At 71.4% G+C, this 57,671-nt stretch carries 48 protein-coding genes and 1 pseudogene (1 of these 49 running past the window's edge); 33 read left to right on the forward strand and 16 right to left on the reverse strand.

Annotation, left to right across the window (positions count from 1 at the left end):
• Window positions 1-892 (forward strand): NAD-dependent epimerase/dehydratase family protein (locus ACWFR1_RS27540; RefSeq protein WP_453555594.1); only part of this gene is annotated, 892 nt, incomplete at its 5' end.
• Between the two features lie 71 nt (window positions 893-963).
• A complete protein-coding gene (locus tag ACWFR1_RS27545) occupies window positions 964-1,728 on the forward strand; it encodes an SDR family oxidoreductase (RefSeq protein WP_453555596.1) in 765 nt (254 codons plus the stop codon).
• A 9-nt stretch (window positions 1,729-1,737) separates the two neighbouring features.
• Here ACWFR1_RS27545 and ACWFR1_RS27550 read toward each other — a convergent pair whose 3' ends face one another.
• Both ACWFR1_RS27550 and ACWFR1_RS27555 read right to left on the reverse strand, forming a co-directional pair.
• Window positions 1,738-2,388 (reverse strand): ScbR family autoregulator-binding transcription factor, encoded by a 651-nt coding sequence (locus ACWFR1_RS27550; RefSeq protein WP_453555598.1) that lies wholly within the window; start codon window positions 2,386-2,388, stop codon window positions 1,738-1,740.
• 266 nt (window positions 2,389-2,654) lie between these two features.
• Window positions 2,655-3,746, reverse strand: coding sequence for an Lrp/AsnC family transcriptional regulator (locus ACWFR1_RS27555; protein WP_453555600.1), 1,092 nt, complete (start codon window positions 3,744-3,746; stop codon window positions 2,655-2,657).
• Window positions 3,747-3,850: 104 nt separating this feature from the next.
• Here ACWFR1_RS27555 and ACWFR1_RS27560 point away from each other — a divergent pair, with 104 nt between their 5' ends.
• From ACWFR1_RS27560 to ACWFR1_RS27580, 5 genes are all read left to right on the forward strand, one after another.
• Window positions 3,851-5,134 (forward strand): MFS transporter, encoded by a 1,284-nt coding sequence (locus tag ACWFR1_RS27560; protein ID WP_453555602.1) that lies wholly within the window; start codon window positions 3,851-3,853, stop codon window positions 5,132-5,134.
• Entirely contained in the window at window positions 5,131-6,465 is a 1,335-nt protein-coding gene (locus tag ACWFR1_RS27565; protein ID WP_453555604.1) for an amidohydrolase, read from the forward strand. The genes ACWFR1_RS27560 and ACWFR1_RS27565 overlap by 4 nt, the downstream gene beginning before the upstream one ends.
• 162 nt (window positions 6,466-6,627) lie before the next feature.
• A complete protein-coding gene (locus ACWFR1_RS27570; protein WP_453555606.1) occupies window positions 6,628-7,221 on the forward strand; it encodes a TetR family transcriptional regulator in 594 nt (197 codons plus the stop codon).
• A 278-nt stretch (window positions 7,222-7,499) separates the two neighbouring features.
• Window positions 7,500-7,706 carry a cold-shock protein gene (locus ACWFR1_RS27575; RefSeq protein ID WP_453555608.1) on the forward strand — a complete coding sequence of 69 codons (207 nt, stop codon included), beginning with the start codon at window positions 7,500-7,502 and terminating at the stop codon, window positions 7,704-7,706.
• Window positions 7,707-7,863: 157 nt separating this feature from the next.
• Window positions 7,864-8,286, forward strand: coding sequence for an ArsR/SmtB family transcription factor (locus ACWFR1_RS27580; RefSeq protein WP_453555610.1), 423 nt, complete (start codon window positions 7,864-7,866; stop codon window positions 8,284-8,286).
• Between the two features lie 49 nt (window positions 8,287-8,335).
• Here ACWFR1_RS27580 and ACWFR1_RS27585 read toward each other — a convergent pair whose 3' ends face one another.
• Window positions 8,336-9,076 (reverse strand): TetR/AcrR family transcriptional regulator, encoded by a 741-nt coding sequence (locus tag ACWFR1_RS27585; RefSeq protein ID WP_453555612.1) that lies wholly within the window; start codon window positions 9,074-9,076, stop codon window positions 8,336-8,338.
• 136 nt (window positions 9,077-9,212) lie between these two features.
• On the opposite strand from ACWFR1_RS27585, the gene ACWFR1_RS27590 reads away from it, so the two are divergent.
• The 4 genes from ACWFR1_RS27590 to ACWFR1_RS27605 all read left to right on the forward strand — a co-directional run bounded on the left by ACWFR1_RS27590 (window position 9,213) and on the right by ACWFR1_RS27605 (window position 13,611).
• The gene (locus tag ACWFR1_RS27590; protein WP_453555614.1) at window positions 9,213-10,754 is read left to right on the forward strand and encodes an MFS transporter; all 1,542 of its coding nucleotides are present in this window, start codon (window positions 9,213-9,215) and stop codon (window positions 10,752-10,754) included.
• 115 nt (window positions 10,755-10,869) lie between these two features.
• Window positions 10,870-12,111, forward strand: a complete 1,242-nt coding sequence (locus ACWFR1_RS27595) for a hypothetical protein (protein ID WP_453555616.1) — start codon at window positions 10,870-10,872, stop codon at window positions 12,109-12,111.
• A gap of 22 nt (window positions 12,112-12,133) precedes the next feature.
• Window positions 12,134-13,051, forward strand: a complete 918-nt coding sequence (locus ACWFR1_RS27600; protein ID WP_453555618.1) for a glutaminase — start codon at window positions 12,134-12,136, stop codon at window positions 13,049-13,051.
• 155 nt (window positions 13,052-13,206) lie between these two features.
• Window positions 13,207-13,611 carry a BlaI/MecI/CopY family transcriptional regulator gene (locus ACWFR1_RS27605; RefSeq protein WP_453555620.1) on the forward strand — a complete coding sequence of 135 codons (405 nt, stop codon included), beginning with the start codon at window positions 13,207-13,209 and terminating at the stop codon, window positions 13,609-13,611.
• Window positions 13,612-13,622: 11 nt separating this feature from the next.
• On the opposite strand, the gene ACWFR1_RS27610 is transcribed toward ACWFR1_RS27605, so the two are convergent.
• Window positions 13,623-14,078 carry a tellurite resistance TerB family protein gene (locus ACWFR1_RS27610; protein ID WP_453555622.1) on the reverse strand — a complete coding sequence of 152 codons (456 nt, stop codon included), beginning with the start codon at window positions 14,076-14,078 and terminating at the stop codon, window positions 13,623-13,625.
• 32 nt (window positions 14,079-14,110) lie between these two features.
• Window positions 14,111-14,857 (reverse strand): TetR/AcrR family transcriptional regulator, encoded by a 747-nt coding sequence (locus tag ACWFR1_RS27615; RefSeq protein WP_453555624.1) that lies wholly within the window; start codon window positions 14,855-14,857, stop codon window positions 14,111-14,113.
• Between the two features lie 54 nt (window positions 14,858-14,911).
• Here ACWFR1_RS27615 and ACWFR1_RS27620 point away from each other — a divergent pair, with 54 nt between their 5' ends.
• From ACWFR1_RS27620 to ACWFR1_RS27645, 6 genes are read left to right on the forward strand one after another with little or no spacing between them, the layout of a single operon-like run.
• Window positions 14,912-16,096, forward strand: a complete 1,185-nt coding sequence (locus ACWFR1_RS27620; protein WP_453555626.1) for an APC family permease — start codon at window positions 14,912-14,914, stop codon at window positions 16,094-16,096.
• A 30-nt stretch (window positions 16,097-16,126) separates the two neighbouring features.
• Complete coding sequence (locus ACWFR1_RS27625) at window positions 16,127-16,309, forward strand: hypothetical protein (protein ID WP_453555628.1); 183 nt, start codon at window positions 16,127-16,129, stop codon at window positions 16,307-16,309.
• On the forward strand, window positions 16,306-16,395 hold the full coding sequence (kdpF, locus tag ACWFR1_RS27630; RefSeq protein WP_056647661.1) for a K(+)-transporting ATPase subunit F: 90 nt from the start codon (window positions 16,306-16,308) through the stop codon (window positions 16,393-16,395). Before ACWFR1_RS27625 ends, kdpF begins: the two co-directional genes overlap by 4 nt.
• Window positions 16,396-16,403: 8 nt before the next feature.
• Entirely contained in the window at window positions 16,404-18,068 is a 1,665-nt protein-coding gene (gene kdpA / locus ACWFR1_RS27635; protein ID WP_453555631.1) for a potassium-transporting ATPase subunit KdpA, read from the forward strand.
• Entirely contained in the window at window positions 18,065-20,173 is a 2,109-nt protein-coding gene (kdpB, locus tag ACWFR1_RS27640; protein WP_453555633.1) for a potassium-transporting ATPase subunit KdpB, read from the forward strand. Before kdpA ends, kdpB begins: the two co-directional genes overlap by 4 nt.
• Window positions 20,174-20,179: 6 nt before the next feature.
• Window positions 20,180-20,848: a potassium-transporting ATPase subunit C gene (locus ACWFR1_RS27645; protein WP_453555634.1), complete on the forward strand. Its 669-nt coding sequence runs from the start codon at window positions 20,180-20,182 to the stop codon at window positions 20,846-20,848.
• A gap of 25 nt (window positions 20,849-20,873) precedes the next feature.
• On the opposite strand, the gene ACWFR1_RS27650 is transcribed toward ACWFR1_RS27645, so the two are convergent.
• On the reverse strand, window positions 20,874-21,461 hold the full coding sequence (locus ACWFR1_RS27650; RefSeq protein WP_453555636.1) for a DUF998 domain-containing protein: 588 nt from the start codon (window positions 21,459-21,461) through the stop codon (window positions 20,874-20,876).
• A gap of 234 nt (window positions 21,462-21,695) precedes the next feature.
• Here ACWFR1_RS27650 and ACWFR1_RS27655 point away from each other — a divergent pair, with 234 nt between their 5' ends.
• Together ACWFR1_RS27655 and ACWFR1_RS27660 are read left to right on the forward strand one after the other, a co-directional pair.
• Window positions 21,696-22,019 (forward strand): YciI family protein, encoded by a 324-nt coding sequence (locus tag ACWFR1_RS27655; RefSeq protein ID WP_453555687.1) that lies wholly within the window; start codon window positions 21,696-21,698, stop codon window positions 22,017-22,019.
• Window positions 22,020-22,119: 100 nt separating this feature from the next.
• The gene (locus ACWFR1_RS27660; protein WP_453555638.1) at window positions 22,120-23,076 is read left to right on the forward strand and encodes an RNA polymerase sigma factor; all 957 of its coding nucleotides are present in this window, start codon (window positions 22,120-22,122) and stop codon (window positions 23,074-23,076) included.
• Window positions 23,077-23,096: 20 nt separating this feature from the next.
• On the opposite strand, the gene modA is transcribed toward ACWFR1_RS27660, so the two are convergent.
• Window positions 23,097-23,918: a molybdate ABC transporter substrate-binding protein gene (modA, locus tag ACWFR1_RS27665; protein ID WP_453555640.1), complete on the reverse strand. Its 822-nt coding sequence runs from the start codon at window positions 23,916-23,918 to the stop codon at window positions 23,097-23,099.
• 436 nt (window positions 23,919-24,354) lie between these two features.
• Between modA and ACWFR1_RS27670 the strand changes: the two are divergent.
• Window positions 24,355-24,735, forward strand: a pseudogene (locus ACWFR1_RS27670) (bestrophin-like domain); the annotation flags it as partial.
• Between the two features lie 37 nt (window positions 24,736-24,772).
• Here the strand turns inward: ACWFR1_RS27670 and ACWFR1_RS27675 are convergent.
• The gene (locus ACWFR1_RS27675; protein ID WP_453555642.1) at window positions 24,773-25,936 is read right to left on the reverse strand and encodes an agmatine deiminase family protein; all 1,164 of its coding nucleotides are present in this window, start codon (window positions 25,934-25,936) and stop codon (window positions 24,773-24,775) included.
• A 213-nt stretch (window positions 25,937-26,149) separates the two neighbouring features.
• Between ACWFR1_RS27675 and ACWFR1_RS27680 the strand changes: the two genes are divergently transcribed.
• The 4 genes from ACWFR1_RS27680 to ACWFR1_RS27695 all read left to right on the forward strand — a co-directional run bounded on the left by ACWFR1_RS27680 (window position 26,150) and on the right by ACWFR1_RS27695 (window position 31,642).
• Window positions 26,150-27,184, forward strand: coding sequence for a hypothetical protein (locus ACWFR1_RS27680; protein ID WP_453555644.1), 1,035 nt, complete (start codon window positions 26,150-26,152; stop codon window positions 27,182-27,184).
• Window positions 27,185-27,253: 69 nt separating this feature from the next.
• Entirely contained in the window at window positions 27,254-27,838 is a 585-nt protein-coding gene (locus ACWFR1_RS27685; protein ID WP_453555646.1) for a TetR/AcrR family transcriptional regulator, read from the forward strand.
• A 118-nt stretch (window positions 27,839-27,956) separates the two neighbouring features.
• The gene (locus tag ACWFR1_RS27690) at window positions 27,957-30,218 is read left to right on the forward strand and encodes an RICIN domain-containing protein (RefSeq protein WP_453555648.1); all 2,262 of its coding nucleotides are present in this window, start codon (window positions 27,957-27,959) and stop codon (window positions 30,216-30,218) included.
• A gap of 149 nt (window positions 30,219-30,367) precedes the next feature.
• Window positions 30,368-31,642: an NAD(P)/FAD-dependent oxidoreductase gene (locus tag ACWFR1_RS27695; protein WP_453555649.1), complete on the forward strand. Its 1,275-nt coding sequence runs from the start codon at window positions 30,368-30,370 to the stop codon at window positions 31,640-31,642.
• 73 nt (window positions 31,643-31,715) lie between these two features.
• Here the strand turns inward: ACWFR1_RS27695 and ACWFR1_RS27700 are convergent, their stop codons facing one another.
• Both ACWFR1_RS27700 and ACWFR1_RS27705 read right to left on the reverse strand, forming a co-directional pair.
• On the reverse strand, window positions 31,716-32,312 hold the full coding sequence (locus ACWFR1_RS27700; protein WP_453555651.1) for a TIGR03086 family metal-binding protein: 597 nt from the start codon (window positions 32,310-32,312) through the stop codon (window positions 31,716-31,718).
• 127 nt (window positions 32,313-32,439) lie between these two features.
• Window positions 32,440-32,595, reverse strand: a complete 156-nt coding sequence (locus ACWFR1_RS27705) for a hypothetical protein (RefSeq protein ID WP_453555653.1) — start codon at window positions 32,593-32,595, stop codon at window positions 32,440-32,442.
• A gap of 75 nt (window positions 32,596-32,670) precedes the next feature.
• Between ACWFR1_RS27705 and ACWFR1_RS27710 the strand changes: the two genes are divergently transcribed.
• Window positions 32,671-33,318 (forward strand): HAD family hydrolase, encoded by a 648-nt coding sequence (locus ACWFR1_RS27710; protein ID WP_453555655.1) that lies wholly within the window; start codon window positions 32,671-32,673, stop codon window positions 33,316-33,318.
• Between the two features lie 148 nt (window positions 33,319-33,466).
• Complete coding sequence (locus ACWFR1_RS27715) at window positions 33,467-34,471, forward strand: helix-turn-helix domain-containing protein (RefSeq protein WP_453555657.1); 1,005 nt, start codon at window positions 33,467-33,469, stop codon at window positions 34,469-34,471.
• A gap of 48 nt (window positions 34,472-34,519) precedes the next feature.
• On the opposite strand, the gene ACWFR1_RS27720 is transcribed toward ACWFR1_RS27715, so the two are convergent.
• The 3 genes from ACWFR1_RS27720 to ACWFR1_RS27730 form a co-directional block, all read right to left on the reverse strand.
• Window positions 34,520-36,448 carry an acyl-CoA synthetase gene (locus tag ACWFR1_RS27720; RefSeq protein WP_453555659.1) on the reverse strand — a complete coding sequence of 643 codons (1,929 nt, stop codon included), beginning with the start codon at window positions 36,446-36,448 and terminating at the stop codon, window positions 34,520-34,522.
• Between the two features lie 137 nt (window positions 36,449-36,585).
• Entirely contained in the window at window positions 36,586-38,037 is a 1,452-nt protein-coding gene (locus ACWFR1_RS27725) for an amidase (protein ID WP_453555661.1), read from the reverse strand.
• 159 nt (window positions 38,038-38,196) lie between these two features.
• A complete protein-coding gene (locus ACWFR1_RS27730) occupies window positions 38,197-39,261 on the reverse strand; it encodes an Lrp/AsnC family transcriptional regulator (protein ID WP_453555663.1) in 1,065 nt (354 codons plus the stop codon).
• 125 nt (window positions 39,262-39,386) lie between these two features.
• Here ACWFR1_RS27730 and ACWFR1_RS27735 point away from each other — a divergent pair, with 125 nt between their 5' ends.
• From ACWFR1_RS27735 to ACWFR1_RS27750, 4 genes are read left to right on the forward strand one after another with little or no spacing between them, the layout of a single operon-like run.
• Complete coding sequence (locus ACWFR1_RS27735; protein ID WP_453555665.1) at window positions 39,387-40,955, forward strand: ABC transporter substrate-binding protein; 1,569 nt, start codon at window positions 39,387-39,389, stop codon at window positions 40,953-40,955.
• Window positions 40,955-41,956 carry an ABC transporter permease gene (locus ACWFR1_RS27740; protein ID WP_453555667.1) on the forward strand — a complete coding sequence of 334 codons (1,002 nt, stop codon included), beginning with the start codon at window positions 40,955-40,957 and terminating at the stop codon, window positions 41,954-41,956. The genes ACWFR1_RS27735 and ACWFR1_RS27740 overlap by 1 nt, the downstream gene beginning before the upstream one ends.
• On the forward strand, window positions 41,956-43,896 hold the full coding sequence (locus ACWFR1_RS27745) for a dipeptide/oligopeptide/nickel ABC transporter permease/ATP-binding protein (protein WP_453555669.1): 1,941 nt from the start codon (window positions 41,956-41,958) through the stop codon (window positions 43,894-43,896). Before ACWFR1_RS27740 ends, ACWFR1_RS27745 begins: the two co-directional genes overlap by 1 nt.
• Window positions 43,893-44,675 carry an ATP-binding cassette domain-containing protein gene (locus ACWFR1_RS27750; RefSeq protein WP_453555671.1) on the forward strand — a complete coding sequence of 261 codons (783 nt, stop codon included), beginning with the start codon at window positions 43,893-43,895 and terminating at the stop codon, window positions 44,673-44,675. The genes ACWFR1_RS27745 and ACWFR1_RS27750 overlap by 4 nt, the downstream gene beginning before the upstream one ends.
• Window positions 44,676-44,717: 42 nt before the next feature.
• On the opposite strand, the gene ACWFR1_RS27755 is transcribed toward ACWFR1_RS27750, so the two are convergent.
• Window positions 44,718-45,620 (reverse strand): alpha/beta hydrolase fold domain-containing protein, encoded by a 903-nt coding sequence (locus tag ACWFR1_RS27755; protein ID WP_453555673.1) that lies wholly within the window; start codon window positions 45,618-45,620, stop codon window positions 44,718-44,720.
• Window positions 45,621-45,723: 103 nt separating this feature from the next.
• Complete coding sequence (locus ACWFR1_RS27760) at window positions 45,724-46,674, reverse strand: MFS transporter (RefSeq protein WP_453555675.1); 951 nt, start codon at window positions 46,672-46,674, stop codon at window positions 45,724-45,726.
• Between ACWFR1_RS27760 and ACWFR1_RS27765 the strand changes: the two genes are divergently transcribed.
• The 3 genes from ACWFR1_RS27765 (at window position 46,607) to ACWFR1_RS27775 (ending at window position 54,957) form a co-directional block, all read left to right on the forward strand.
• Complete coding sequence (locus ACWFR1_RS27765; protein WP_453555689.1) at window positions 46,607-47,617, forward strand: Lrp/AsnC family transcriptional regulator; 1,011 nt, start codon at window positions 46,607-46,609, stop codon at window positions 47,615-47,617. The genes ACWFR1_RS27760 and ACWFR1_RS27765 overlap by 68 nt on opposite strands.
• 918 nt (window positions 47,618-48,535) lie before the next feature.
• Window positions 48,536-54,415: an RHS repeat domain-containing protein gene (locus ACWFR1_RS27770; protein ID WP_453555677.1), complete on the forward strand. Its 5,880-nt coding sequence runs from the start codon at window positions 48,536-48,538 to the stop codon at window positions 54,413-54,415.
• A 20-nt stretch (window positions 54,416-54,435) separates the two neighbouring features.
• Entirely contained in the window at window positions 54,436-54,957 is a 522-nt protein-coding gene (locus ACWFR1_RS27775) for a hypothetical protein (protein ID WP_453555679.1), read from the forward strand.
• Between the two features lie 159 nt (window positions 54,958-55,116).
• Here ACWFR1_RS27775 and ACWFR1_RS27780 read toward each other — a convergent pair whose 3' ends face one another.
• Window positions 55,117-57,671: the 3' portion of an FG-GAP-like repeat-containing protein gene (locus ACWFR1_RS27780; RefSeq protein WP_453555681.1), read on the reverse strand. Its footprint extends 1,468 nt past the window's final position; the window shows 2,555 of its 4,023 coding nt (coding positions 1,469-4,023); the start codon falls outside the window, past its right edge; its stop codon occupies window positions 55,117-55,119.

Genomic DNA, 57,671 nt, shown 5'->3' on the forward strand with positions numbered 1-57,671 from the left:
GCCGGAGCCCGGCCGTCTCCGGCTGCTCGCCCGCCGCCCGACGGCGCCCCCGGCCCGGACGGCGGAGGAACACGACGGCGGTCCGGTGACCGAGACCGTCATCGGCGACCTCCGGGACGCCGACTCCCTGCGGCGGGCCTGCGAAGGCGTCGACGTCCTGATCCACTGCGCCTCGGCGATCGGTGGGGACGAGGAGCTCGCCCGTAGCGTCAACGACGAGGGCACCCGGGCCCTCGTCGACGTGGCCGTGCGCGCCGGTGTGACGCGGATCGTCGCCCTGAGCACCGCCGCCGTCCACGGTCGCGGCCCCTTCAGGGGCGCCGCCCCCGGCACCCTGCCGACGGCTCCCGGCTCGGCGACCAGTCGCACGCGGGCGGCGGGCGAGCTGCACGTCATGGACGCCGGCGGGACCGTCCTGCGACCCCACCTCGTGTACGGGGAGGGTGACCGGCAGCTGGTCCCCGGCCTGGTCGGGCTGCTCGCGGCGCTGCCCGGCCCGCTCGACGCGGGCGACTCGCTGCACTCCCTGATCGACGTGGAGAGCCTGGCGGGCGCGCTGCTCGGCGCGGCGCTCTCGCCGCGTACGGAGCCGGGCGCGTACTACGTCAACCACCCCGAGCCGGTGCCGGTGGCGGAGCTGCTCGCACCCTGCGAGGAGCTTCTGGCGGGATCGGCGGGGCGGTCACGGCCGGCGACGGTGGACCTGGCCGAGGCCCACGAGCTGCTCGCGGGCCATCCCTTCGGCCGTCACCACCTCGCCATGCTGTCCACCGACCACTGGTTCGCCGACGACCGCCCGTGGCGGGAGCTCGGCTGCGACCCGGGACCGGGCTTCACCGCGGGGTTCGACGCCCACGCGCGGTGGTACCGGAACCTCGTCGCCCCCTCCTGACCGGAGCCTCGTCGCCCCTCCTGACCGGAACCACGTCGCTCCCTCCCGAACCGAAAGAAGGCACCACCGACATGTCCGCGCTGGCCGGCAGGACCGCGATCGTCACGGGCGCGAGCCGCGGCATCGGAAGAGGCATCGCCGAGCGACTCGCCAGGGACGGGGCCCTCGTCGCCGTGCACTACGGCAGCAACGAGGACGCCGCCCGCGAGACGGTGAAGCACATCGAGGAGGAGGGCGGCCGGGCCTTCGCGTTCCGCGCGGACCTCGAAGCGCCCGACGTCGTCGACACGTTCTACGCGGCGCTCGACGCCGGCCTCGTGGAGTGCGGCGCGGAGCCCGGGTTCGACATCCTCGTGAACAACGCTGCCGCCAGCGGCTCCGGCCGGATCAACGAACTGACCCCCGAGGTCTTCGACCGCTTGTTCGCGATCAACGTGAAGGCCCCGCTGTTCCTGATCCAGCGGGGCCTCGACCGGCTGCGCGACGGCGGCCGGATCGTCACCATCTCCTCGGCGGCGACGAGGATCGCCTTCCCCGACTCCGTCACCTACTCCATGACGAAGGGCGCGCTCGACACGATGACGCTCGCCCTCGCCAAGGAGCTGGGACCCCGGGGGATCACGGTCAACGCCGTGGCCCCCGGCTTCGTCGCGACGGACATGAACGCCCGCCGCAGGGCGACCCCGGAGGCGAGCGCCGCCCTCGCCGCCTACTCGGTCTTCAACCGGATCGGGACACCGGCCGACATCGCGGACATCGTCGCGTTCCTCGTCTCCGACGACGCCCGCTGGATCACCGGCCAGTACGTGGACGCCACGGGAGGAAGCGCGCTCTGAGAGTCGCGGTCAGCCGACCGGGGCCACCGAGCGGGTGATCACGGCCGCGCTGCCGGCCGGTTCCAGACCCGCGAGCGCGTCGGGGGCCGACAGGGTCGGCAGGAGTGTCCGCCACAACCCGGTGACCGTGTGCGGGGAAAGCCACTCGGCGTTGTCCTGGCAGAGGGTCACCAGACCGACGGTGGCGGCGACGACCGTCCGCGCCAGGTCCTGCTGACGCCCGATCCCGGCGGCGAGGAGGCCCTCGTCGGCCGCCTCCGCGAGCCGTTGCTGGACGCAGCTCTGCCATTCCTGGCGCAGATTCAGCTCCGTACGGCAGTCGCTCGCGCAGCTGAGCCGGAAGCCGGCGCGTACGACGATGTCCTCGCGGAACAGGCGGGCGAGCGCGTGCGTGGTGTCCGCGAGGTTCTGCAGGGCGTTCGACCGGTGGCGGTACGCGATCCGGGCGGTCCGTCGCAGGGTCGCGCAGGCCGCGCCCTCGACGGCCTCGGCGACCGCCGCCTTGTTGTCGAAGTGGAAGTGGAGCGCCCCGGGGCTGACGCCTGCTCCCAAGCTGATCGCGGACAGTGTGGCCAGGGCGTAGCCGTGCAGGTCGAACTCGACCGCCGCCGATCTGATCAGCGCGTCGCGGGTCCGCGCGCCCCGCTCTTGTTTGGTCACCAACGGCTCCAGTAGCACCATGCGTCGCAGCGGCACGGACATACACCCCGTCGCACCGAACCACCCGACGACCTCAAACCGACTGATTGGTATTCTACGAGTTTTCGCTGCGATCCAGGGCGCTTCGGTGTTGTCGGATTTACCTACTCACAGGGGGCTCGTGGGCCTTCCGTCGCGGGACGGCGATGAGCTCCGGGCGAGCAGGTCAAGAACAAACCGTTGGGAAGGTTTTTTCACGGCGCGTCACCGGACGGGCGTCCGCCCGGTCAGTACGTGGGCAGCCCCAGCGGGACGCGGCCCTCGGCCCGCCCCTGCTCGTCGAGCAGCCAGCCCATGCGCTTCCGGGACAGCAGGGAGACCGTCCGGTCCTGCACCTCAAGCGCAGGGAAGCGCTCCGCGAGGAGCGCCTCGAAGGGGTCCACGGCGCCGAGGCCGTGCAGCCAGACCAGGACGAGAAGGTTGTACGGACCGCTCACCGACACGCACATCCGCACCTGTTCGAGCCGGGCCAGCGCGTTCCCCGTCTGCTCCAGGAGGGTGTGCGGCACGGACGTCCGGTAGACCACCATCGTGGACAGCCCCGCCAGCGGGTGCGCCAGATCGCAGCGCAGCGAGATGTCCCCGTCGCGGATCATCCGCTGGAGCCTGCGCCGCGCCGTGTGCTCGCTCATGCCCGTCCGCGCGCCGAGCTCCGCGTATCCGAGCCGCCCGTCACCGCCGAGCGCGCCGAGCAGCGCCTGGTCCTGCGGCCCCGGTCGCTCGTGGAGGTGGGTGCTGTACGTACGGGGGTGCGGGCCGTGCGGCCCGCTGAGCCCGGCCCGTTCCGCCGGGTTCATCGCCCGCATCCGCCAGTCGCGCCCCTCCCCGTAGAGCGTGATGCCCAGCCTCGTACGGGTCGAGCGCACCCCGCGCAGGCCGCCGATCCCGCCGTGCACCGCGCGTCCCAGGGACGGCAGGTCGGGGGCGGCGACGGAGAGGAAGAGGTCGAAGTCCCCGGCCGTCTCGTCGACGCTGAACACCCACGGCAGCGCCGTCACCGCCGCGCTCACCCGGTCGAAGGCCCGGGGCCGGCACCGCACCTCGACGTAGGCGACCGTCGCCGTCTTCGCGGCGTCGTACGCGGTGACCCAGGCGAGCCCGCCGGCCCGGAGCCGTTCGAAGCGGCGGGCCGCCGTCGTCGCGTCCACGCCGAGCGCGCGCCCGATCCGGGTCCACGGCGCGCGGGGGGCGGCCTGGAGCGCGTCGATCAGTGCGAGATCCAGTTCGGAGAACCCCGTGGCGGAGTCGTCGGCGCGGGAATCCGGCGAGAAGAGATGTGTGGTGAGGCTTTCCGGCAGTTCTCGGGGATTCGCGCTCATGGACCGGATCGTAGGGGCACTTCGGGCCGACGGCCAGTTTCGGCCCACTGAGATCGGCCACCGTGATCGGCCCACCGTGATCGGCCCACCGTGAGAGGAGTACCGTGCCTGCTCCGCCCCTTCCCGCACCCCCGGCGGCGCCGCCCGCGCACCGCAGGACCGTCCGGATCACGGTCGTCCTGCTCTTCGCCGCCTGGCTCGTCGACTACGCCGACCGGCTCGTGATCAATCTCGTGCTGCCGTCGATCGGCGTGGAGTTCGACCTCGACCGCACCCAGCAGGGCTTCGTCGTCTCCGCCTTCTTCCTCGCCTACGCCCTCTGCCAGATCCCCGGCGGCATGCTCGCCGACCGGTTCGGCGGCCGGCGGGTGACCCTCTGGGCGCTCCTCGCCTGGTCGGTCTTCACCGCCCTCACCGGCTTCGCCTGGTCCTTCGCCGTGCTCCTCGCCCTGCGCTTCGCCTTCGGCGTGGCCGAGGGCGTCTTCCCGCCCGCCGCGATGAAGGTCCTGGTCGAGCGCACGCGGCCGGAGGAGCGCATGGGCGCCAACGGCACGGTGATGAGCTCCAACGCGATCGCCGCCGTCCTCACCCCGCTCGCCGTCGCCCCGCTCGTCGCCGTCTTCGGCTGGCGCTCGGCCTTCTGGTCCACCGCCGCCCTCGGGCTCGTCGCGCTCGTCGCCGTACGCCTCTGGCTCCCCGCCCCCCTGCCCGGGGCGGACGGCGCCCCGCCGCCGGAGGCCGCCGCCCGCCCTCCGCTGCGCGAGGTCCTGCGCAAGGGCGTCCTGTGGCGGTTCTCCCTCATGATGTTCGGCTACAGCACGATCGTCTGGGGCCTCAACACCTGGGTCCCCTCGTACCTCAGCGAGGAGCACGGGGTCTCCCTCACGGCGGCCGGAGCCCTCGTCGCCGTCCCGGCGCTCGGGGCCGCCGCCGCCACCGTCCTCGGCGGCCGGCTCTCCGACCGGCTCGGCGGCCACCACCGCAAGGTCATCGTCCCCGGCATGAGCGTCGCCGCCGTCGCCCTGCTCCTCATGGCGAACACGCCGTCCCTCACCGGCTTCGTCGTCTTCGGCACCGTCGCGATCTTCGCCGCCTCCCTCGCCTACATGCCGATCTTCGCCGTCCCCATGTCCGGTCTCACCCCCGAGTACGTGGGCGTGGGCGGCGCCGTGATCATCGCCGGCGGCCAGGTCGCGGGCATCGTCGCCCCACCGGTCATGGGAGCGCTCGCCGACGCCTTCTCCTTCCAGATCGCCTTCGGCTTCCTCGTCCTCGGCGCGGTCATCGCCGCCGTCATGGCCTGCCTGACCCCGCAGGACGCCACCGCCTTCCGCGATGCGGCGGACCGCGCGCCCCGTTCCCCGAGCCCCGTAAAGGAATCCGCATGACCCCCGAAGCCGCCGGCGTCCCCGAAGCCGCTGTCGAAGCCGTCGTCGGGGCCACCGTCGCCCCGCTCCTGTCCGGGCTCGACGAGCGGCTCCCCGACCTCCTCGCCCTCTACGAGGACCTGCACGCCCATCCCGAGCTCTCCTTCCAGGAGTTCCGCACGGCCGGCGTCGTCGCCACGTGGCTGCGCGCCCAGGGCTGGGAGGTCACCGAGGGCGTCGGCGGCACCGGAGTCGTCGGCGTCCTCGTCAACGGCCCAGGACCCGTCGTCCTGCTCCGCGCCGACATGGACGCCCTGCCCGTGAAGGAGGAGACGGGGCTGCCGTACGCCTCCACCGCCACCGGAACCGACCCGGACGGCAACGAGGTCCCCGTCATGCACGCCTGCGGGCACGACATGCACGTGACCTGTCTCCTCGGCGCCACGGACCGGCTCGCCGCCCACCGCGAGGCCTGGAGCGGCACCGTCGTCGCCGTGTTCCAGCCCGCCGAGGAGGTCGGCGGCGCGCCCGCCATGATCGGGGACGGCTTCCTCGACCGCTTCCCCCGCGCCGAGATCTGCCTCGGCCAGCACGTCGCCCCGGCGCCGGTCGGCTTCCTCGGCACCCGCCCCGGCCCGGTCATGGCCGCGTCCGACAGTCTCCGTGTGACCCTCTTCGGCCGCGGTGGCCACGGGTCCAGCCCCGAGACGGCCGTCGACCCGGTCGTGATGGCCGCCGCGGTCGTCATGCGCCTCCAGACCGTCGTCTCCCGGGAGATCGGCGCCTCGCAGACCGGGGTCGTCACCGTCGGCTCGCTGCACGCCGGGACGAAGGAGAACATCATCCCGGACACCGCCGAGCTGCGGATCAACATCCGCTCGACCACCCCGGCCGTACGGGACCGGATCCTGGCCGCCGTCACCCGCATCGTCCGCGCGGAGGCCGCCGCCTCGGGCGCCCCGAAGGAACCGGAGATCGTCCCCTTCAACTCCTTCCCGGTCACCGTCAACGACGGGCCCGCGACCGCCCTCGTCCAGGCCGCCCTCACCGAGGCCCTGGGAGAGGGAAGGGTCTTCACCCTGCCCCAGGTCATCACCGGCAGCGAGGACTTCGGAGTCTTCGGCACCGCGCTCGAAGTCCCCTCGGTCTTCTGGCACTTCGGCGGCGCCGACCCCGCCCTGTACGCGGGCGTCGCCCCCGGCTCCCTCCTGGAGGACGGCCTCCCCGACACCGTCCCCGCCAACCACTCGCCCCACTTCGCGCCCGTACCGGGCCCGACGATCCCCGTCGGCGTGACAGCGCTGCTCGCCGCGGCCGCCCACTGGCTGCGCGAGGAGACCCCGGGCGCCTGAGCCCGGCCCTGATCCCACCGGCGGCGCTGCCGCTGCCCCCGCCCCCAGCCCCGCCCCCGATCCGACCTTCGGCGGCGGCCCCGGTCTCGCCGTGGACCCGGTGCGGGAGCGCTCCCGCACCGGGGCAGGTGGGCCCGCCCCCATGGATAAGGTGGGGCCACGATGACACGTTTCCGCGAGAGCGTCCGGTCCCTGCTGCGCGAGCAGGTACTCGACGGCGCCTACCGCCTCGTCGCCGCCGAGGGCTGGGGCGGGCTGCGCATGACCGCCATCGCGCGGGCCGCCGGGATCAGCCGCCAGACGCTCTACAACGAGTTCGGCTCGAAGGAGGCCATCGGCAAGGCCCTGGTCCAGCGCGAGCTGGAGGGCTTCCTGCTCGGCATCCAGCGCGAACTCGACGCCCACCGGGGCGAGCTGGAGGCCGCGGCCGCCGCCGGGGTCGGCTACACGCTCCAGCAGGCCTTGGACAACCCCCTGATCAAGGGGGTCCTGGTGGCCGCGCGGGGCGGCGAGGACGATCTCCTCGCCTATCTGACCACCCGCCCGGAGCCGGTCTTCGGGACGGCCATGACAATGCTCGACGCGTACGCGATCGAGGCCTGGCCCGATGTGGACGAGGAGTCGCGGGGGCTCGCGGTCGAGACGATCGTGCGGCTCACGGTCAGCCACATCGTCCAGCCCGTGGCCCCCCCGGAGGAGTCGGCGCGGCGCATCGCCCGGATCACGGCGAGGACCGCGTACCCCGGAGGCCGCTGACGGCGGGAGAACAGGGGAGCGGGGAGCGGCGGGGCGCGAAGGGCCCGGAGAGGTCGACGAGGCCCGGTGCCGGACACGGGGGATCTCCGACACCAGGCCTCTGTTCAAGATTCTACGAGATCGCGGAGGGTGCCCCGTACACCGGGACCACCCCGTACACCGGGACCACCCCGGCCACCGGGCCGTGGCGCGCGGGCGTCCCACGACGGGCGAAGCCCGCGCCGACGGGGTAGATCTCCCCTGAGAGGCACTTCGCCGGTGACGACAGGGAGGCCGCTGTGGAAGGCAGAAGCAAAGGGTTCGTCCAGTTCTTCAACCGTCTCGGCGGGTACGGATTCATCGTCCCCGTGGGCTCCGAGGAGCAGGTGTACTTCAGCGCGACGGACATCGAGGGAGAGGTCCGGACGCTCTCCGAGGGTCAGCAGGTGACCTTCGTCCTGGTCCTCGGCGACGGCCGCTTCGAGGCGAAGGAGCTGCGCCTCTGACGGGGGGCCGCGACTGAAGGTGCGACGGGTCGCCGGCGGTGCTGCGCCGAGGCCGGTCGCACCTTTGCGCTCACCCGAACGGGCGAACGTACAGGCCGGGGAATCCGGTCGGAAGGGCCGAGGGCCCAGCCCTTGCGGGTCTGCCTACGATGGCCCCATGTCCGAGCGCGCAGATCCGGCAGTCGCCACAGGCCCCGAGCACCCCACGGCGGATGCCGGGGCGGGCGCCGTGTCTCGCGCGCGCGTCGCGTCCCGGGCGCACGAGCGGACGCCGGGGGCGCGGGAACTCGCCGCGGCGGCGGAGGTGTTCGCGCTCCTCTCCGACCCCACCCGGCTCCACCTGCTGTGGCTGCTCACGCGTGGAGAGGCCGACGTCAGCGCCCTGACCGAGGCGTGCGGGGCCGCGCGCCCTGCCGTGAGCCAGCACCTGGCGAAGCTGCGCCTCGGCGGCCTCGTGCAGTCCCGGAAGGACGGGCGGCGGGTCGTGTACGCCATGCCGGACGGCCACCTCAAGCGGCTGGTCGTCGAGGCGATCAGCCGCGCCGACCACGTGGTGAGCGGCGAGCCCTGGCACGACTGACACCCCGTCCGGCCGGCACCCCCGTCCGACCCGCTCCGCCCGGCGCTTCTCAGCGGGGCAGGCGCATCTCCAGGCCGTCAAGGACGACGTCGAGGCCGTAGGTGAACTTGGTGTCGCGGATGGCGACGGGGTCGAGGGTCGCGTGGACGGCGGCCTCGGCGTACGCCTCGGCGAGGTGGTCGTGGTCGGCCGCGGCCTGCTGGGCGGCGGGCATCAGACGGGCGATGAAGTCGGCCTCGGTCTCGCCGGAGCGGGCGACCGTGGTGAGCCAGGCGGCCTCCGTCGTGCTCATCCCGATGACGTACGACAGGAGCGTGTCGATCGCCCGGCTCGGCTCGGGGAACCCGGCCGCCGCGAACAGCGCGGCGAGCCGCTCCGAGTACGACATCAGGTTCGGGCCCAGGTAGGCGAGGCCCGCCTGGCCGAGGACGGACGAGAGCCAGGGGTGGCGCAGGGCCGTCGCGCGGAAGGAGCCCGCGGCCTCGGTCGCGGCGGCGCGCCAGCCGGATCCGCCGCGGGCGGCGTCGGCCGGGGGCACGGTGATCTCGGCGGCGACCTCGTCCACGGCGAGCTCCATGAGCTCGTCCTTGGTCGCGACATGGCGGTAGAGCGAGGTGGCGCCGGCGTTCAGCCGGGCGCCGAGCTTGCGCATGCTCAGCGCCTCGATGCCGTCGGCGTCCAGCATGACGATCGCCTCGCGGACGATCGCGGTCCGGCTGAGCGCGGGCTGATCGGGTGCGGACTGCTGTCGCGTCCATACGGACGGGACGGGGTTCGCCTTGGCGGCCATGGGCCCTCCTTCGCTGCGTACGGCGTTCGCGCCAGCGTACAGGCGTCGAGTCTTGCGAACAGTGTGCGCATCTGCGTACAGTGTTCGCATCGCGGGAAACGCAGCAACACGAGACGAAAGTCGAGGGGGAAGTCCCATGGAAAGCCGCAACCCACGCCGCTGGTGGATCCTGGTCGTGCTGTGCCTCAGCACCCTGGTCCTGGTGGTCGACAGCATGGCCCTGACCGTCGCGGTCCCCTCGATGACCGAGGACATCGGCGCCAGTGCCCAGGACATCCAGTGGATCCTGGACTCCTACATCCTGGTCTTCGCGGGGCTCCTCCTGACCTCCGGAAGCCTCGGTGACCGGTTCGGCCGACGGAAGATCATGATCATCGGCCTGCTGCTCTTCGGCGCGGCGTCACTGGCCGCGACCTTCTGCTCCAGCCCCGGCGAGGTCATCGCCGCACGGATCACGATGGGTGTCGGCGGCGCGCTGATCATGCCCTCGACGCTCTCCATCCTCATCACCGTCTTCGACGAGGACGAGCGGCCCAAGGCGATGGCGGCCTGGGGCTCCGTGTCGATGCTCGGCCTCGTCGGCAGCCCGGTCCTCGGTGGCGTCCTGATCGACCGGTTCTCGTGGCAGTCGATCTTCTTCATCAACGTCCCGGTCGTCGTCCTCGCCGTCCTCGCCGCCCTCACCCTCATGCCGGAGTCGAAGGGCCCCTGGCAGAAGCCCGACCCGCTCGGCGCGATCCTCTCCGTCGTCGGCATGACCGCGCTGATCTGGTGGATCATCGAGATCCCGCAGCACGGCGCCTTCGAGGGCCGCTCGCTCGTCACCCTGGCCGTCGCGGTCGTCGCCCTCGTCGGCTTCGTGATCTGGGAGAACGTCACCCCCGCGCCGATGGTGCCGCTGGTCCTCTTCAAGCACCGCAACTTCAGCGGTGGTTCGCTCTCGCTGACGCTCGTGCAGATCGGCAACGGCGGTCTGCTGCTCGTCCTCACCCAGTACCTGCAGTTCGTCCTCGGCTACTCGCCGGTCAAGGCGGGCCTCGCCTTCGTCCCGCTCGCCGTCGCCGCCCTCATCGGCAACGGCGCCGGCGCCGGACTCGCGGCCAAGGTCGGCAACCGTGTCCTGATCCTCGTGGGCATGCTCGTGATGGCCGGCTCCTTCGCCCTGCTGACCACGGTCGACGCCCACTCCGGCTTCACCGTCCCGGCCGTCGCCCTGGGGCTGCTCGGCCTCGGCGCCGGCCTCGCGATGCCGGCCGCCGTCGGCGCCCTGATGAGCACCATCCCCGAGGAGAAGGCGGGCGTCGGCTCCGCCCTCAACGACACCATCCAGCAGGCCGGCACCGCGCTCGGCATCGCCATCCTCGGCTCGCTCCTCACCAGCACCTTCTCCCGGGAGATGCCGGCCGACGTCCCCGAGCAGGCCAAGCAGTCGATCGGTGGGGCGCTGGCCGCCGCCAAGGGCGACACCGCGATGATCGACGCGGCCCGCGAGGCCTTCACCACCTCGATGTCCACCACCTTCACGATCAGCGCGATCGGCGTCCTCGCCGCGGCCGTCCTCGCCACCCTGGTCATGCGGGACGGCAAGAAGGCCCCCGCGGGGGATGGGACGGACACGGGTGAGACGGGAGGTACGGGGGACACGAAGGGCACGGAGAAGCCCGAGCTCGTCGCCTGACCCCCAGCCCCCACCAGGAGCCGGTGTCCCTCAGGGGGGCGCCGGCTCCCGCCGTACGCGAAAAGCTTCCCCGAACACCCGCGTCCCCCCGCCCCGGCCTGGCACGCTTTCGTCCGTGACCTATGTCGTAACCGTGGAAATACGCATTCCGGAGGGTGCTCCGGAGCTGGACGGGCTGCACCGCGTGGGAGCCGCCGCCCTCCTGGAGCAGGGCTTCGCGTCGGTGGCCGGTATCGAAGGCGCCGACGGCATGGAGATGGACCTGTTCGACGTCGCCGTGGCCGTCCACCCGGGCGGGGCGCTCCTGAAGGTGATGGTCGCGGCACCGTCGCTGGAGTTCGCGGAGGAAGCGGTCGGCTCCGTGAGCGAGGAGGTCCTGGAGCGGTCGGAGCTGCTGGCCGAGTGGACCGTCGAGAGCAGCGAGGTCCAGCTGCACACCGACGCGGCGCGCGAGAGCCTCGAAGCGGCCGACGGGCCCGGCGCCCCGCCCAGCGACCCGCAGGCGCGCCGGGCCCACCACACGGCGAAGCCCGACACCCCCGACGAGGCTGAGCGGGAGGCGCAGGACCACGAGGCCGCCTTCCGCACCCTGGCGACCCGCCTGCGCTCCTTCACCCCGGCCACCTTCGGCGTGACGGAGGGGCCGGTGGAGGCGGTCGCGGGGACGGGGCCGGTGGAGGCGGTCGCCGGGACGGGGCCGGTGGAGGCGGGCGGGCCGGACGAAGCCGAGTCGGCGGGGGAGCCGGAGTCGGCGGGGGAGTCGGAGGCCCGTCCGGAGGCGGGGGACGGGATCGCGGCGGTCACGCCCGAGAGCGCCGAACTCGCCGCCGGCTCCCTGGTGTACGGCGCCGAGGTCCTCATCGACGAGCTGTACGACGACGTCCAGGCCCTCGCCGAGGAGGACACCACCGTCGCCGAGTGCCAGGGCCATCTGTGGCATCTCGACCAACTGCCCTCGCGCCACGCCCACCAGTACAACGAACTCTTCGCGCGCCGCTTCCTGGTGACCGCGATCGCCCTGACCACCCGGTTCACCGACGGCAGCTTCCGGAAGCTCGGCTGCCTCGCCGAGGAGCTCGTACTGAAGCTCCTCATCGAACAGGCCCACGTCACGCTCGACCTGCACGGACTCCTGGACGAGGACGTCGCCGCCGCCCTCGGGCGCTTCGCCGGCGAGGTCTACGAGGACATGGACTTCGCGTGGCTCCAGGACCAGGCGGAGGGCGGGGCCGCCGAGGGCGGGGCGACGCTCGGCTTCGGCACGTGGTTCACGCCCTTCGACGACGCGCGGTACGTGCACCCGTACGCCCTCGACGAGATGCCGGAGACCGGCGTCCCCGACACGGCGGAGAACTGAGCCGACCAGGCACAATGCGCTCATGGTGCAGTCCTTCCTACCCGTACTCGAACGCATCGGCGAGGAGATCGAGAGCCTCGCCGGCCGAGGTCGCCCCGCCGACTACATCCCGGCCCTCGCCGCCGTCGACCCGAACCGCTTCGGGATGGCCGTGGCGGAGCTCGACGGCACGGTGTACGGGGTGGGGGAGTGGCAGCAGCCCTTCTCCACCCAGTCCGTCACCAAGGTGTTCACGCTCGCCCTCGACCTCGCCCGGGAGGGCGACAGTCTCTGGGAGCACGTCGGCCGCGAACCCTCCGGCAACCCCTTCAACTCGCTCGTCCAGCTGGAGTACGAGCACGGCATCCCCCGCAACCCCTTCATCAACGCCGGCGCCCTCGTCGTCACCGACCGCCTGCACCGGATGACCGGCGACGCCTCCGGCAGCCTCCTCGACTTCCTGCGCGCGGAGTCCGCCAACCCGGACCTCGACTTCAACCGGGACGTCGTCGCGTCCGAGACCGCCCACGGCGACCGCAACGCCGCCCTCGCCCACTTCATGGCCTCCTACGGCAACATCTCCACGCCCGTGCCGACCCTGCTCCGCGAGTACTTCAGGCAGTGCTCCATCGAGGCCTCCTGCGCCGATCTCGCCGTCGCCACCGGCTTCCTCGCCCGGCACGGCATCCGCTCCGACGGCTCCCGGCTGCTCACCCGCAGCCAGGCCAAGCAGGTCAACGCCGTGATGATGACCTGCGGCACCTACGACGCCGCCGGCGACTTCGCCTACCGGGTCGGGCTCCCCGGCAAGAGCGGAGTGGGCGGCGCCATCATCGCCGTCGTTCCGGGACGCTGCACCCTCTGCGTCTGGAGCCCGGGTCTCGACGAGCGAGGCAACTCGGTCGCCGGCGTCGCCGCCCTGGACCGCTTCACCACCATCACGGGGCTCTCCGTCTTCTGACCTGCGACGAGCCGGTCGTACGATGGACGACCGGCGTCCGGTGACCGGCGTCCGGGCGTCCGGTGACCGGTGACCGGCGTCCGGGCCTCCGGCGAGTGGCGGGCCTCCGGCGCGTGACGGGTACGGGTACGGAACCGGTGGGAGGGGGCGGCGACATGGCGGATCGGGGCGAGGGCGAGGCGGAGCTCTCACCGCGCAGGCGCGGTCAGGGAAAGCTGGAGGCGCACGTCCTCTCCGTTCTCAAGGGCGCCGCCGGGCCGGTGCCCGCCGCATGGGTGCAGGAGCGCCTCGGCGGCGACCTGGCCTACACCACCGTGATCACGATCCTGACCCGGCTCCACGGCAAGGGCGCCGTCGAGCGCGAACGCGCGGGGCGCTCCTTCGTCTGGACGGCCGTGGCCGACGAGGCGGGCCTCGCCGCGCTCCGGATGCGCAAGGTGCTGGACGCGGAGACGGACCGTCAGGCCGTGCTGGCCAGCTTCGTCACCGCGCTCTCCCCGCACGACGAGCTGCTCCTGCGCGCACTCCTTGCCGCGGAGCCCGGCGATCCCGAGGGGTGACGCCTGACGGGTCAGAGGTCGAACTCGTGCGGCGGCAGGCCGAGGGTGAAGCAGGCCTCGCGGACGACGGCCTGCTCCGTCTTGTCGAAGTCGCCGTCGGCGCCACCGATGACGATGCCGATCTGGATGACGGCGCGGGCCTCGGCCGGCTTCTTCTTCGCCTTGGCGATCTCCTGGAGCACGCTGACCCTGCCGAAGTCGAAGTCGGCCGTCAGCTTGTTGAGGTTCTCGTCGAAGCGGCGCTGGAGGTCGGTCGCGTCGAAGTTCTGCAACACCTCGTTCGTCGAGATGAGCTGTGCGACCCGGCGGCGCTCGGAGGGGTCGATCGTCCCGTCGGCGGCGGCCACGAGCGCGCACATCGCCATGCTGGCGTCGCGGAAGGCGCCGCTCTTCAGGTCGTTCTTCTTCTCCGTCAGCTGGGTCTGCATCGTCGATGCGGATTCCTTGATGCGGTCCCACAGGGCCATGGCCGGTCACTCCAGACGTCGTCGATGTGCTTCTACGCTTCTGTAGAACGTGGCGACGCGGAGGATGGTTCCCGGGCGGTCCGGCCGATGGGGCAGGTGGCTCCGGCGATGTGGCAGGTGGCCCCCGCGATCTGACGAGTGGTCCGGCCGGTGTGACGGGTGGTCCGGTCTACCCCGCCCGTGCGGCCAGGTCGCAGCCCGTCGCGGCGTGGACGTACGTGTAGAGGGCGGCGACGACCTCCCGGGCGGGTCCTGCGGCCGGCGAGCACCTTCATCTGGAAGCCGTCCTCCATGGCGACGAGACACGCGGCGACGGTGCGCGCGGGGACGGTCAGCCGGAAGTGCCCCTGGGCCTGCCCGAGTACGGGAATGCCGTAGTAGACCGCGATCTGACGTTCCGTCAACGTGCTGTCGAGGGCCGCGGCCCGCGGGTCGCGCAGGCTGCGGGGCCAGTACTCGAAGAGCAGTCGGGGGAGCCGGTCGTCGGGGCCGGTGGCGACCCCGGCGGCGATGCAGGAGTGCATCCGGTGGCGGGCGTCGTCGAAGGTCTCGGCCGTCGTCTCGCGCTCGCGGCAGAAGCGGTCGATGGCCTGCTGGAAGGTCTCGCGCATCAGTTGGTCGAGGTCGGAGTAGTAGTACAGGACCGCGGCCGAGGTCATGCCGGCCTCCTCGGCGACGTCCCGCAGTCGCAGTCCCTCCAGGCCGCGCGCGAGGAGGGCCCGCTCGGCCGCCTCCGCCAGCTGGGCCCGCCGGGCGTCCTGGTCCTTGCGTCGTGCCACCTGCGCCTCGCCCCTCGCTCTGCCGTGAACCCGATATCTGAACGTCGCTAAGAGATGCCCGACTGCGGGACCACCTTCGTGTGGGTCACGCGGGCCTTCGGCCCGGCGGCCGGCTGGGTCGCCGGAGGATGGGTGCCCCAGACCGCCACGCTCATCGCGAGGGCCGCACTGTCCCAGGTCGGCGCGGCGCACCTGCTCGCCCTGCTGGGCCTTGACGCGCTCGCCGCGAGCCCCGCGGCCGTCACCGGTACGGCGCTGCTGATCATCCTGCTGGTCGCCCTGCTCGCCTATCGGGGCGTCCAGCTGGCGGCCGGAGTCCAGTACGTCCTGGTCGGACTGCAGTTGGTCGCGCTGATCGGCTTCGGGGCCGCCGCGTTCGCCCGGGACGGCGCCGCCACGCCCTCGCTCGCCTGGTTCGACCCCTTCGCCTTCACCGAAGCGGGCGCCATGGCCGAGGCGGTCGTCCTGTGCCTGTTCATCTACTGGGGCTGGGACGCCCTGATCACCGTCAACGAGGAGACCGAGGACAGCGCCCGCACTCCCGGCCGCGCCGCCGTCCTGTCCACGCTCGTCGTGCTCTGCACGTACCTGTTCACCGCCTGCGCCGCGCTCGCCTTCGCCGGCACCGCCGCCGACGGCGCGGGCCTCGGCCTCGGCGACGAGGAGACCGCGGGCAACGTCCTCGCCTCCCTCGCCCCGCACGCCCTGGGCGGCCCGCTCTCCAAGGTCGTCGAGCTCGCCGTGTGCGTCTCGGCGGTCTCGGCCCTGCTCAGCTGTCTGGTGTCCGGCCCCCGCGGCTCGCCCTCCATGGCCGCCCACCGGGCCCTGCCGCGGGCCCTCGCCCGTGTCCACCCCCGCTACGGGACCCCCGCCGTCGGCACCGTCAGCTGGGCGGCGGCCACCGCCGCCGTCCTCATCGGCCTCACCGCCCTCTCCGCCGACTTCCTCGGCGACGCGCTCCTCTCCCTCGGCCTCCTGGTCGCCTTCTCGTACTCCGTCACCGGCTTCGCCTGCGCCTGGCACTACCGCGCCCGACTCCGCGACTCCGCGGGAGACTTGCTCCTGCGGCTCCACGATCCACCTCCCCGCCTACGAAGGAGCCACCTTCCAGCCCCCGACCTGGGGCCGGCCGGCGGAGGCCGCCCCCGACGGACCCAGGCAGGCGGCACGTCGGCCGAGGGCGAGGACCTCGGCCGACGTCGGCCTCCGACGAGCCCGGCCGGAGGCGTGAGCGCGTAGAGGAGGCGTCAAGAGCACGCTTCGGGACGTATGGGGCGCGTTAAGGAGGGCCGTACCCCGGCTGAAACGCGGTTTTCTCATCTCGTCCGAGAATCCGTTCTTCCTTCTTCCTGCATCCGGGAGCTCACGATGGCCGATGTGGCCTTCGTCGTCACCACGATCGCGGTCTTCGCTCTGGTGGCCTTCATCGCCAAGGGGGTGGCCAAGCTGTGAGTGCCGAAAACATCATCGGTCTGCTGGTGGCCGCCGGCCTCCTCGGCTATCTCGTCCTCGCCCTCGTCAAGCCGGAGAGGTTCTGAGTCCGAGCATGAGTCCTGTATTTGCTGGGATTCTCCAGCTCCTCGCGCTGATCGCCGCGCTGGGCCTCTCGTACCGTCCGCTGGGCGACTACATGGCCCGGGTGTACTCCTCGGAGAAGCACCTGCGCGTCGAGAAGTGGATCTACCGGGGCATCGGCGCGAACCCGGGTGTCGAGATGCGGTGGCCCGCCTACCTGCGCGGCGTCCTCGGCTTCTCCGCCGTGAGCGTCCTCTTCCTCTACCTGCTCCAGCGGCTCCAGGGCTCGCTGCCCGGCTCGCTCGGCTTCGTCTCGATCGACCCGGACCAGGCGTTCAACACCGCCGCTTCGTTCGTGGCGAACACCAACTGGCAGTCGTACTACGGCGAGCAGGCCATGGGCCACGTCGTGCAGACCGGCGGCCTCGCGGTGCAGAACTTCGTCTCGGCGGCGGTGGGCATCGCCGTGGCGGTCGCCCTCGTCCGCGGCTTCGCCCGGTCCCGTACCGGTGAGCTGGGCAACTTCTGGGCCGATCTGGTCCGGGGCGTCGTACGGATCCTGCTGCCGATCTCGGTGATCGGCGCGCTGGTCCTGGTCGCCTGCGGCGCGATCCAGAACTTCTCCGGGATCCACGAGGTCGGGCAGTTCCTGGGCGGTTCGCAGCAGTGGAACGGCGGCGCGGTCGCCTCGCAGGAGGTCATCAAGGAGCTGGGCACGAACGGCGGCGGCTACTTCAACGCCAACGCGGCCCACCCCTTCGAGAACCCCGACCCGCTCTCGAACCTCTTCGAGATCTATCTGATCCTCGTCATCCCGTTCGCCCTGACCCGGACCTTCGGCCGCATGGTCGGCTCGCTCAGGCAGGGGTACGCGATCCTCGGCACGATGGCCACCATCTGGCTCGTCTTCACCGGCCTGATGATGTGGACCGAGTTCGCCCACAACGGACCGGCGTTCGACCTCGCAGGCGGTGCGATGGAGGGCAAGGAGACCCGGTTCGGGATCGGCGGCTCGTCGATCTTCGCCGTGGCGACCACGCTCACCTCGACCGGCGCGGTCAACTCCTTCCACTCCTCCTACACGGGCTTCGGCGGCGGCATCACGATGCTCGGCATGCAGCTCGGCGAGATCGCGCCCGGCGGTGTCGGCTCCGGTCTCTACGGCATGCTGATCATGGCGGTCATCGCGGTGTTCATCGCCGGCCTGATGGTGGGCCGGACCCCCGAGTACCTGGGCAGGAAGATCGGCACCCGCGAGATCACGTTCGCGGCCTGCTACATCCTCATCACCCCGGCGCTCGTCCTCGGATTCACCGCCGTCGCCATGGCGCTGGACACCCCGTCCCACTCCATGACGAACTCCGGCGCGCACGGCTTCTCCGAGATCCTCTACGCCTACACGTCCGGCGCCAACAACAACGGCTCGGCCTTCGCCGGTCTGAACGCGGACACGCAGTGGTTCAACTCGACGATCGGCATCGCGATGCTGCTCGGCCGGTTCCTGCCGATGGTGTTCGTCCTCGCCCTGGCCGGCTCGCTCGCCGAGCAGACGCCCGTCCCCGAGACCGCGGGCACGCTCCGCACGGAGAAGCCGCTGTTCACCGGCCTCCTGGTCGGCACGATCATGATCATCGCCGGTCTCACCTACTTCCCGGCCCTCGCGCTGGGACCGCTCGCCGAAGGGCTCGCAGCATGAGCACCGTCACTTCCACCCGGGCACCGCACGCGGACGTACCCGCGGGACACCAGGCCCAGGCCCCCGGACGGATCGGCGGGGGACTGTTCGACCCGAAGCAGCTGATCACGTCCTTCCCCGACGCGGTCAGGAAGCTCGACCCGCGCGTGATGGTCAAGTCGCCGGTGATGTTCGTGGTGCTGATCGGCTCGGTCGTCACCACCGTCCTCGCGATCAAGAACCCGGGCGACTGGTTCGGCTGGGCGATCACCGCCTGGCTGTGGCTGACGACGGTCTTCGCCAACCTGGCGGAGGCGGTCGCCGAGGGCCGCGGCAAGGCCCAGGCCGACACCCTGCGCAAGGCCAAGACCGACACCGTGGCCCGGCGGATCACCAAGACGGGCGAGGAGCAGGTCCCCGGCACCGAGCTGCGCGTCGGCGACCTGGTGGTCTGCGAGGCCGGCGACGTCATCCCCGGTGACGGCGACGTCGTCGAGGGCGTGGCCTCCGTCGACGAGTCTGCCATCACCGGCGAGTCGGCTCCGGTCATCCGCGAGTCCGGCGGCGACCGCTGCGCGGTCACCGGCGGCACGAAGGTCCTCTCCGACCGGATCGTCGTCAAGATCACGACGAAGCCCGGTGAGACGTTCATCGACCGGATGATCAACCTCGTCGAGGGCGCGGCCCGCCAGAAGACCCCCAACGAGATCGCCCTCAACATCCTCCTCGCGTCCCTCACGATCGTCTTCCTGCTCGCCGTCGTCACCCTCAAGCCGTTCGCGATCTACGCGGGCGCCGACCAGCAGACCTCGATGATCGTCCTGACGGCCCTGCTCGTCTGCCTGATCCCGACGACCATCGGCGCCCTGCTCTCCGCGATCGGCATCGCGGGCATGGACCGGCTCGTGCAGCGCAACGTCCTCGCGATGTCGGGGCGCGCGGTCGAGGCCGCCGGTGACGTGTCGACCCTGCTGCTCGACAAGACCGGCACGATCACCCTCGGCAACCGCCAGGCCGCGGAGTTCGCCCCGGTGGCGGGGACGACGGAGGCCGAACTGGCGGACGCGGCCCAGCTGTCGTCGCTCGCGGACGAGACGCCCGAGGGCCGCTCGATCGTGGTCCTCGCCAAGGAGAAGTACGGTCTGCGCGAGCGCCACCAGGGCGAACTGGCACACGCCGAGTGGGTCGCGTTCACCGCCCAGACCCGTATGTCGGGCGTCGACGTGGACGGCCGCAAGGTCCGCAAGGGGGCGACCGGTTCGGTCGTGGCATGGGTGAAGGAGCGGGGCGGAAGTGTCGCCGAGGACGCGCAGGCGCTCACCGACCGGATCTCCCAGGCTGGTGGCACGCCGCTGCTTGTGGCTCTGGAGGACGGCAAGGGCGCGCGGGTCCTGGGTGTCATCCACCTGAAGGACGTCGTGAAGGAGGGCATGCGGGAGCGGTTCGACGAGCTGCGCCGCATGGGCATCAAGACGGTCATGATCACGGGTGACAACCCCCTGACCGCCAAGGCCATCGCCGAGGAGGCGGGTGTCGACGACTTCCTCGCCGAGGCCACCCCCGAGGACAAGATGGCCCTCATCAAGCGGGAACAGGCGGGCGGCAAGCTCGTCGCGATGACCGGCGACGGCACCAACGACGCCCCCGCGCTGGCCCAGGCCGACGTCGGCGTGGCCATGAACACGGGCACGTCGGCCGCGAAGGAGGCCGGCAACATGGTCGACCTCGACTCCAACCCGACCAAGCTCATCGAGATCGTCGAGATCGGCAAGCAACTCCTCATCACCCGAGGCGCCTTGACGACCTTCTCGATCGCCAACGACGTGGCGAAGTACTTCGCGATCATCCCCGCGATGTTCGCCGTCGCCTACCCGAGCCTGGACAAGCTCAACATCATGGGCCTGGCCTCGCCCGAGTCCGCGATCCTCTCGGCCGTCATCTTCAACGCGCTGATCATCATCGCCCTGGTGCCACTCGCCCTCAAGGGCGTCCGCTACCGGCCGTCCAGCGCCGACTCGATGCTCCGGCGCAACCTCGGAATCTACGGACTCGGCGGCCTGATCGCCCCGTTCATCGGCATCAAGATCATCGACGTGCTCCTCTCCCTCATCCCCGGAATCGGCTGACCCACGATGAACAACTCAGCAGCGAACACCGGCCGTGTGCTCCTGGCCGGCCTCCGCGCCCTCCTCGTCCTGACCGTGATCACCGGCGTCCTCTACCCGCTCGCCGTCACCGGCATCGCCCAACTCGCCTTCCCCGGCAAGGCGAACGGCTCCGAGATCAAGGACGCGAGCGGCAGGGTCGTCGGCTCCGAACTGATCGGCCAGACCTATGACCTGCCCCTCAAGGACGGCGAGGAGACCGCCGCCCCGGACCTCCGCTGGTTCCAGCCGCGCCCGTCCAACGGCCTGGGCACCAACACCGTCAACGGCCGGTACAAGCTGATCCTCTCCGGCGCCACCAACCGCTCCGGCGACAACGAGGACCTGATCCAGTGGGTCAAGGACGCCAAGGCGGCCGTGATCAAGGACAACTCGACGGCCGGCCACACGGTCAAGGCCTCCGACGTCCCGGCCGACGCGGTCACCTCCTCGGCCTCCGGCCTGGACCCGCACATCTCCCCGGAGTACGCGAAGCTCCAGGTCCACCGGATCGCCGAGCGGAACGGGCTCACCGTCGCCCGGGTCGACAAGCTCGTCGCCGACCACACCGACGACCGCGTCCTCGGCTTCATCGGCGAGCCCCGGGTCAACGTCCTCCAGCTCAACACCGCGCTGAAGGAACTGACCAGGGGCTGAGGGCCCGACCGCGACGACCGCACGCTCAGAGGGCGCGGCGGTACCGGGCGGCGACCAGGGAGATCCACACCATCGCGGTGATCACCCCGACGGCCAGGGTGAGCGTCCCGGCTGTGCCGCCGCTCATCGCCCAGCCGTTGCCGAGCAGCAGCGCCGTACCCGCGACCCGGGAACCGACGGCGAGCCCCCGCATCCCGGCGCGGCCGAAGTGACGGCCCAGGACGTAGCAGGCGGCGATCAGCGCGGTGAACGTGACCGAGCCGGCGGCGAAGTGGGCGAAGCTCTGCCACGACAGGGCGGCGGGCACCCCGTCCGGCGTACCGACGGGGAAGCCGTCGGCCGGGTCCATCACGAACACCCCCGCCGCGATCATGCCGACACCACTGATCCGGACGAGCCGCGGCGCCCAGGTGCCGCCGGGAGTCCCCCGCAGGGCCCGGCGCAGACCGCCGGCCCCGATGACGGTCAGGACACCGGCGAGAACGAAGTTGCTGATCTGGATCCAGCCGAGGGACCCGTTGCTGAGGGCGCTCAGCGGGTGGCGGGTGATGTCGTAGCCGTCGCGGGTGGCGGCCTGGGTCAGGGCCACGACGGCCCACAGGGGCTGCGCCACGACCGCGACGGTGAGCAGGGGGCGGGTGCTGGTGACTCGGGAGGGGGCGGGGCGACGGTCTGGACGGTGGCCATGATGGGTGTCTCTCTTCCGGTGGGGGCGATCTGCTGCTCGGTTCGCTGAGACGTCGTTCCGGCGATGTGACAGGGAACGCCCCCATTCCCTGTCACATCGCTTGTTCGACGTGTGGACAGCAGCACCCGCCAGGATCACGACGAGAGGTACACGGAACCCATGCGCTACCTGATGACGACCAAGCCGACCGACACCGCCCCCGACGAGAAGCTGTACGCCGAGATGGGCCGGTTCATCGAGGAGCTGACGGCGGCCGGTGTGCTCCTGGCCACCGGCGGCCTGGAGCCCGGCGGCGTCCGGGTGACCTCCGCCGGGGACGAGATCACCGTGACCGACGGGCCCTTCGCCGAGGCCAAGGAGGCCGTGGCCGGCTTCGCGCTGATCGAGGTCCGCTCCAAGGAGGAGGCGATCGAGCTGGCCCGCCGCTTCCGCCGGATCGTCGGGGACGGGGAGAGCGTGGTCCAGGAGGTCTTCGGCCCCTGACCGCAGGGGGCTTCCCATGACTTCCGAGTAGTCCACTCCCTCTGATCACAGCACCCCCGCGGCTTGCGACCGGGCCGCGGCGGGTGCTGTGATCGTTCCTGTGCTGCAGGACGTTCACCGCACTGTCGATGCGGCCTGGAAACTCGAGTCGGCGAAGATCGTCGCCTCGCTCACCCGCGTGGTGCGCGACGTCGGCCTCGCCAAGGAGCTCGCCCAGGACGCCCTCGTCGCCGCCCTCGAACAGTGGCCCGTCTCGGGAGTCCCCGACAATCCCGGCGCCTGGCTGACGACCACCGCCAAACGACGGGCCCTCGACCACCTCCGCCGCTCCCAGCGCCTCGAACGCAAGCAGGAGCAGCTCGCCCACGAACTGGGACAGCGCCAGGACCAGGCGGTGCGGGCACCCGAAGCGCGGCCGGACGACGAACCGGACGACGTCCTGCGGCTCGTCTTCCTCTCCTGCCACCCGGTGCTGCCGACCGAGTCCCGCGCCGCGCTCACGCTCCGGCTGCTCGGCGGACTGACGGCCGAGGAGATCGCCCGCGCCTTCCTCGTCACCGAGACGGTGATCACCCAGCGCGTCGCCGCGGCCAAGCGGACCCTGGCGGAGCGGCGCGTCCCCTTCGAGCTGCCGGACGGCGACCACCTGGCCGAGCGGCTCTCCTCGGTCCTCGAAGTCGTCTACCTCATCTTCAACGAGGGGTACTCGGCGACCTCCGGCGACGACCTGATGCGGCCCTCCCTGAACGTCGAGGACCTGGACCTCGACGACCGCCGGGCCCGGGCCGACGGTACGTGGGTGAGCTGGCGCGCCGGTACGGCCCGGCTCCTGCCCCGGCTGCTCGCGGGCCGGACGCTCGGCCCGGTGTTCCTCTCGGACCGCCGCCCCGGCCCCGCCCGTACGCCCGAGACGTCCGACCTGTGCCCCGACACGGGCTGCCGCAGGCTCTCGTACGAGCGGGCCGAGTACCTCTTCAAGCAGGCCACCCGGCCCCTGGACCCGGCCCGCGACGGCTACACCCTGCGCCGGCTCAAGCCGCACCACCGGGATCGCTGACCGCGTCGGCCGCGTCTCCGCTACGGCTCCTGGAAGCCGGCGTCCTGGAGGATCTTCCGGGCCTCGGGGGACGACAGCCAGGTGACGAAGGCGGCGGCGGCCTCGGCGTGCCCGGAGTCCTTCAGAGTGGCGGCCGGGTACTCCGCGACGGCGTTCTGCGCGTCGGGGATCTCGACGGCGTCGACCTTGTCCTTGGCGCTCTCGGCGTCCGTCCTGTAGACGAGACCGGCGTCGGCCTCGCCCAGCTCGACCTTGCTGAGGACGGCGCGGACGTTGGGCTCCTGCGACACCGGCTTCACGGTGATCCTCTGGGCGTCGAGGACCTTCTTGCTGTACTTGCCCGCCGGCACCTCGGGCGCGGCGAGGACGACCTTGAGCCCGGGGTCCGCGAGGTCCTTGAGCTCGTCGACCTTGAAGGGGTTGCCCTCGCCGGTGGCGATCACGAGCCGGTTCTTCGCGATGACGGCCGGGGTACCGGTGTCCGCCGCGGCCTTGTCCATGCTCTTCCTGTCGGCGGTGACCAGGACGTCGGCGGGGGAGCCCTGGGCGACCTGCGCGATGAGCTCCTGGGAGCCCGCGAAGGAGAAGGTGATCTCCGTGCCGGGGCGGGACCTCTCGTAGGTTGCGCCCGCCGTCTCGAAGACGTCGGTGAGCGAGGCGGCGGCGAGCACCGTCAGCTTCGCGGCCGGCGCCCCGCCCGTGGATCCGGAGGCGCCGGCACCCTTCGTGGCGTCGTCGGAGCCGTCGCCACCGCAGGCGGCGAGCGGGACGAGGAGGGCGGCGGTGAGCACCGCGGCGGCGGTACGGCGTCCGGAGAAGGTGCGGGTGCGGGAGAAGGCCATGAGGGTCGGAGCTCCTTGGGCGACAGGAAGATGCGGAGCGGGTCGGTGCGGGCGACCGGCATTGCACATGCGACACCGTAGGGCGGTCAAGCTCGCATCTGCAACAATTCTGTGGGAGTACCCATGGTGAATGCGAGGAGAGCTGGAGGAACGGACGAACCGGCGGTCCGATCAGGGCGCCCGTCCTCCGGTTGCCCGCGCCCCGGCCCCTCGCCGTCCTGTCCCTCGCGTGCGGCCCGGCGACGGCGGCTCACTCGATGGTGTGGACTCTCGGGGGCTTCGCGGAGCGACGGCGCACGACGGCGCGGGCGAACGGCGCGTGCTCCACCGCCCGCGCGGATGAGGGTCGGGTGGGCAACCGCCCCTCACCCCGCCGGCCGGGCGGGCGGCGACGGCCCGTCAGGTCCCTGCACTCCCCGCACATGAATCCACCGCCGGCGAGTTCCAGGCCGTCTACGAAGTGCTCCAGACGTACGAACCGAGGACCGCCCGCGAGGAGGTCTTCTACGAGGAGGCCGTCGGCCGCCTGAACGACGTCGCGTCCCAGCGGCGGGCCCGTCTGACGATGGCGGAGCGGCAACTGCCCCCGCCGCTCCAGGCCCTGGCCTTCGGCGGCGCGCTCGTCCTGATCCCGCTCACCTTCCTCTACGGCATGCGCAGACTGCGGATCCAGCTCCTCTTCGTCGCCTCCGTCGCCGCCCTCATCGGCTTCAGCCTGCTCCTGGTCCTCGTCCTCGACCGCCCCTTCGCGGGCGAACTGAGCGTGAGCCCGGCGCCGTACCGGGAAGGAGCGCTCGCGCGGTACTGGACGCCGTGAGCCACGGCGCCGGGTGCCTCCCGACCGGGGGAGGGCGTCAGGCGGCGGGCCTGCCGGGCTGGTCGTGGGTGGAGCAGTGGATCCCGCCGCCGCCGGAGGCGATGGTGTCGATCTGCACCTGGACGATGTCCCGCTGGGGGAAGTGTTCCTTCAGGATGGCCTTCGCCCGCGCGTCGGCCTTCCGGTCGCCGAACCTGGGCAGGAAGACGGAGTCGTTGGCGACGTAGAAGTTGGCGTAGGTGGAGACGAAGTCGTCGCCCTCGCCGGTGATCCTGTCGAGGTCGGGCTGGGGCAGGTCGATGATCTCGAAGCGCCGGCCGTGCGCGTCGGTCGCCTTCTCGAGCACCGAGCGGGCCTGGTCGGCGGAGCGGGACCAGGAGTCCGGGGGAGTGCCGGGGAACGCCTGGTCGAGCAGGACCACGCCGGGCGCGGTGAACCGTACGAGGCTGTCGACGTGCGCGTCGGTGATGTCCTCGCCGCGGACGCCCGCGAGCCAGATCACCTTCTCCACGCCGAGGGTCTCGACGAGCTCGTCCTCGATCTGGTCCCGGCTCTTCCCGCGGTTGCGGTTGTCGTTGACGATCGAGCTCTCCGTGAGGAGGAGGGTGCCCGCGCCGTCGGTCTCGAAGGAGCCGCCCTCGGCGACGAGCGGTGCCCGCTCGCGGGGGATGCCGTACTCGGCGAGGAGCTTGCGGCCGACCTGGGCGTCGTTGGTGTGTTCCTGCTTGTCGCCCCAGCCGTTGAAGTTGAAGTCGACTCCGACGACCTTGCCGCAGTCCTCGACGAAGACGGGGACGGTGTCGCGGGCCCACAGATCGTCGACGGCGAGCGGGATGACCTCGACCTGACTGCCGCAGGCCCGCTGCGCCGCCGCCACCTGGTCGGGTCGGGCCGTCATCACGACCGCCTCGTACTCGCCGACGGCCCGCGCGATACGGGCGATGTCCTCGCGTACGTAGGGCAGGTCGTCCTCCCAGACGGAGGCGAGGGCGGGCCAGGACATGAACGTACGGGTGTGGCTCTCCCACTCGGCGCCGAAGCGAAGCTCCCCGTCGGCGGCCGGCGTACGGGCGGGGGCGCTGGCCGGACCGCCGAGCGCGGACTCCTCCGGGCCGCAGGCGGCGGCGCCGAGGCCGAGGGCGGCGCCGATTCCGGCGAAGGCGCGCAAGGCGGTGCGACGGGAGGAGAGGAAGGGGGACACAGCGTGCTCCGATCATGGGCTGGCGAGAGTATCCGGCGGCGGCCGGCGGCCGGCGGATCGCGGTGCGGCGGCGGAATCGCGGGCCGTGGCCTCACGCGGACGGCAGCTGTGGAGGCGGCTGGTCAGCGGCGTGAGTGGGGGCGGCCGTGGGCGCCACTGTGACACTGACTGGATTTTCAGTCAACCGACCCCGAGCAGTCCCTCGGGCACGCGGTGACACCCGCGACCGACGTCTTCGTGCTCGGCGCGCTGGCCGCGTACGTGGCCGGGGGCGCCCTGCCCTTCGGGGCGGGGCCCGAGTCGGCGGCCCTCTACCGCGTGGTCCACGAGCCCGCCGACCTCTCGCGCGTACCGGTGGAACTCCGCGAGCTCGTCGGGCACTGCCTGGCCAACGCCCCGGAGCGGCGCCCCACTCCCACCGAGCTGATCGCCGCCGTCCGCGCGCACCCCGCGGCGGTCCACTCACCGGCTCCCGGCGCGCTCGGGCTGTCCGGCGCGCTCGGTGCGCCGAGCGGACTCGGGCCGTCCGGCGGACTCGGGCCGTCCGGCGAGCTCGCGCCGTCTGGCGAGCTCGCGCCTCCCGTTGCCCTCGACGGGCCTTCGCCGCACGACCGTCCGACGCGGGCGGCCGCACCCGCATCCACGCCCGCACGCGCAGCCGCACCCGCGATCCCGGTGCCCACGGAGCGGGTCGCGGCGGGTGAGGGCGCGCCGGGCGGACCGGCCGCACGGCGCGGCCGGCGTGGGAGCCGGCGCGGGCGGACGGCTCTGGTGGCGGGCGGCGCCGCCGTCCTCGCCGCGCTGGCGGTGGCGGCCGGGTTCGCGTACTGGTACGCCGATCCGGATCCCGGTGTCGCGACGCCGGCCGGATCCTCGTACGTCCCCGGCTACGCGGACGTGGAACTGACCGCGCCGGACGACGGCTACGAGTTCGACCTGGGGGCCGGGAAGGTGACGCCCGCCGACACCGCCGAGTGGTCCCTCGCGCGCGACAAGGGCGGCTTCGTGCTTCCCGAGGACGCCGACGCGTTCGTCGCCGCCGGGTACGTGCTCGGCCCCGCCGACTGCGAGCGGGGGATCGACGCGGAACCAGTGACGAGCCTGCCGTTCGACGAGCTCGCCGACGAACGGCCCTTCTGTGTCCGCAGCGTCGACGGCCGACGTCTCGTCGTCGCGCACCTGGTCGAGGGCGGTTCCGGCGGCGGGCCCGTCACGGTCGTGCTGAGCCAGGACCGGCGGAACGGCTGAGCGAGGTCCGGCGGGCAGGGGAAGCCGGACGCGGGTACCGCCCGCCGGGGGCCGGATAGGGTTCGTGACATGGCATCTCGTAGTACTCAGATCCTGGAAGCGGCCGCCCGGCTCATCGCCCGGCGCGGGGTCCGCGGGCTGCGCGTGGAGGAGCTGGCCGAAGAGGCGGGGGTCTCCACCGGTCTGATCTACTACCACTTCAAGGACCGCACCGGAATCCTGCGGCACACGCTGGAGTTCATCAACGCGCGCGCCGAGCGCTACACCGCCGCGCGGGCCGGGACGACGGAGCCGCTGGGCCCCCTCGAGGAGCTCGAACAGGTGCTGCTCCTGGAGCTCCAGGACACCCCGGAGGTGCGGGAGAACAGCACGGCCTGGGGCGAGCTGCGCGCGAGCGCCGTCTTCGACCCCGTCCTGCGCGAGGACCTCGCCCGCGCGACCCTGGTCTGGGTGCAGGAGGTGGCCGGCCTCCTCGGCCAGGTGCGGCCCCTGGCGCCGGCGGCCGGGCTCGCCGCGGCCGCCGAACGGCTCACGGCCCTGCTGGAGGGCCTGAGCATGCGCTGGCTGAGCGGCGGCCTCACGATCGACCACGCGCGCACGCTCATGGCGGAGGCCGTCGAGACGGAGCTCGCCCGGCTGCGGCAGGAGCCGTAGTCCGGAAAGTCCAAGCCCCGCGGTCAAGGGTCTATGTGCACGGCTCGCACCGGGCGCTTCTGTGTAACCAGCCGCCGCCACGAAGGGCTGCGCACGGAGACCAGCCAGGGAGTCACCCTTGTCAACTCCTCGAAGAAGTCTGATCGGTACGGTCGTCGCCGTGACCCTCGCGGTCGCCGGAGGCACCGCCGCGGCACCGGCGAGCCCCCAGGCGTCGGGGGCCACCACCGCCGCGACCGCCACCGCGACCGCCGCCACGTACAGCGTCACCGTCGGTGCGAAGGGCACGTGGTCCCACCCCGACGACACCCCGGCCGTCACCTACGTCGACAAGGACGGCACGTTCTACTTCCAGCAGGCCCACGCGCTCTACGGGTCGACGCAGGAGCGCAAGTGGAACTTCTACACCGGGACGAACTTCGACACCGCCGTCCGGTCGACCGCCCTCAGCGACGCGGTGAACCCGGCGAACGCCGACGACAGGAACAACGACACGACGTGGCGGTGCAACAACAGCCCGACCGGCCTGGAGTCCACCTATCCACCGGCCGGATCGGGCTACTCGCAGAAGAACTTCTGCGATCTCGCCGGGGTGTGGGTCGATCCGGACACCGGTGACTGGTACGGCCTGGTCCACAACGAGTTCACGCCCCAGCCCTTCGGCGACGGCGTCCACTTCGACGGGATCGACTACGCGGTCTCCACCGACCAGGGCAGGACCTGGTCCATCAAGGACCACGTCATCACCTCCCCCTTCAGCACCCGTCGGGGCGACACGGCGGCCTTCCCGCAGCAGACCTACCACTACGGCGACGGCGACCAGCGTCTGTTCGTCGACACCGCGTCGGGGTACTTCTACGCCTTCTACGGCTCGCGCATCGTGGAGAAGGGCGGCGGCTGGAAGGCCTTCCACGCGCACGTGGCCCGCGCCCCCATCTCCGGGAAGATGGCGCCCGGTTCCTGGAAGAAGTGGTACGACGGGGCCTGGACCGAGCCCGGTGTCGGCGGCCGCGAGAGCAACATGACGCCGGTGGGGGGTGCCGACACGACCGGCTACACCCCTGTCGGGAGCGAGTACGACCCGGCGACCCCCGGCACCGTGAGCCAGCAGGTCGCGGCGGGCGAGATGCCGGCCACATCGCCGCTGTTCGTCATGGACATCACGTACAACGCACACCTCGGCCTGTACATCGGTGAGCCACAGGCCGTCGACCAGAGCGGCAACGCGCCCCAGGAGATCTACGCCACCGCCGACCTCACCACCCAGAAGTGGTTCCGTCTCGGCGACACGGGCAGCTACAAGAACGCGTCGTGGTACCGCTGGTTCCTCGACGGGGTGAACAAGACCGGCTCCGGGATCGTCGGCAAGAACTTCCGCTCCTACTGCTCCTTCGGGTGCTCGGGCGGATCGTCGAGCGAGTACGTCAACCTCGCGATCGACTCCTCCGCGCCGGCCGCGCCCGTCGACACGAGCAAGGCCTACCGCATCGCCAGCGCGGGAGGCCGCGTCCTCGCCCAGGTCTCCGGCGGCTCGGCCACCACGTCCGTGCCGTCCGCCACCGGCGCCGCCCTGGAGTCGTGGATCTTCACCGCCAACGGCGACGGATCGCACAGGATCGCCAACGCCGCCACCGGACAGCTCCTCGGCGTCGACTCGGCCACCACCGCCAACCGCGCCTGGGGTACGAAGCCGACGGTCACCGCGGCGCCGGCCGGCGGCCCCACCGTGGGGCAGCAGTGGTTCGTGCTGCGCGGGGCCTCCGCCACGGACGGCTCGCCGGACGGGACGTACCGACTCGTCAACCGCTACAGCGGTCTCGTGATCGGCATGTCCGCCGCCACGAGCCGGCTGGCCGAGACGACCCCCACCCGGACCTGGACCAACACCACGGGCAACGCGGTGGGCGGTACGCGCGGCGCGGCGGAACAGACCCTGACCCTCACGGCGGTCGGCCAGGCGCCGGGCGGGATCCCCGACGGCGACCACACCCTCACCGTGAGCGGAAAGGCCCTGGACAACCCGGGCCACAGCACCACCGCGGGCACGCAGCTGGTCACCTGGACGCCGAACGGCGGCGCCAACCAGACGTGGCGGTTCACCCGCGGCACGGACGGCTCCTACCAGCTCGCCAACGCCGAGTCGGGGCTCTGCGCCGACGTCGACGGGGGATCCACGGCCGCGGGCGCCAAGGTGATCCAGTGGACCTGCACCGGCGGCGCCAACCAGCGCTGGACCATGACGCGACTGGCGAACGGCGCCTACGCCGTCGCCTCGGTGAAGAGCGGCCTCCTGCTCACCACCGCGTCCACCACCAACGGCGCTCCGGTCACCCAACAGGCCGACACCGGATCGTCCTCGCAGCAGTGGACGATCAACTGAGCTGGTTCTGAAGGGGCTCCTCCCGATCGGCCGCCGTCCGATCCGGAGGAGCCCCACCTCTTGACAACTGGTCATGTTCCTGACAGCTGTGGCTGTGCACCACTCCCCACCCGCGAACGGCACCACCCCCCGAAGGGAGCGATCGGCGCATGACCAGGCCTGAGAGCACGGGAACCGACTCCGCCGACTACGACGTCGTCATCGGCGGAGCGAGCCTCGCCGGCAGCGCCGCGGCGATCCTGCTCGCCCGGCGCGGCGCCCGCGTCGCCCTGCTGGAACGCCGCTCGGACCCCGAGGCGTACAAGGTGCTGTGCACCCACTCCATCACGGCCAACGCCTACCCGGTGCTGGAGGAACTCGGCCTCGTCCCCACTCTCGAGAAGGCGGGAGCCGTCCGCAACGACGCGCGCTGGCACACCCGTTGGGGATGGATCGAGCCGAGGGCCGCACCCGGGGGACCCGCGCTCCCGTACGGGTACAACGTCCGGCGCAGCACCCTCGACCCGCTGATCAGGTCCCGCGCGGCCGAGACCCCCGGCGTCGATCTGCTCCTCGGCCACCAGGTGACCGGACTGGTCCGGGAGGCCGGGCGAACCGTGGGGGTGCGCGCGTCGACACCGCACGGTGAGCGCGAGATCCGCGCCCGCCTGGTCGTCGGCGCGGACGGCAAGGACTCGGCCGTGGCGAAGTACGCCGAGATCCCCCTCCGCCGGCACGAGAACACGCGGTTCGGCTATCTCGCGCACTTCCGCGACCTCCCGCTGCGCGACGGGATCGCGCACGTCTGGTTCCTCGAACCCGACATGGCGTACGCGTTCCCCAACGACGACGGCGTGACCGTCATGGCGGTGCTCCCGGACAAGAAGCGTCTGCCGGCCTTCCGGAAGGACCTGGAAGGCAGCTTCGCCGCCTTCGTCCGCGCCCTGCCCGAGGCGCCGCCCCTCGACTCCGCCGAGCGCGTCACGAAGATCATCGGGATGGTCGACCACCCGCTGCACAGCCGCAGGCCGACCGCCCCGGGCGTCGCCCTCATCGGCGACGCGGCCCTGACCGGCGATCCCCTCTGGGGGGTGGGATGCGGGTGGGCCCTGCAGTCCGCGCGCTGGCTGGCCGAGGCGGTCGGCCCGGCCGTGACCGGGCGAGGCGACCTGGACAAGTCCCTCACGGCGTACGCGCGAACGCACCGGCGCCGGCTGGCCGGTCACCAGTTCCTGGCCGCCGACTTCGCCAGGGCCCGCCCCTTCAACCCGGTGGAACGGCTGATCTTCTCCGCGGCGGCACGCGACGCGTCGCTGGCGCGGCACATGCACCTGTTCGCGTCCCGCCTGATCGGCCCGCTGCGCTTCCTGAACCCGGCGGTGCTGGTCAGGGCCGCGGCCGTCAACCTCGGCCACCGCGCGAAGGCCACGCCACCTACGCGCTGAGCCGTGCCGGACCGGCCCCGTCCGGTCCGAGCAGGTTCGCCGGTCGTCCCGTCAGAAGACCGCCGGACCGGCCCTAGGCAGGGTGCCAGTCGGGGCGGCGGCCGCTGAGGCCGATCACGCGGTCCAGTAGCGGCGCGTCGTCAGGGACCGCGACGACGGGGCCGAAGAAGCCCTCGTCGGGGGCGTCGCCGGCCGGGGCCAACAGGGCCTCGCAGACCCTCAGTTCCTCCTCGCTCGCCTCGTACGGCCGGCCCGTCGCCCGCGCCAGGTCCCAGCCGTGGATCAGCAGTTCGTCGAGGGCGATGCGGCCCATGACGGCGGCCGGCAGGTCGACCCCGCCCGCCTGGGTGTCGCCCTCCCAGGCGTCCGGCTCCCGCCAGGCGGCGGCCACCTCGGCCAGTGCCTTCGGCAGGGCCGTCCGCCAGTCGTCCGCCAGGACCGGCCGGGACGTGCCGGGCGGCGTGCCGGTCGTCGGCCCGAACCGCTTGCGGGCCGCGTCGCGGAAGGCGACGCTGAGCCCGGCGAGGTGAGCGAGCAGCTCCCGTACCGCGTAGTCGGGACAGGGCGTCGGATCGTCGAGCCGCTCGTCGGCGATGCCCTCCGCGAGCCGGGCGACGCGCTCCGCGGCGGCCCCGAGATCGATCTGATCCTTGAGGGAGGTGTCTTCCATACGGGGTGGACCGCCGGGCCGTCCGAAACTCATCGCTCCGCGGGGAGAGGAGCCGGTGCCGTACGTGAACCCGGTGCGGTCACCGTCTGTACGGCGACCGCACCGGTCCGGCATGCGAGCGGAGACCTCAGTCGTCCAGCTCCAGGCGGTGGACACCGCCCTGGTCGACGCCGGCGACGAGGTACCGCCCGTCGGCAGAGGCCGCCAGGGACAGGGCGTCCGTGTTCGGCATGCCCCGGGAGATGTTGCGCCAGGTCAGCCCGCCGTCGGTGGAGCGCAGCACACCGGTGGGGGTGAAGTCCGTCCAGCGGGTGTTGGTGCCCGCGTAGAGTGCCGCGGCGTCTACCCTGCGGGAACGATGAAGCCGATAGAACTCGTGATATTCGACTGCGACGGTGTCCTGGTCGACACCGAACGCCTCGCCGTACGTCTCCAGGTCGCGCTCGGAGCGGAGTTGGGCTGGCCGCTCACCGCCGACGAAGTGGTCGAACGCTTCATCGGGCGCTCCAAGGAGTCGATCGTCGGCCGGCTCACCGAGCGGCTCGGCGAGCGGACGGCCGGGCTCTGGTGGAACCGGCTGATCCAGCGCCACCGGGACGCGGTCGATCTCGGCCTGGAGCCGGTGGACGGACTGCCCGAGGCGCTCGCCGCCCTCACCCTGCCCACCTGCGTCGCCTCCAGCGGTTCCCACGAGAAGATGCGCCACACCCTGGGCCGCACCGGGCTGTACGACTTCTTCGCCGGCCGGATCTACAGCGCGAGCGAGGTCCCCCGCGGCAAGCCCGCGCCCGATCTCTTCCTGTACGCCGCCCGGCGGATGGGCGTCGACCCGGCGGCCTGCGCGGTGGTCGAGGACAGCGGGCCCGGCGTCGCGGCGGCACGGGCGGCGGGGATGCGGGCCTTCGGGTACACGGGAGGCCCGACGCCCGCCGAACGGCTCGAAGGCGCGGGCACCGTCGTCTTCCACGACATGCGCGAACTGCCGGACCTGCTCGCCGGACGGTGACGCTCGACGGGGGGCGCCTGACGGCGTACGGGCATGCGCCGCGTGTGCCGTGCTGAACGGGCGCCTCATCTCCGTTGAATCCCCGTTTATCGCGTATTGATCGCCGCGGCCTACGCTCGCCCAGCCGACGATACGAACGGGGTACGACATGCTCCGCATTCATTTCAGCGATACCGATCTGGCGAGAACCAGGATCGCCGCCGCGCCCGATCCGCTCTGGGAAGTCGCCGCGAGCATGCACCGATTGCAGTCGCGCAGAGGGCGGTGGGCCTATGCCGGGTGGTACCGCATGGCACGGCAGCGGACGCGCGAGAAGGAGCTGGGGCGTGTCCTGCGGAGCGTCTTCCTGCCCTTGTACCCGAGGGCCGCGTACTTTCCGGACTTCCTCACGCCCGCTGACGCGGTGGGAGACCTGGACGCCGGACTGGAATCCGTTCTGGCCACGCCTCCGCGGCAGGTCCTGAAGGAAGTGGCCCTCCTCGACCGGGCCAGCGGCGCTCCCGCGTGGGCCGGCCAGCTGGCGCGGCTGGACGCGCGCAAGGAGTTCGTGGGGATGCTGCGGGCGTACCACGACGCGGTGATCGCCCCCTACGAGGAACAGGCGCAGGCCCGGATCGAGGCGGAGCGGGCGGCGCGTGCCCGTGGGCTTCTGGACGGCGGAGTCCACGGCATGCTTTCGGGACTCGGACCGATGCTGCGCTGGCGCCCTCCCGTCCTGGAGGTCGCCTATCCCCGGCAGGTCGAGGACCGGGACCTGTATCTGAACGGACGGGGGCTCACTCTCGTCCCCTCGTACTTCAACTGGGGTGAGCCGGTCGCCTTCGCCGACCCCGAGATGCCGCCCGTGCTCTGGTACTCGCTCCTCCACGAGCCGAGCCCCCCGGACGCCCCGCAGGGCGTCGACGCCCCCGAGAAGTCCTTGGTCACCCTGCTCGGGCGCGCCCGAGCGGTCGCCTTGCGCGCCGCTGCCACCGGCGCCACGACCGGTGAGATCGCCCGTGCCGCCGGGGTCTCGGCATCCTCCGCCAGCAGACATGCCACCGTGCTGCGCGACGCGGGCCTCGTCACCACGATCCGGAACGGCCCGACAGTTCTGCACACCCTCACCCCGGCGGGGGCGTCCTTGCTGCGCGCCGCGGGCCCGATGTGGTGACCTGACCAGTACGGGCGAACTCCTGGTAGCCGCGAGCGTCGGTGGCGATCACCCGTGACCGCCGGCGTCGGCGAAGGCCCAGTCCACGCCGTACGGGGCGAGCTGGGCGGTGATCCGGCGGCGTAGGCCGGGGTCGGAGACCGGAGGCAGGGACACCACCGGGCGGCCGTTGATCAGGTCGCACCGGACCTGCTGGTCGGCGTCGGTGAAGCCGAGGGAGGCCAGGGCGCCGGCGAAGGCGCGCCGGGTGGCGTCGAGATGCAGGGGCACCTTGGACGGCTTGCCGATGTCGGTCAGGGGCAGCGCCGCCAGGACGATGACGTCCTTGGGGGCCGCGGCCCGCTCGGGTACGTGTCGTGCGGCGAACGCGAGCAGTTCGTCGGTGCCGGGGGCGGTCCCGCCGGGGGCCAGGGTGACGTAGACGACCGGGACTTCGCCGGAGTGCGGGTCGGGGCGTCCGACGGCGCTCGCGCCGGTGACGGCCGGGTGGGCGAGGAGCGCGTCCTCGATGACGGCGGGGTCGATGTTGTGGCCGCCGCGGATGATCAGGTCCTTCGCGCGGCCGAGCAGGTGGATGAAGCCGTCGGCGTCCACACGAGCGAGGTCACCGGTGTTGAGCCAGCCGTCGCGCACGGTGCCGAGGGAGTCCACGCGCGGTCCGTCGGCGTCGTGGCCGACGACGTAGCCGGGGAAGACGGTGGGGCCGCTGATGGCGAGGACGCCGGGTTCGCCCTGCGGGAGGTCGTGCCAATGGCCGTCGCTGTCGATCCGTACCGTCTTCACCCGCTGGTAGGGCATGCGTTGGCCGGCCGCCTCGGGCCGCTGGTGTCCGCGCAGGAAGCTCCGGGCGCTGCCGCAGGTGGCCTCGGTCAGCCCGTATCCCTGGCACAGCGGGACGCCGGTGTGGTTCTCGAACGCGGCGCGTACCGCCGGCGGCAGGGGCGACGCCCCGACGATCGCGAAGCGCAGCGAGGTGATGTCCGCGTCGAGGGGCACCCGGGCGAGTCCGGCGTAGACGGTCGGAACGGCGGACAGGGTGGCGATCCGGTAGTGCTCGACGATCTTCCAGATGACCTGGAACAGCGCCGGATCACGGTAGCCGAGGGGACCGGCCCACACGCTGCGCTGACCGCGCAGCAGCGGTGCGAGCAGGGTGACGACCAGGGCGTTGACGTGGAACAGCGGCAGCCCGGCGAAGAGTACGGAATCGGGGTCCAACGAGCTGTTGGCCGCGATCATCCAGGCGTCGGTGACCTCGTTGGCGTGGGTGTGCGCGGCCAGCTTGGGGGCGCCTGTGGTGCCGCCGGTGTGGAAGTACGCGGCCAGGTCACCGGCTTGCGGGGGCACGAGACCGGGACGGAGTTCCGTCGGCTGGGCGGTGGCCGCGACGTGCAGATAGGCGACCTCGACCCCCTCGACCGGCTCCAGGGCGGGCGCGGCACCGGGCGCGCCGACGGGGCGCAGCGCGAAGAGTGCCGAGCAGCGGAGCGATGCCGCCACGGTGCGGGCCGTGAGCCATGAGGCGGGGTCGAGCTCGGGTCCGGCCGCGACCAGGATCCTCGCCCCGCCGAGCGCCAGCAGGCGCTCGGCGTGCTCGGCGGCGAGGGAGGGGTTCACCGGCGCCGCGATGCCCGCGAGCTGAGCGGCCAGGAGCGTGGCGGGCAACAGGCCGGTGTTGGGAGTCAGCAGGCCCACGGCGGTGGTGCGGCGGACACCGTGCTGGTGGAACAGGTTCGCGATGCGGTGCACCTCGTCGCGCAGTCGGGCGAAGCCCACGGTCTCGCCGCGCGTCCACCGCTCCGCGCTGGGCAGCACGGTGAGAGCCGGCCGGTCGGGCCACAGCGCGGCGGCGCGGGCCAGGACGTCGTAGGTGGAACCCGGCAGGCCGCGCTCCTTCAGGGGGACGGACTCGATGGACGTCAGGTCGTCCGGCTCGCCGTACGTCGGCCAGAGCGGCTCGGCTTGAGGGGTGCTCACGGGAACTTCCTTTCGTGCGAGGGCTGGTGGAGCGGGGGCGTGACGAGGCGCGCGAGACCGGCCGGCCCGGCCGCCCGTGGCGGGGCGACGCGCGGGTCGGTACTCGGGGGCGGTGGTGGTGAGGTGAGGAGGCGGGCCTACGCCAGCCGGTCCTCGATCTGCGCGTACGACCAGGGACGCAGGATCTCCAGGGCCTTGCCGACGCGGAAGACGGCCGGGTCGTCGTACGGGTGGCCGACGATCTGGAGGCCGGTGGGGAGTCCCCAGCTCGACATTCCGGACGGCACGTTGAGGACGGGGCAGCGGTTGTTGATGTTGAAGGGGTTCGTCATGGCGCACCACAGCGTGTCGGCCACCTCCTCGCCGTGCACCACGACCTTCTCGCCCGCGAGGTCGTCGCCCGCGTGCCAGCCGGGGATCGCGGTGGTCGGGCAGAGCAGGGCGTCGAATCCGGTCATGGCGGTGGCGAGCTCCCGCTGCAGCCGGTGCTCGGCGCGCAGGGAGTCGAGGTAGCTCACCTGGGTGCGGGCGTACGTCATGGTGTCGGCGAAGGCGACCGCGTAGGGGCTCAGCAGCTCGCGACGGGTCTCGGCGGCCTCGATGACGAGGGCGCCGAAGATGGTCGAGAAGTGGCCGGCGATCGAGGTCAGCAGGTCGACGTGGGTCCAGGGGAGGGTGATCTCCTCCACGCGCGCGCCGGCGTCGGACAGGGCCTGGGCGGCGGCACGGGTGTTGGCCTCGACCTCCGGATGGACGTCGTACTCGCCCAGCCGTACGCACAGGGCGATCCGCATACCGCTGACGTCCTCGTACGCGGTGGGAAGCGTCAGCTTGGGGCGGATCGAGGTGTGGTCGCGGGGGTCGGGGCCGGCCAGGACGTTCTGGAAGGCGAGGGTGTCGTCCACCGTGCGGGCCATCGGGCCGTCACCGCGGTAGTGGTCGGCGGTGAGCACACCGAGCCCGGGATTGCGGCCGTACGGCGCCTTGAAGCCGACCGTTCCGGTGAAGGCCGCCGGGATGCGGGTGGAGCCGCCGATGTCGGAGGCGGAGGCGAGCAGGGCCGTGCCCGCGGCGAGGGCGGCGCCGGAGCCGCCGGAGGAGCCACCGGGGGTGAAGTCGAGGTTCCACGGGTTGCGGGTGACGCCCCACATGCGGGAGTGGGTGTAGGTGGAGAGCGAGAACTCGGGAGTGGTGGTGCGGGCGTGGATGATGCCGCCGGCGTCGAGGATGCGGTCGATCACGGGAGCGTTCTCGGTGGCGATCCGTCCTTCGTGGACGAGGGAGCCCTCCGTCAGGGTGCGGCCCAGGATGGAGTGCTTCTCCTTCGCCGCGACCGGGATGCCCTCCAGCGGGCGGGGGGTCAGGCCGTTCTTGCCGAGGTAGCGGTCCTCGGCGTGCCGGGCCTGCTCCAGGGCCTCGTCGAAGAGGCGCTCGCTGAACGCGTTGATCCGAGGTTCGACCTTCTCGGCGCGTTCGACGACCGCGCGCATCAGCTCGACGGGGGACACCTCACGGCGGGTGAAGAGCCCGATGGCCTCGGTGGCGCTGAGGTGGACAAGGCCGTCGCCGGCGGGCGTGTGGCTGGACATGGGCGTCCCTCTCGGTCAATGGGCTGAGGCCGGCCGGTTGGCCGTCTGCCGGTGGTGTCAGCCTCATGGACCGGTCCCACCCGCCCCGCGGATTGCACGGATCCGCCACGAGCGGGGACCGCGTGCGGGAAACCGCAGCACGCGCGGGCGGGGGGTGATTCAGACGACCGGGGCCCACAGGTCGATGGGAACGAAGCCGGTGCTGCGCCCGTCGTCGGAGAGCAGGCGCCCCATGCGCTTGATCCAGCGCAGGTTCACCGCGCGATTGAGTACGCGCACGGAGGCGATCCTGACGGCGGCCTGGGCCTCGTACCGGGCGAGGTCGTCCAGGGCGTGCAGCCACACGACGCTCAGCAGATTGGCCTCGGAGGCCACCGACGCCGCCATACGGGTGCTCCGCAGCCGACTCAACTCGTCACCCGCCACGGCGAGTTGCGCAGGCGAAACGGACATCCAGATCGTCGCCGAGCTGCGCCAGCCCGAGTGCACATGAGCGGTGTCGACACGCAGTACCGCCCTGCCGCCGTGCAGCAGGGAGTGCAGCAGCCGCCGCACCGTCGACTCGGGGCGGTCCAGCTCGGCGGCGATCGAGGCGACGGAGCGCCGGCCGTCCCGCGCGAGGGCGAACATCAGGACGCGGTCCTCGGGTGCGAGGGCCGCGGCGGCGTTACGGGAGGCACTGTCCTCGGCCTCCGCGAGGTCGCGCCGCTGATCACGCGAGAGCGAGTCCATGCGCCACTCGCTTCCGTCCTGGTACAGGTGCTGCACCAGATGGGTGCGGGTGGCGGTCACCGCCTCGTCCCGGCCGAGAGCGAGGACGTACGCGGTCATCGACGCCTTGGTCGCCGTGGCCACCGTCAGGAGCAGGTCGCACGATCCGGCCACCAGTTCCACGCTCATCGCCTGCGGGTGCCGCGCGATCCGGTCGGCGAGGGCCTCCCGGGCCTGCGGCACGCACGACACCTCGATCAGGGCGAGGGCTCCGTGCGCGACCTGGGAGGGAGCCGCGTGGCAGGTGATCCACGCCTCGCCGGAGGAGCGCAGCCGGGCCCAGCGCCGCGAGAGCGTCGCCGCGTCCACACCGAGCGGGCGGGCCAACTGCGCCCAGGGGGCGCGGGGCGCCATCTGCAGGGCGTTGACGAGCGCGAGATCGAGTTCATCGAGTGTTCCCCGGGACGGGGTGTCGGCCGCGGCCGGGCCGACCGATGCTGCGGATCCATGCATGTGAGCGCCTCCCAGCTGCGGATTCTTGCAATTTCGGGCTGGTGCGGGAAGTGGCCTGTTCTGTATGCCGCATCACACCGCAGCGTCGCCCCCCGCCCTCAGCCCTCCGTCCCGGGGAGTCCTCCATGCACCGTTCGCGATTCCTCTCCGGCGCCGTCACGGTCGCCGCCACGTCCCTCCTCGCCTCCGCCTGCACCACCGGCTCCGCGGGCGGCCCTTCGCCGAGCGGTGCCGCCGGTGGTGGCACCGTCAGGATCGGTGTCACCTCCGACGTCACGTCGTTCGACCCGGCGAAGGGCGCGGGTGGCACGGACTACGTGATGACGTCCCTGCTGTACCAGTCGTTGATCGGCCAGGACGACGGCGGCGTGTTCGTCGCCGGTCTGGCCGAGACCTGGACGGCCACGCCCACGAAGACGACCCTCACCCTCAAGAAGGGTCTGACCTGCTCCGACGGCTCCTCCCTGACCGCCTCGCAGGTCGTCGCCTCGCTGCAGCGCTACCGGAAGACCTCGCCCGGAGCCCTGCTCACCTTCGGCGCAGCGAACGCCGGCGAGAAGACGACGATCACCGGAGACGACACGGCCGGCACCGTCTCCATCACCACCGCCACCCCGTGGGGCGAGGTCCTGAGCGGCCTTTCCGGCACCGGCGCCGGGATCATCTGCAAGCCCGGTCTCGACGCGGGCGCCGCCGCGCTCGCCCGGGGCGCCGTCAAGGGCGCGGCCTCCGGCCCGTACGAGATGGCGACGGCGCGGCGCGGCGCCTCGTACGAACTCAGGCTGCGCAAGGGCTTCGAGGCGTATCCGCGCTTCGCCTCGGTGCCCGCGGGGAAGCCGGCCGACACGCTGCGGATCCAGGTCGCGAGGAACGAGTCGACCCTCGCCAACCAGTTGCGGACCGGCGCCCTGGACCTGGCCCCCATCACCGGCACGGACGTCACGCGGTTCACCGGCGACGCCGGGTACGCGGTCAGATCGACGCCGTTCATCCGGAACTTCATCGCCTTCAACCAGCGCCCCGGACACCCGGGCGCCGACCCGAAGATCCGCGAAGCGGTCGCGCAGGCGGTCAGCGCCACCGCCTTCAACAAGGTCTTCGGCGGCGCGGGCCGGCCCATGACGTCGTACGTGGACGAGAAGTCCGCCTGCGTCTCCACCGACGCCTCCCTGCTGACCAGGACCGACCCGGCCGCGGCGAAGAAGACCCTCGCGGGAGTGTCGATCAAGCTGGAGGGGTCCAACGCGGTCGCCGGCGGCGCCGGCAACTCCTACGTCGCCGAGGCCCTGCGCACCGCCGGAGTCGACGTCAAGCTCACCAACGCCGACAACGCCACCTGGGCCACCGACGTCACCGCCAACCAAGGCGACTGGGACGCCACCGTCTTCCCGCTGATCAGCGGCTCCCTCGCGCGCGGAGGCAGCTACTTCCTGGGTCCGGAACCGGCCAAGGGCGGCCAGAACTACGGCGCGGTGAAGAACACGGCGTACGCGGCGAACTACGTCGCGGCCACCTCCACCACCGACGCGAACGCCAAGTGCGCCTCCTGGCAGAAGGCCCAGGAGGCCCTGCTCAAGGCCGACGACGTGGTCCCGCTCGCCACCGTGAACGTGCACTACGTCGCCCGCAAGGGCGTCTCCTTCGCGATGCCGAACGGATCCCTCACCGTCTCCACGCTCCGGATCACCGACTGATGGCGACGACCCTGACCGACAGGACCGCCGCGGGGGCGGCGGCGGGGCGCGCGACGGCGCTCGGCCCCTGGGGCGGCTTCCTCCTCCGGCGACTCGTCGGACTCGCCGCCGTCGCCATCACGCTCGTCGTCGGCACGTTCCTGATGGTGCAGCTCATCCCCGGCGACCCGGCGCGCGTGGTCGCGGGCGCCGACGCCACGCCCGCCGACGTGGAGCAGGCCCGCCACGAACTGGGCCTCGACCGAGCGCTGTCGACGCAGTTCGGCACGTACGCCAGCGGTCTGCTCCGCGGCGACCTCGGCACCTCCTTCCAGACGAAGGAACCGGTCGCCGAGATCATCGGCGGCCGACTGCCGTTCACCGCCGAGATCGCGTTCCTCTCCGTCCTGGCGGTGCTGCTGCTCGCCGTACCGATCGGACTCGCCGTCGCCGCACGCGGCAGCCGGCGCACCGACGGGACGTTCACGTTCGTCACCGGCCTGGTCGGCGCCACACCCGAGTACATCATCGGCACGCTCCTCGTCCTCGGCTTCGCGATCAGGCTGGGCTGGTTCCCGGCGGCGGGCGCCGAGACGGTGACGTCGATGGTGCTTCCCGTCGCCGCGCTGGTCCTGCCCGGGACCTGCGTCATGGCCCGCATCGTGCGCAGCGAGGCCACACACGTCCTCGCCCAGGACTACATGCGCACCGCGCGGGGCCGCCGCCTGCCATCGCTGCGTCTGTACGCCCGCCACGCCCTGCCCAACCTGCTGACCGCCACCCTGACCCTCGGCGGACTGATCCTCGCGGGCCTGCTCGGCGGCACGGTCGTCGTCGAGTCCGTCTTCGCCTGGCCGGGCATCGGCCAGCGCGTCGTCGAGGCGCTCCTCGTCCGCGACTACTCCGTGATCCAGGGCTGCGTCCTGGTCCTCGGCCTGCTCGCCGCCCTCCTCAACCTGCTCGTCGACGTCGTCCTCGCGCTGCTCGACCCGCGCACCCTCGCCGGAAAGGGAGGCCACTGATGCGACGCGTACGGTGGAACACCCCGCTCGTCGTGGCCCTCACCGGCCTCGGCCTGATCGCTCTCCTCGGCGTCGTCGCCCCCTTCCTGTGGGAGGAACGGGCGACCGCGCTCGGCGGCGCCGCCCGCGCCCATCCGTCCGGCGAACACTGGCTCGGCACCGACGCCCTCGGCCGCGACGTACTGGCCCGCACCCTGGTGGCCACCCGCCTCACCCTGGAGATGACGCTCGCCGCGACCGCGCTCGCCGCCGTCGCGGGCAGCCTCCTCGGCACCGTCGTCTGGGTCTCGGGCCGGCGCGTACGCGAACTGGGCCTGCGGTTGATCGACGTGATGATCTCCTATCCGGCACTCATCCTGGCCCTGGTGATCGCCACGGTCCTCGGGACAGGACCCACCGCCTCGGTCCTCGCGATCGGCCTGGGCGGCGCACCCGCGTTCGCCCGCCTCACCGCCACCATGGCGGCCTCGGTCGCCCGGCGCGACTTCGTGACCCAGGCCCGCCTGATGGGCGTACCGCCCTCCCGTCTGCTCGCCCGCCACCTGCTGCCCAACATCTCAGGGCCGCTGCTCGTGCTGCTCTCGGTGGCCTTCGCGAACGTCCTCGTCGCGCTCTCCGGCCTGTCGTTCCTGGGCGTCGGCGTGCAGTCGCCGGACTACGACTGGGGAGCGCTGCTCAACTCCGGCCTCGAGTCGCTCTACACCAACCCCGCGGAGGCGATCGGCCCCGCGGTCGCCATCACCGTCACCGGCGTCCTCGCGGGCTTCGTCGGCGACGGCCTCGCCACGGCACTCGACCCCCGTGCCGGCGGTACGAAGCCCAGGGCGGGTCGCCCGGCCGTCGAGGCTGCCGCGCGCTCCCACCGGGCGCCCGAGGACGCCCTGGTGACGGTGGACCACCTCGTCGTCACCCTGCCGGACGGCACCCGTCTCGTCGACGACGTCTCCTTCCACGTCATGCCCGGCGAGATCCTCGGCCTCGTGGGAGAGTCCGGCTCCGGAAAGTCGCTGACGGCGATGAGCGTGGCCAGGCTCCTGCCGGAAGAGCTGTCCGCGCACGCGGCGCAACTGACCCTGGACGACCTCGACCTGACCGGCTCCGAAGCCGAACCCCGGCGCCTGGCCACCGAGATCGGCATCGTCTACCAGGACCCCTCGGCCTCCTTCAACCCGGCCCTGAAGGTGGGCGGCCAGCTGACCGAGACGCTCCGCGTGCACCAGGGCGTGCGCGCGGGGGAAGCACGGGGGCGCGCCGTCGAGGCCCTGGAGCAGGTGCGGATCGAGAACCCGGCCCGGGTCGTGAAGCAGTACCCGTACGAGCTGTCCGGCGGCATGCGGCAGCGCGCGATGATCGCCGCCGCGATCCTGCCCGGTCCGCGGCTGATCGTCGCCGACGAACCGACCACCGCCCTCGACGTCACCGTCCAGGCCGAGGTGCTCGACCTCCTCAAGGACATCAACGGCACCCGCGGCACGAGCATGCTCTTCATCTCCCACGACATCGGCGTGATCGGCACGGTCTGCCATCGGGTCGTGGTGATGTACGCGGGCCGGGTGGTGGAGGAACTGTCCGCGGCGGATCTGCGGGCGGGCCGCGCGAAACACCCGTACACCAAGGCGTTGCTGGCCGCGAGCCCACGTCTCCAGGGCGCTGATACGGATACGGGCGGGGACACGGACGCGGACACGGATACCGGCGGGGAAACGGACGCGGACACGGATACCGGCGGGGAAACGGACGCGGATACGGCCACCGTCGTCGCGCGCGTACCGCTCGCGACGATCACGGGCCGCCCGCCGGCACCCGCCGACCGCCCGGCCGGCTGCGCCTTCGCCGACCGCTGTCCGGTCGTGCTCGACGGCCTCTGCGGGACCGAACGTCCGCCGATGGTCGACGCCGTCGCCTGCCACGCCGTACGCCAGGAGGTGCAGACCGCATGACCACGTCCCCCTACAAGCTGGCCGTCGAGGACCTGACCGTCGCCTTCGGGCACGGCCGGGCTGCCAGAACGGTGCTGCACGGCGTGTCCACCGGGGTCAGGGCCGGGCAGACGCTCGGCCTGGTCGGCGAGTCCGGATCGGGCAAGTCGACGATCGCCAAGGCGATCGTGGGCATCCACCCGGTCCGCACCGGCCGCGTCACGCTCGGCGGAGAAGACCTCACGGGGCTCCGGGGGAGAGGGCTCGTCGCGGTACGCCGCCGGATCCAGCTCGTCTCCCAGGACCCGTACGCCTCGCTCAACCCGCGTATGACGGTCGGTGAGGCCATCGCCGAGGCCGTCGACCCGGTGCGGGCCGATGCCAGGAAGCACGCGGCGACGGTCGAGCGGTGGCTGGAGACCGTCGCCCTGGACGGCTCGGCCGCCGCCAGGTACCCGCACGAGTTCTCCGGCGGCCAGCGCCAGCGCATCGCGGTCGCCCGCGCCCTGGCCGTGGGACCCGAAGTGGTGATCGCCGACGAGATCACCTCGGCGCTCGACGCCTCCGTCCAGGCCGAGGTGCTCAACCTCCTGGAGGAGCTGAGGCGTTCGCTGGCCCTGACGATGGTCTTCATCTCCCACGACCTGGCCGTCGTCCGTCACGTCAGCGACGAGGTGGCCGTCCTGTGCCAGGGGGAGCTGGTGGAGCAGGGCCCGGTGCGGGACGTGTACCGCGCGCCGCGCCACCCCTACACGCGCCGCCTGCTCGCGAGCGTGCCGGCGTTCGAGGCCGGCGCCTGAGAGGCGCACGCGGTGATGCTGACGGTGGGCAAGGCCCAGGCTCTACAAGCGCGACAGGGCGGCGCAGAGGACGGCGCGGGCCGCCCGGCCTTCGGGGATCGGCAGGAGCGGGCAGACGTGCAGCATTCCCGGCGCCTCGTGGAAGTCCAGCTCGACGCCCGCGGCCGTGGCGCGGGCGGCCAGTCGTCGGGCGTCGGGGTTGACGATGTCGCGGGTTCCGCTGAACAGCGTGATCGGGTTCAGCCCGGTCAGGTCGGAGAGCAGCGGACTGACGTGCGGGTGGTCGACGGGGAGCGCACCGCGGTAGAGATCTCCGGCACAGCGCGCACCGGGGACGGCGAGCCAGGGGTCGTGGCTTTCGAGCGGGGCGATGGCCGGGTCGGTCAGGGTGATGTCGAGCCAGGGTGAGATGAGGACGGTGCGGGCGGGGGCGGGAAGCCCCTGGTCCCGCAGATGGAGGGCGACGGCGAGTGCCATTCCGCCGCCGGCGGAGTCGCCGATGAGGCTGAGGGCCGTGGTGGCCGTGTCGTCGAGTATGCCGGCGGCCAGCGCGGTGACGGCCGGGACCACTTCGTCCGCGGTCGCCAGGGGAGCGAGGGGGTAGATCGGCACGGTGATCCGGGTGCCGGTTCCGGCGGCCACGTGGGCGATCAGCGTCCAGTGCTGGGGCGCTATCTCGTTGATGTACGCGCCGCCGTGCAGATAGACCGCCCGCCGTCCGGTGTCGGGAGTGCCGCGAGGAGTGACCTCGTAGACGGGCCAGCCGGCCACGCGGCGTACGGCGAGGTCGACCGTGCGCTCCAGTCCGGCCGGCGGTGCGTATCCGGTCGGCCGCAGGGAACGGGCACGGACCTGGTCCCGGACGGCCTCAGCCGAGCTGAACACCTTCTTGCCCCCACGGAGCCGCATCACGGTCGGCATCGCTCTGCTGATCAGGCTCGGCACGGTACGGCTCCGATTCCACGGTCGGTGTTCTTCGGTGTTCTGTGGTGTTCTCCGGTGTTCTGTGGTGCTCTGCCGCGTCACGTCAGGCCGGTGTTCTCCGGCGTCACGTCAGGTCGGTGTTCTTCGTCTCGGGCATCCGGTGCACCACGGCTAGGGCGAGGAGCAGCAGGACCACCGTGTAGCCGAGGAAGAGGTCACCGTTCCCGTTGCTGGTCAGCCATGTCTGAAGATACGGCGCACTGCCGCCGCAGGCGGCCACGGCGATCGCGTAGGGGAAGCCCACACCCGTGGTGCGCAGCCGGGTGGGGAACATCTCCGCGAACACCGCGGGGGTGATCGCCCCACCCGCGGACATGAAGAGCATGGCGATCGTCATCGACACGGCCAGCTGCCAGGCCTGGTCCTGGACGAACCAGTTCAGGGGGAAGGCGAGGACGGCTCCGCCGATGTAGGAGCCGTACAGGACGGGCTTCCGGCCGACGCGGTCGGACAGGGCACCGAACAGGGGCAGCGCCACGAGGAAGACCAGGTTGGCGAGGACTCCCGCCCACAGCGCGGCGGAGGCCTCGATGCCGTGGAGGGAGATGGCCTGGGCGGGGGCGGAGACGGCCCAGGTGTAGTAGACGACCGTGCCGCCCAGGGTGAGGCCGATCACGCGCAGGCACGCCGCCCGGTTCTCCCAGAAGCCGCGCCAGACGGAGGTGCGCGGTTCGTGGTCCGGGGTGTCGGTCTGCTTCTCGAAGGCTTCGGTCTCCTCAAGGCGGAGCCGCATGATCAGCGCGTACAGGCCGAGCAGTCCACCGACGACGAAGGGCACCCGCCAGCCCCACGCGTGGAGCTGGTCCTCGCTCAGGAAGGAGGCGAGGACGGCGGCGAGCACGGTGGCGACCATGATGCCGCAGGTGCCGGAGATGTAGATCAGGCTCGACCAGAGTCCCCGCCGTTCGCGGGGGGCCATCTCCGCCACGTACGTCTGCGCCGCACACCTGGACGAACTCGACCTCAGCCTGGTCAACACCCTGCAGATCGATCCCCGGGCCCCCTGGGCGCGCATCGGACGCGCACTCGACCTCGACCCGGTCACCGTGGCCCGACGCTGGTCCCGGCTTACCGGGACGGGCGTCGCATGGATCACGGCACAGCCCGGGCGCGCGCAGATCTCCCAGGGCTGTCTGGCCTTCGTCGAAGTGGACTGTCAGGCCGGTCGTACGCTCGAAGTCGCCAACACCCTCGCGAGTTGGCCCCACGTCCTGACCGTGGACCACACCAGCGGGGGCCGGGACCTGCTGCTCACCGTCTCGACACCCACGCTCGCGTCCCTCTCCCACTACCTGCTCGAACGCCTGGGATCGCTCCCGGGAATCAGATCCACCCGCACGCAGCTCGGCACCCATGTCTTCACCCACGCCACCGACTGGCGCCTGCGCGCCCTCGACCCCCGCCAGCGGGCCCACATCACCGCCGAGCGGCCGACCCGGTCGCCGTCGACACCCCAGACCCTCACGGCGAGGGACCGGCTCCTCGTCGTGCGCCTCGGGGCCGACGGACGCACCTCGCTGACGGACCTCGCGGAGGAACTGGGCGTCGGGATCACCACCGTACGCAAGCGACTCGCCCTCCTCATCGCCAACGAGGATCTGGAACTGCGCTGCGAAGTCGCTCAACCCCTGTGCGGCTGGCCGATCTCCACCTCGATATGGGCCCAGGCCGAGATCGACGACCGCGACGCCCTGAACAGGCTCTTAGCCGCCGTCCCGGAGATCCGGGCGTGCATCGGCCTCGCCGGGGGTACGGCGAACCTCCTCATCAGCGTCTGGCTCCGCTCCCTCCCGGACATCCGCGGCCTCGAAGCCCGCCTGGTCGGCGCACTGCCCGGACTGAAGGTGCTGGACCAGGCCGTCTCGCTGCGCTTCGTCAAACGCATGGGCCGCATCCTCGACCCGCCAGGCCGCAGCGTGACCACCGTCCCCATGGACATCTGGTCGCAGCCCTCCTGAAACCCCGGCCACCCGTGCGCGCCGCACGGCAGTCAGGGTCTTGCCGGACACCCCTTCCTTCCCAGGCATCCGGACGACGCTCGCCGTGGTCACGGCCAGGACCGACCGAGGGGGCACGCCCGTGCCGTACGAGACCGGCGCGAGGGTGAAGCTGACCAGGTTGGTCCGACACGGCAATTCCTGCCGTCAACGGCTTGGCGGCCACGCTCGCGGAAAGTTCAGCTATTGCCCTCCACCCGAACGTTTTGCAACCGAAGAATGCGTGCATCACCTCAACGAAAACGCATGATGAAGCTGACGGAAACATCATCTGCCGGCTCCAAGACTCAAGGCTGATTCGTCGTGGTGGCCCTGTGGCGCGCCTGGTCACGGGTCTGGCGATCGCTTCGGAGGCCGCTGCGAAGGCGACGAAGCACAGGGAATGAGCCGAAGCCGCCCGACTTTTCCATCAAGATCCACTTTGTCTGATTTTCCTTTCTGGAAACCTTTGACTCTCTTTTCGCCCACGACAGGAAAAGCCCCTGGCAGGAGGCCTGTTAGCCTGCGTCGGATTCCATAGGACCTTTCTTGGGGGAAGTAGTGAGACGCAACCGCAGGCATGGCCTGCATGTACTCATGGCCGCCGTGGTATTGGGCAGCATGCTGCCCGGTGCCGCTGCTGCCGCAAGCCCGGACGACAGACCGCGGCTGCCTGATCTGAGACAACCAAAGGCCGTCGCGGTGACGGGAGTTGCGACGGGGGGTGCCAAGCGGCCGGACGCCGCCACTGCCCGTTCGTGGTGGAAGAATCCCCCGAGGGCGGCCTGGCCGTCGCAGGGCAGCGCCGAAGTGTCCCTGGCGGCAGGAGGTCGGGCGGGAAGTCTGCCCGTCTCCATAGCGCAGGCTCCCTCCGCGGGCCGCGCCTCGACGTCGACCACGGTGAAGGTCGCACTCGCCGACCGGAACGCGGCCCGCAAGGCGGGTGTCGAGGGCGTGATGCTGACCGTCGCCCCCAGCAAGGCGGCGAGCAAGGCGAATCCCGCCCGGGTCTCGGTGGACTACGGGGCCTTCCGGGGTGCCTACGGCGGTGACTGGGCCTCCCGCCTCCGCCTGGTCGAACTCCCGGCCTGCGCGCTGACCACACCCGAGGCCGCGAAGTGCCGCGTCCAGAAGCCGCTCGCCACGGAGAACGACGTCCGCGCGGGCAGGCTCACCGCGAACAGCACGGTGCCGATGTCCGGCGCCATGGTCCTGGCCGCGACGGCGGATGCCGAAGGACCCATCGGCGACTACAAGGCGACCTCTCTGCAGGCGTCGGGCTCGTGGAGCGGCGGAGGCTCGACCGGTGCCTTCACCTGGTCGCAGCCGATCGAGGTTCCCGAGGCTCCGGGCGGCGGGAAGCCCGACATCACGCTGAACTACAACTCGCAGTCGGTGGACGGGCTCACGGCCGCGGCCAACACCCAGCCGTCGTGGATCGGTGACGGCTGGAACTGGGAGCCGGGGTTCATCGAGCGCAGGTACAAGGGCTGCAACGAGGACAAGACCGGTGGCACCAACGCCGTGGACGTCGGCGACCTGTGTTGGTACAACGACAACGCGACGCTGAACCTCGGCGGCAAGAACACCGAGCTCGTCTACGAGTCGGGCAAGGGCTGGCATCCGGCCACCGACTCGGGCGAGAAGGTCGAGAAGCTGACCGGTGCCGCCAACGGCGACGACAACGGTGAGCACTGGAAGATCACCACGATCGACGGCACCCAGTACTTCTTCGGTCTGAACCGGCTGCCCGGCTGGAGCGACCACGGCACGGCCGCCGACGACCCGGTCACCAACTCCGCCTGGACCGTGCCCGTCTTCGGCAACCAGTCGGGCGAGCCCTGCTACAACGCGAGCTTCGCCAGCGGCTGGTGCCAGCAGGCCTGGCGCTGGCAGCTCGACTACGTGGTCGCGCCCGGTGCTGACGCCATGGCCTACTACTGGGACGCCGAGAAGAACAACTACGCCCGCAACACCGACCGGACGACGGGCAAGGGCACGGTCACGCCGTACACCCGCGGCGGCTGGCTGGACCGGATCGACTACGGCCTGCGCGACACCGCCGCCTACACCGGCAAGCCCGCGGGCCAGGTGAAGTTCGGCGTCGCCGAGCGGTGCCTGACCACCTGCGGCACGTTCGACGAGACCAACGCCAAGAACTGGCCGGACGTCCCGTACGACCAGTACTGCAAGGACGGCTCGACCGAGTGCAAGGACCAGTTCTCCCCGACGTTCTGGACCCGCAAGCGGCTGACCTCCATCACCACCAAGCTGCTCACCGGTGGGGCGTACAAGGACGTCGACACCTGGACCCTGGCCCAGGACTTCCCCGCCTCCGGTGACGGCATCTCCACCCCGATGTGGCTCAAGTCCATCCAGCGCACCGGCACAGTGGGCGGCACCGCCACCCTCCCGCCCGTCACCTTCGCGGGCGAGCAGATGGCCAACCGCGTCGACAAGACCGGTGACGGGCTGGCTCCGTTCATCCGTCTCCGCCTCTACCAGATCACGACGGAGACCGGCGGCACCATCGGTGTCGTGTATTCCCCGCCGGAGTGCACCGCGACCACTCTGCCCGCGGCCGACGGGACCAACACGACCCGCTGCTACTCGGTCAAATGGGCGTACGAGGGCGAGACGGCGAAGACCGACTGGTTCAACAGCTATGTCGTGAACACCGTGATCGAGGGCGACAACCTGGTCGAATCCCCGGACAAGGTCACCTCGTACTCCTACCTGGGCGGCGCCGCCTGGGCCAAGAGCACCGACGAGTTCACCAAGGCCGAGGACCGCACCTATTCCGTCGCGCGAGGCTACGAGCGCGTCCAGACCCGCACCGGCGCCGCCTCCGACCCCCGCACCCTGGCCGAGACCCGCTACTTCCGCGGTATCGACGGCCAGAGCGTCAAGGACTCCGCGGGTGACTCCGTCACCGACCGCGAACAGTTCGCCGGCATGAAGCGGGAGTCCGCCACCTACAACGGCGACGACACGAACAAGCTCGTCTCCGCCACCTCGTACACCCCGTGGCGCTCCGCTGTGATCGCCTCCCGCACCCGCGGCGGTCTGCCGGCGCTCGAGGCGTACCAGACGGGCACCGAGCGGGAGATCAGTCGGACGACCACCAGCACGGGTGTCGCCAGGACTGAGGTCTCGCGGGGCTTCGACACGTACGGACTGGTCACCACCGAGTCCTCGACCGGTGACACGAGCAGGACCGGCGACGAGCAGTGCGTGACCACCAGCTACGCGCGGAACCTCACCACCTGGTCGCTGAACAAGCCCTCGCGGATGGAGACGGTCGCCGTTCCCTGCGGCAGTCCCGTCAGCCGTCCGGCCGACATCATGGACGACATCCGCACGTACTACGACAACGGCACCCTGGGCACCGTCCCGGGCCGGGGCGTCGTCACCAGGACCGAGCGCATCAACGGCAAGGGTGACGGATACGACGCCACCGCCACCATCCCCAGCACCTGCGGCGCGGACGCCAAGCAGCTGTGCGTGGACATCCACGGCCGGGCGCTGGCCGTGGCCGACGCCCTCGGCAACGTGACCACCACCGCCTACACGCCGGCGACCGGTGAGGTGCCGACGAGTTCCTCGGTGGCCAACTCGCTGGGGCACACCACCACCACGGTCCTGGAGCCGCTGCGCGCCCAGCCCACGCAGGTCACGGACCCCAACAACAAGGTCGTCACCACGGCCTACGATCCGCTGGGCCGCGTGACCAAGGTCTGGCTGGCGACCCGCTCGGCCACGACGTATCCGGACTCGCCGAACTACGTCTACGCGTACCTGGTCCGCAACGACGGCCCCGTTATCACGACCACCAGCACGCTGACGCACGACTCCAAGTACCAGACGGCCTACGCGATCGCCGACGGCATGCTGCGGCCGCGCCAGACCCAGGAGCCCTCGCCCGACCTTTCGGGCCGACTGGTGACGGAGACCTTCTACGACACCCGCGGCCTGGTCTGGCGCACCTCGGGCAACTTCTACGCCGAGGGCGCCCCCGAGCCGCTGCTGGTGACGGGACAGGAGCTGAAGTACCCGGCGTCGGTCGACACCGAGTACGACGGTGCGGGCCGTGTCGTCGCCAAGATCTCCAAGCGATTCGGCGACGAGACCAGGCGCACGACCAACGTCTACACCGGTGACACCACGACGGTGATTCCGCCCGCGGGAGGCACGGCCACGGCTTCGGTGACCGATGCTCTCGGTCGCGTCGTGGAGACGAAGCAGTTCACGAACGCCGAGCGCACGACGGCGTTGTCCACGAAGTACTCCTTCGACAAGCACCGACGTCTCTCGCAGGTGGTCGACCCGGCGAACGCCAAGTGGACCTACGCGTACGACGTCCGCGGCCGGCAGACCGAGGTCGACGACCCGGACAAGGGCCTGTCGAAGACCTACTACGACCAGGCCGACCGCGTCACGGACGTCACCGACGCCCGGCTGATCACTCTGCACTACGACTACGACGAGCTCGGCCGCAGGACCGCGGTGAAGCGGGGCACCACCACCCTGGCGACGTGGCTGTACGACACCGTGTCCAAGGGCCAGGTGTCGAAGTCCACGCGATTCGTCGGCGGCAACGCCTACGAGTCGGCCGTCACGTCGTACAACAGCCTGTACCAGCCGGTGGGGCAACAGGTCACGATCCCCGCCTCCGAGGGGCTCCTCGCGGGCGTCTACAAGTGGATCAACTCCTACAACCTCAACACCGGTCAGGTGATGTGGGTGCAGCACCCCGCCGCGGGCGGGCTGGCGCAGGAGAAGGTCGCCAACACCTACACCACGAGCGCCGGGCTGCTCAACACCGTCGGCGCCGCTGCGGACCCGATCATCTCGGCGAACACCTATGACCACTACGGCCGCAACATCCGCCAGGAGTTCGGCGCCTTCGCCCAGCACCTGTGGCTGAGCAACGAGTACGACGAGCACACCGGCGCCCTGACCCGCTCGTACACCGACCGCGAGGTCGCACCGCAGCGGATCGAGGACACCCGGTACGGCTACGACCTGGCCGGCAACATCACCTCGCTGGCCACGGCCTACGGTCAGGACGCCGGGCGCACCACGGACACCCAGTGCTTCGGGCTCGACGCGCTGCGCCGGATCACCGAGGCCTGGACCAACATCGGTGCGACGTGCGCCTCCGCCCCCGCCGACTCCGTGGTGGGCGGCCAGGACGCGTACTGGACCTCGTACACGTACGACGCGGTCGGCAACCGCACGACCGAGACGAAGCACAGGACCGCCTCCGGTCCGACCGCCGACACACTGCGCACGTACGCGGCCCCGAACCCCGGACGTCACGACCTGCCCAAGGTCACCCAGACCGGGACCGCCCCGCACGAGGAGTCCTTCACCTACGACGCCGCGGGCAACACCGAGACCCGCACCATCGGCGGCGCGGCCCCGCAGACGCTCGCCTGGGACGACGAGGGACACCTCAAGTCGGTCACCCAGGGCACGAACGTCAGCGCGTACGTGTACGACACCGGGGGGCAGCGTCTGATCCGCAGGGACTCGACGGGCACCACCCTGACCCTGCCGGGTGGGACCGAGCTCAAGCTCGACAAGGCCGGCACCACGGTCACCGGCACCCGGTACTACGCGGTGGCGGGCAAGGCCGTCGCCATGCGCACGGGCGGGAAGCTCACCTTCCTGTTCTCCGACCACCACGGCACCGGCACGACGCAGGTCTCCGCCGACGCCGCGCAGGTGGTCAAGCGCCGCAAGACGTCGATCTTCGGCGAGCAGCGCGGTGCGCAGCCCTCGGGCTGGGCCGGAGACAAGAGCTTCGTCGGCGGGACCAGGGACGTCGACAGCGGGCTGACCCACATCGGCGCCCGTGAGTACGACCCGGCCCTGGGCCGGTTCGTGTCCGTTGACCCGATCCGTGACCTCACCGACGCGCAGCAGCTGCACGGCTACACGTACAGCAGCAACAACCCGGTGACGCGCAGCGACCCGACGGGGCAGTACGACCCGGACGAGCGCTCGTTCTGCAACGGCAACCCGGACAGCTGTACCGGCGGCCGTTACGACCGCAAGAAGGCGGAGCAGGACACCGGTGAGAAGAAGCGCAGCAAGCGGAACTACTACACCACCGAGTACAAGGCGGTCGACGACTCGTACCTGATGAGCAGGTTGAGCTCGAAGCGGGCCGCCGACCTGCGCAAGAAGCGGTTCCACGACATCTACTACAAGCGGGACGGCTACTACGGCGACGTGGTCCAGCTGCTCGACACCGCGACCAGCCTGTGCTGGGACACCCGCTTCGCCTGCCAGCGGGCGAAGAAGTTCGACATGGACGTCATGGAGGACCGGATCGAAGCGGCCCTGGAGAAGATCGACGAGTCGGTGGGCCATCCCAACGAGGACACCGAGTACGCCTGGGACAACGACGACTTCCACGTCGCCATGCGGATCGCGATGGACATGCACGACGTCCACTCGATCGTCGCCCGCAGGGAGAACGAACCGGCTCCCGGGGCCGCCGGAGACAAGCAGTTCGACGGATGGGTGGACGGTGTCAGGTCGGAGTTCAAGCGGATCAAGGGTGACAACCCCGACGCGCTCCAGAGCCATCTGACGACCGCCAACCGCCAGGGCGCCGACCGTGTGTACGTCGCCGTGGAGGGCATCAGCGAGCGGGACATCACGAACAAGCTGAACGGCTGGGTGAAGAACCCGAGGACGCGTGAGGTCAGACTGACCACGGTGATCTTCCTCGGTGAGAATTACATCAAGGAAGTCGAGCTCAAGTAGAAAGGGAGAAGACCAGCACCATGGGTAGCTCGTACGCGTTTCCCGTCCTGGCGACCTCCGATGCCGCCGAGGCCCTGGCGGTGGCCCGGCGCCTGCTGCGGCTCGCGGAGAACCGGCATCTGACCACGGTCGACGGGCATGCCCGTGCGGCCGACGAGGTCGCGCTGCGGCGGCTCGCCGCCGTGGTGCCCGAGGGCTCCGACTACCTCGCCGAGGTACCGCCGCTGACGCTGGAGGTGCCCGAGGACATCGCCGAGGGGACCTTCGAGGAGGCGTTCGTGGGGGCGCTGGGCGATGCTCCGGCCTGGCTCCGGTGGGACGTGGGAGCCTGGCCGGCCGGGCCCTTCGGCTTCCGTGACACGGAGTACAGCGGGGTGCAGATCGCGTTCAACTCGCGGGGTCTGTACTTCGCGCCGCCTCCGCCGGGCGGCGCCTCGCACCTGGTCTCCGTCTGCGTGGGTATGAGGGACCTGGCGCGCGCCCGGTGGCTCGCGGAACAGACCGGGCTGGAGGTTCTGGGCGAGCCCGTGCAGTCTCTCTGACCGGAACCCGTGAAGGACGGCGGTCCCCAAGACCCGATGGTGGTCTTGGGGACCGCCGTCGTCGTACGGAGGGTGCTCCGCACCCGTGATGGTCCGGGACGCGCGAGGGTGGGACCCCGTACGGGATCCCACCCTCATCTCCGGACTACGGCCTCGACGTCAGAGGATGACGTCGAAGGACTGCCAGCCGACGCCGACCAGGGTGCGGCCGCTGGGGAGGAAGTCGTACAGCTCTCCCTTGTCGGTCACACCGACGGACTCCGCCGAGCCGTTGCTGTCGAGGTCGGTGGCGAAGGGGTTCCAGTGCCCGTTCCACCAGCCGTTGCCGTTGAAGTAGCGGGCGCCGAAGCTGATGGTTCCGTTGTTGGTGCTGGTGTTGGGGTAGACGTACAGATCACCCTGATCGGTGCGGCCCATGATGTCGACCTTGTAGTCGCCGTTCATGTCGGCGAACCGGATGGTGGTCCAGGACGCCGGCCACCAGCCGTTGCCGATGAAGATCCGGCTGCCGAGCGTGCTGGTGCCCGTACCTCCGGTGCCCGGGTAGACCCACATGTCGCCGCCGCTGTCACGGCCGATGGCGTCGGTGCGTCCGTCTCCGTTGATGTCCCCGAAGCCGAGGGTGTCGTACGTGTTCCAGCCGTTGCCGATGAAGGACGGGGAGCCGAAGGGATAGGTGCCCTTTCCGTCGGTACCCGGGTACAGGTGGAGCTCACCGTCGCGGTTGCGCCCGACGATGTCCGTGTATCCGTCATTGTTGAGATCGGTGTTGTAGGCGTTCGTCCACCAGTCGCGCCACCAGCCGTTGCCGACGAAGTAGCGGCTGCCCAGGGTGCTGGTGCCCGTTCCCCCGGTGCCCGGGTAGACCCACATGTCGCCGTTGGCGTCGCGGGCGAGGACATCGGTGTAGCCGTCGTCGTTGTAGTCGGGCCGGCTCTGCCCGCCGCTGGTCCAGTGGCTCCTGCCGACGGCGTCGTAGATGACCAGGACTCCGCGGGCGAGTACGACGGCGTAGGAGTTGGGCTTGTTGCCGGTCTTGCTGCTCCACAGCGTGGTGGACCCGTTGGCCGTGTAGACCACGAGGGCTCCGTCGGCCTGCATACGGGCGAAGGCGCCCTGGTTGCCGGCCGTGTTGGTGGCCCAGACCGGCTTGTCGGCCTTGGTGAACAGCACCAGGTTGCCGTCGGTCTGCATGACCAACTTCGCGCCGTTGGTGGTGAACTGCTCGCCGGAGGCCAAGGTGGTGCCCGAAGCGATCCGGGCGCCGGCCACCGCGTCGATGTCGAATCCGCCGGAGAAGGAGCCGACGGCGCCGCTCACCATCTCGCCGTACCAGCCGAACACGGTGTTGTCGGCCTTCCTGGCCCACAGGTCGGTCACACCGTCGCCGGAGAGGTCTCCGACCGAACCGACCTCCGGGTACAAGGCCTGGGTCACGCCGACGCCCACCTTGGTCCGGGCCGCGGAGCCCCAGGTGGCCAGGTCGACGGCGGCCTTCTTGTCGGCGCTCGGCTTGCCATAGGTGCGCAGGATGTCGCCGTTGGCGTTGTCACGGAGCCAGAGGTCGGGGACGCCGTCGGCGTTCAGGTCGCCGGGGGTGATGACGGTGTACTTGTCCCAGTCCTCGCCACCCACCAGTACCGGGGCGCCGTGCATGTCGAGGAGGAGGTTGCGCTCGCCGAAGTACGCCCACAGGCGCTTGCCCTGCTTCACCAGCAGGTCGGCCCGGCCGTCCCCGTTCAGGTCACCGGGGTTGACGATCTGGGAGGCGCCCTGCCAGTGGTCGTCGCCCTCCTCGGTGCAGCCCGTCTCCTCGTTGCGGACGGGGCAGCTCACACTGATCTGCTGCACGCTGTTCGCCCGTACGCGGCCGAGGCCGTTGTTGGAGTAGACCCAGAGCTTGTCGATGTTGTCGACAGTGTCGTGCTGCAGGGTGACCAGGTCGTTGTAGCCGTCCTGCCCCCAGTCGAGCGAACTGGTCGTCAGCGCCGAACCCAGGCCGGCGACACCGCCGTTGGTGGTGGAGGAGAACTTCGCGTTCCCCTGACCGGCATAGGTCAGCAGGGTGCCGAAGGAGTCCTTGCTCCAGATGTCACGAAGCGTGTCGCCGTTGAGGTCACCGGGCTGGTCCCGCGCGACCGAGCGGCCGGCGTAGAACAGGTAGGCGGTGGTGTCGGAGCGGTTGCCCGCCGGGTCCTGGCTGAACGCGTAGACGAAGTGCGGGCCGACGCCCGGCGGGGTGAGCTGGACCGTGGCCGATTGGCCGGCGGGAACGGTGACGCTCTTCACGTCCGGGTTCCAGGAGGTGTAGTAGCCGTACCAGACCACGTCGTTCACACCGTTGGCGGAGATGGTGAACGAGCCGGGGGTGCGGGCCTTGCCGGTGCCGGAGGGCCAGCCGCTCTCACCGTTCGGGAAGGTGACCGAGCTGATCGCCGGCTTCTCGTTCGGCCGGGTGCGGTCGACGGTGAACTTGCACGTCTGGCTCCACGCCGAGTACTCGCTCTGGTCGTACGCGCGCACCTTCCAGGTGTAACTGCCGGTCGGAAGCTTGGCGTCGGGGACCACCAGGGTGGAGACGCGGTCCTTGAGTCCCGGGATCCACTCGTCGGCGACCGGGGTGCCGTCGCTGCGGAAGACCTGGAACTGGGCCGACAGGTTACCCGCGTTGGGGTCGGTCACGAACGCGTGCAGGCTGACAGTCGTGTTGCCGA

This window comes from Streptomyces sp. NPDC055103, from assembly GCF_053607625.1.

What these genes read in the sequence shown, in the direction of transcription:
- ACWFR1_RS27585 (WP_453555612.1), bottom strand. Translation starts at nt 9,076, where the DNA reads ATGGCCGCCAAGGCGAACCCCGTCCCGTCCGTATGGACGCGACAGCAG.
- ACWFR1_RS27725 (WP_453555661.1), bottom strand. Translation starts at nt 38,037, where the DNA reads ATGTCCAGCCACACGCCCGCCGGCGACGGCCTTGTCCACCTCAGCGCC.
- ACWFR1_RS27645 (WP_453555634.1), top strand. Translation starts at nt 20,180, where the DNA reads ATGAACAACTCAGCAGCGAACACCGGCCGTGTGCTCCTGGCCGGCCTC.
- ACWFR1_RS27545 (WP_453555596.1), top strand. Translation starts at nt 964, where the DNA reads ATGTCCGCGCTGGCCGGCAGGACCGCGATCGTCACGGGCGCGAGCCGC.
- ACWFR1_RS27710 (WP_453555655.1), top strand. Translation starts at nt 32,671, where the DNA reads ATGAAGCCGATAGAACTCGTGATATTCGACTGCGACGGTGTCCTGGTC.
- ACWFR1_RS27760 (WP_453555675.1), bottom strand. Translation starts at nt 46,674, where the DNA reads ATGCGCGCCCAGGGGGCCCGGGGATCGATCTGCAGGGTGTTGACCAGG.
- ACWFR1_RS27700 (WP_453555651.1), bottom strand. Translation starts at nt 32,312, where the DNA reads ATGGAAGACACCTCCCTCAAGGATCAGATCGATCTCGGGGCCGCCGCG.
- ACWFR1_RS27715 (WP_453555657.1), top strand. Translation starts at nt 33,467, where the DNA reads ATGCTCCGCATTCATTTCAGCGATACCGATCTGGCGAGAACCAGGATC.
- ACWFR1_RS27775 (WP_453555679.1), top strand. Translation starts at nt 54,436, where the DNA reads ATGGGTAGCTCGTACGCGTTTCCCGTCCTGGCGACCTCCGATGCCGCC.
- ACWFR1_RS27600 (WP_453555618.1), top strand. Translation starts at nt 12,134, where the DNA reads ATGGTGCAGTCCTTCCTACCCGTACTCGAACGCATCGGCGAGGAGATC.
- ACWFR1_RS27730 (WP_453555663.1), bottom strand. Translation starts at nt 39,261, where the DNA reads ATGCATGGATCCGCAGCATCGGTCGGCCCGGCCGCGGCCGACACCCCG.
- ACWFR1_RS27685 (WP_453555646.1), top strand. Translation starts at nt 27,254, where the DNA reads ATGGCATCTCGTAGTACTCAGATCCTGGAAGCGGCCGCCCGGCTCATC.
- ACWFR1_RS27745 (WP_453555669.1), top strand. Translation starts at nt 41,956, where the DNA reads ATGCGACGCGTACGGTGGAACACCCCGCTCGTCGTGGCCCTCACCGGC.
- ACWFR1_RS27565 (WP_453555604.1), top strand. Translation starts at nt 5,131, where the DNA reads ATGACCCCCGAAGCCGCCGGCGTCCCCGAAGCCGCTGTCGAAGCCGTC.
- ACWFR1_RS27570 (WP_453555606.1), top strand. Translation starts at nt 6,628, where the DNA reads ATGACACGTTTCCGCGAGAGCGTCCGGTCCCTGCTGCGCGAGCAGGTA.
- ACWFR1_RS27655 (WP_453555687.1), top strand. Translation starts at nt 21,696, where the DNA reads ATGCGCTACCTGATGACGACCAAGCCGACCGACACCGCCCCCGACGAG.
- ACWFR1_RS27610 (WP_453555622.1), bottom strand. Translation starts at nt 14,078, where the DNA reads ATGGCCCTGTGGGACCGCATCAAGGAATCCGCATCGACGATGCAGACC.
- ACWFR1_RS27625 (WP_453555628.1), top strand. Translation starts at nt 16,127, where the DNA reads ATGGGGCGCGTTAAGGAGGGCCGTACCCCGGCTGAAACGCGGTTTTCT.
- ACWFR1_RS27735 (WP_453555665.1), top strand. Translation starts at nt 39,387, where the DNA reads ATGCACCGTTCGCGATTCCTCTCCGGCGCCGTCACGGTCGCCGCCACG.
- ACWFR1_RS27695 (WP_453555649.1), top strand. Translation starts at nt 30,368, where the DNA reads ATGACCAGGCCTGAGAGCACGGGAACCGACTCCGCCGACTACGACGTC.
- kdpA (WP_453555631.1), top strand. Translation starts at nt 16,404, where the DNA reads ATGAGTCCTGTATTTGCTGGGATTCTCCAGCTCCTCGCGCTGATCGCC.
- ACWFR1_RS27620 (WP_453555626.1), top strand. Translation starts at nt 14,912, where the DNA reads ATGCCCGACTGCGGGACCACCTTCGTGTGGGTCACGCGGGCCTTCGGC.
- ACWFR1_RS27590 (WP_453555614.1), top strand. Translation starts at nt 9,213, where the DNA reads ATGGAAAGCCGCAACCCACGCCGCTGGTGGATCCTGGTCGTGCTGTGC.
- kdpB (WP_453555633.1), top strand. Translation starts at nt 18,065, where the DNA reads ATGAGCACCGTCACTTCCACCCGGGCACCGCACGCGGACGTACCCGCG.
- ACWFR1_RS27750 (WP_453555671.1), top strand. Translation starts at nt 43,893, where the DNA reads ATGACCACGTCCCCCTACAAGCTGGCCGTCGAGGACCTGACCGTCGCC.
- modA (WP_453555640.1), bottom strand. Translation starts at nt 23,918, where the DNA reads ATGGCCTTCTCCCGCACCCGCACCTTCTCCGGACGCCGTACCGCCGCC.
- ACWFR1_RS27580 (WP_453555610.1), top strand. Translation starts at nt 7,864, where the DNA reads ATGTCCGAGCGCGCAGATCCGGCAGTCGCCACAGGCCCCGAGCACCCC.
- ACWFR1_RS27555 (WP_453555600.1), bottom strand. Translation starts at nt 3,746, where the DNA reads ATGAGCGCGAATCCCCGAGAACTGCCGGAAAGCCTCACCACACATCTC.
- ACWFR1_RS27605 (WP_453555620.1), top strand. Translation starts at nt 13,207, where the DNA reads ATGGCGGATCGGGGCGAGGGCGAGGCGGAGCTCTCACCGCGCAGGCGC.
- ACWFR1_RS27740 (WP_453555667.1), top strand. Translation starts at nt 40,955, where the DNA reads ATGGCGACGACCCTGACCGACAGGACCGCCGCGGGGGCGGCGGCGGGG.